The following is a 55986-nucleotide window of genomic DNA, read 5'->3' as shown; positions in this document are numbered from 1 at the left end:
CGTCCTCGCTGACACGCCGCTCATTCGAGCACTCCGCGCATCGCGAGCCCGAAGGCGACGGCATACGCCGGACTGTTGCTGCACGGTTGTGCGGCGATCAACGCACGGCAAAATGGCGCACACCGGAATAGCTGCGGATCGCATCCGAGTGCGCCGCGCAACGCATCGAAATCGAGGCCCGCGGCCGCGATCGCGGCGACCTCGCCGCTCACCACGGCACCCGAGAGGTCATCCGAGGCCAGCGCGTCACGCAGCGCGTCCAATATCGGGCCCCGATGCCCGGGTAACGCATGCCACTCGCGCCGTACCATCGTGCCGCGCAGCAGCCATGCATACACAGTGCCACCACCGGCCCATATCGCGCACCAGCAACAATCGGCGGGCAACACCAGTGCCCCCTGCAGCCGGCACGCACGCAGTGCAGCCGCAGCCTCGCCGTCCACCGTACTGAGCACGATGTTCGCAGCCGCTGCGGTGGCGATCCGTATATCGAGCCAATCACGCGAAGCGGCGGTGATCGTCACCGCGTCGGGATCGTCGTCCCGATCCGCCATGAGCCAATCGACGACGATCGACGATGGATCCACGCCAAACAGGCGTTCGGCCTCGGCCAGCACTGCCGGCTCCAATTCGTCGAACGCGGCGCAAGCGTGCTGCGCCGAAGCGAGGCCAGGCGTGCGACGTGCCAGCTCGGCGAGCGAGGTCACGCCCGTGTAGGTCACCGCCGGCGGCAACGCCATCGCGTATCGCACACTGGCGAGGGACCGCCGTATCGGAATACCGTCGCGCAATACGCTCAATGCCCGCGACACGCATTCGGGCCGCAGGATTTCGGCATCCTCCACCACACCCGCCGGCAGCGGTTGCGCCGCCAGGTGCTCAACGCGCACGTCGGCGCCGTCAGCCAGCCTGCGGCTGGCCACCGCCATCCGGATTTCTGACGGCGTAATGTCGATTCCCGCCGCGAACCGGCGCCCAACGGACAATAAAGCATTCTGCATGTTCCCTCCCTTGCTGCGCCGCGTCGGCCGGAAACCACTCCGGCTCTGCGCTCAACGAAGCGTGCAGACATTGTTGCGAGCCGCGCCGCCGCCGAACATTCGGCTGATTGGCCAGCGGCGGCTCACTCACGCCACATCGCGCCCACAATAGGCATCGTTGCGGATAAGGCGAGCAGTCATGTCAGCACGCCCCGCTATAATCGCGAGTTCGTGTTTTTGGTATTCCCATGCAATCGACGACGCCTGACGCCTCTCCTCCTCCGGCCGGCCCAAAGCGCAAGCGCGCGCTATGGTGGCGGGCTCTGCTCGCGCTGGGCACCCTGCTGATCGGTACGATACTGGCGCTGGTGCTGGTACTGTGCTACGCGACGCTCGTCGCCGAGCGCAACCTTCCATCGTTGGACGCATTGACGGACTACCGGCCCAAGGTACCACTGCGCATCTATACGGCGGACCATGTGCTGATCGGCGAATTCGGCGAGGAACACAGGCGTATCGTGCAATTCGACGAGATCCCGGAGGTGATGAAAAAGGCCGTGCTGGCGATCGAGGACTATCGCTTCTACAATCATGGCGGCGTCGACCTGACCGGCATCGTGCGCGCCGGCGTGGCCAATTTCACCCGCGGCGGCAGTGCGCAAGGCGCCAGTACGATCACGATGCAGGTGGCACGCAACTTCTTTTTGTCCAGCGAGAAAACCTACACCCGCAAGCTGTACGAGATGCTACTCGCGTATAAGATCGAGTCGGCGTTGACGAAGGATCAGATTCTTGAGGTCTACATGAATCAGATCTATCTCGGGCAACGGGCGTACGGTTTCGCTAGCGCGGCGCGCGTGTATTTCGGCAAGGATTTGAAGGACGTGACGCTCGCTCAGGCGGCCATGCTCGCCGGGCTGCCCAAGGCGCCATCCGCCTACAACCCCGTGGTCAACCCCCGGCGCGCGAAGATACGCCAGGAGTACATCCTGCAACGTATGCTCGAGTTGCACTACATCAGCGCGGAGCAATACGATGCGGCGGTACACGAGCCGATCGTGCTCAAAACGGTGAGCACGCCGTACAGCGTGCACGCGGAGTACGTGGCCGAGATGGTGCGGCAGTTGATGTACGCGCAGTATCGCGACGAGACCTACACGCGCGGCTTCGAGGTGGTGACGACGATCGATTCGGCGGACCAGGAGGCCGCATACCGCGCCGTGCGCAAGGGCGTGATGGACTACGACCGACGCCACGGTTACCGTGGGCCGGAAGGGTTTATCGAATTGCCGCAAGATGCCGCCGAGCGCGAGCAGGCAATCGATGACGCATTGCTCGAACACCCGGACAACGGCGAACTGGTCGCCGCCGTCGTCACGCAAGCGGGCCCGCACGAGGTCAAGGCTACACTGATCGACGGCAACACCGTCACCATCCAAGGCGATGGGTTGCGCTTTGCCGCCGCGGCCTTGTCCGGGCGCGCGCAGCGGAACCAGCGCATCCGCCCCGGATCGATCATCCGGATCACCAAGGCCGCGGACGGTGCGTTTAGCATCGTGCAGTTACCCCAGGTTGAGAGCGCGCTCATCGCGCTCACGCCGCAGGATGGCGCGATCCGCGCACTGATCGGTGGCTTTGATTTCAACAAAAACAAATTCAATCACGTCACGCAGGCGTGGCGCCAACCCGGTTCGAGCTTTAAGCCGTTCATCTATTCGGCCGCGCTGGACAAAGGGCTGGGTCCGGCGACGATGATCAATGACGCGCCGCTGTACTTTGCGCCGACCACGCCTGGCAGCCATGCGTGGGAGCCGAAGAACTACGGCGGCAGCTACGATGGGCCGATGACAATGCGCACCGCGCTGCAGAAGTCGAGGAACCTCGTATCGATCCGAATCTTGGGCCATATCGGCACACACTACGCACAGCAGTACATCACGCAATTCGGCTTCGACGCCGATAAACACCCCGCCTACCTGCCGATGGCGCTCGGCGCGGGGCTCGTCACGCCATTGCAGATGGCCGCCGGCTATGCGGTGTTCGCCAACGGCGGCTACCGGATCAATCCCTACCTGATTGCCGAGATCACCGATGCGCGTGGCGCGCTCGCCGCGCGCGCGCAGCCGGTGGTGGCCGACCAAAATGCGCCGCGCGCGATCGATCCGCGCAATGCGTACATCATGAACAACCTGCTGGTCGGTGTCGCACAGCGCGGAACGGGCGCCAAGTCGAACGTGCTCAAGCGCGTGGACATCGGCGGCAAGACCGGCACGACCAACGACTCGCGCGACGCCTGGTTCGCCGGCTACCAGCACACGCTGGTCGCAGTCGCATGGATCGGCTTTGACAGCCCGCGCAGTCTAGGCGATCGCGAAACCGGCGGCGGCCTCGCATTGCCCATTTGGATCGACTACATGGGCCGGGCACTCAAGGGCAAGCCCACCTACACCATGCCCCGCCCACCAGGCATCGAGGATATCGGCGGCGAACTGTACTACGCCAACATGATGCCGGGCTCAGGGTTCGTGGCGACAGTCGGCGTACCTGCCTCGGCGCTGGCTGAGGAATCGGCGAGCGCCGCCTCGGACTCGGGTGTCAACGCGAGCGTGAACGAATCCGAACGACAGGACATCATGAACCTGTTCAAGGGCCAGTGAGCACGCCGCACAAGCGCGGCGCGCACTCAGCACGGTGCACCGCATGCCGGCTCACGACGCGCGCGCTAGCGTGACCGGCTGGCCCGCATGCTGCGACACCGCGGCGGACAACGTCGCAAAAAACTCGGTTGACGTGCGGGTATCGCGCCACGCGCCGTCGACATACTTGAAGTGATACCCACCGGACTTCGCTGCGATCCAAATTTCCTGCATCGGTGGCTGCAGGTTCACAATGATCTTCGAGGCGTCGTCGAATTCGAGCGTCAGCACGTTTGCGCTGCGCTCGCATTCAACGTCGATGCCCGCCTCATCGGCCGCGTCCTCGAGTGCCGTTTGCACGGCGTTGAGCGTCTGTTCGGCCAGCTCCAGGTATTCGGTATCGGTCATGCTAAACTCCACCGGTTAGATTGACAGGGTTTGTCATGCGTGTCGTTTCAGGGTTGTCGGGCATTGTAGCGGGTCCGCGCGCACGTGCCGGCGCGGTGTCGTATGGTATCGTGGCCTGGGGAATCGCCGTGCTCGCGGGCTGTGGACAGCGTGGCCCGTTGTACTTACCCAGTGTGCCGCCGCTGCCTGAACGGCCGGCCTTCATCGCACAACCGGCGTCCACCACCGCTGCATCGTCGGCCAGCAGCGCCATGGGCACATCCGCGACGCCATCCCTCGACGACCCATCGCAGCGCGGCCTTCGGATCGCGCCAAACCTGTCCGTTCCGCGCTCTGCCTCCGGTACGGCCCAACCTGCCCGCTGATTCATGGTCAATGCCTTCGCCTACGTCGATGCTCAACTGCACGTTGAACGCGTACCCGCCGGCCAGCTCGCCGAACAATACGGCACGCCGCTCTACGTCTATTCGCGTGCTGCGCTGACCGACGCCTACCAGGCCTATGCGGGTGCGTGCACCGGCCGCCGCGCCAAGGTCCATTACGCGGTCAAGGCCAACAGCAACCTTGCCGTGCTGAATGTGTTCGCCCGCCTGGGCGCCGGATTCGATATCGTCTCCGGCGGCGAACTCGCGCGGGTGCTCGCCGCTGGCGGCAAGCCGCACGACGTGGTGTTTTCCGGCGTCGGCAAGAATGCAGCCGACATGCGCATGGCGTTGGAGGCGGGCGTGCGGTGCTTCAACGTCGAGTCGCTGGCCGAATTGGCGCGGCTGAACCAGATCGCCGGGGAATCAGGCCGAATCGCACCGATTTCGCTGCGTGTGAACCCCGATGTCGATGCGAAGACTCATCCGTATATTTCGACGGGTCTGAAGGCGAACAAGTTCGGCGTCGCCTTCGACGATGCGCGTGCGGCGTATCGCACGGCGCTGGGCATGAAGCATGTGCGCATTGCGGGCATCGACTGCCATATCGGCTCGCAAATCACCGAGATTTCCCCCTACCTTGATGCCATCGACAAGGTACTCGAGTTAGTCGCGCAAGTCGAAGCAGACGGCGCGCCAATCGACCATATCGACGTCGGCGGCGGCCTGGGCATTCGCTACGATGACGAAACGCCACCGAACATCGGCACATTCGTGAAAACAATACTGGACCACTTCGATCGGCGTGGACATGGCCATCGTGAAATCTGGTTCGAGCCTGGCCGTTCGCTAGTCGGCAATGCGGGAATCTTGTTGACCCGCGTCGAATACTTAAAGCCGGGAGCGGTCAAGCATTTCGCGATCGTCGATGCGGCGATGAACGACCTCGCCCGCCCCGCCATGTACGACGCGTATCACGCGATCGATGCGGTCGCGCCGCGCGATGGCCGGCCGCCGGTGACCTACGACATCGTCGGCCCGGTATGCGAGAGTGGCGACTGGTTGGCTCGCGATCGGTCACTCGCGCTGGAGCCCGGCGACCTGCTTGCGATACGGTCAACTGGTGCGTACGGATTCGTGATGAGCTCGAACTACAACACCCGTCCCCGGGCCGCCGAGTTGCTTGTGGACGGCGAGCAGGTGCACGTGGCCCGCCGACGCGAAACGCTCGCGCAGTTGATGGACGGCGAATCGGTGCTACCCGACTGACCGATTCCTATTTTTATGCAATGCGGCCGAAAAAACCGCCGGTGTGCGGCGGTCGCAATGCGGGTCATCACCGTACAGCGCCGCCTAGAGTTGGCCGTAGCTGTGCAAGCCGGACAGAAACAGATTGACGCCGAGGAACGCAAAAGTCGTCACGAGCAAACCGGTCAACGCCCACCATGCTGCTGGCGCGCCACGCAACCCTTTCATCAGCCGCATGTGCAGCCAGGCCGCGTAATTTAACCAGACGATCAACGCCCAAGTTTCCTTCGGATCCCAACTCCAATAGCCCCCCCAAGCCTCGGCAGCCCACAACGCACCAAGGATGGTCGCGATCGTGAAGAAAGCGAAGCCGACCGCGATCGACTTATACATCATGTCGTCCAGCAATGCGAGCGAAGGCAGTCGATCGTCCAGCATGCCGCGCTGCTTGAGCAGATAAGCCACCGATACCATTGCCGACAACGCGAAGCTGCCATAGCCGATGAAATTGGCCGGCACATGGATCTTCATCCACCAACTCTGCAACGCTGGCACGAGCGGCTGAATGTGTTGCGCGTCGCGTGATATTGAGTACCACATTAGAAATCCGACGGCCGCGCTGATCACTAGCAGCACGAATGCACCCAACGCCCGCGTACGGTAATGCGATTCGTAATAAAGATAAAACAGCGCAGTGATCAGGCAGAACAGCACGAACACTTCATACAGGTTCGAAATCGGAATGTGGCCGACATCCGGGCTGATTAAGTACGACTCGTACCAGCGCACCATCATCCCCACGAATCCCATCAATACCGCCGCCCACGTCAGCTTCGAGCCGATCGCGCCGCCCGAGGCCGAGCGCGTCAGCGTGCCGATCCAGTAGAACACGGTCGCGATGACAAACAGCGCGCTCATCCATAGGATCGCCGACTGGCTCGACAGCAGGTACTTCAGGAAAAACGTCGACTCGGACCGTGCCAGGTCGCCGCGATACAGCACCACGCCGGACAGTGCCAGCACCGCGATGCCCAGCGCCAGCCATCGAACCGGTTTCCAGCGCCAGCCCAGCACAATCAACGCCGGCACGGTCCCGCACAACACGCCGACGTCATACCCGTTCATGTATGCGTGATAGTGCGACAGCGCAAAGCCCGCGCCCACGATCACCAGCAACGCGAACAACCCGTCAAGCAGCGTCAGGCGGCGCAGCAGCGCACGGGTATCGAAGTCTGGTCGCCCGGCCCGCGGCCCCTCAACCGACGCAGTGGCTTGGGCGGCGCACGGCGGGCATGACGCCGTATCCAACGCTGAGGCCCGGGCGGGCCGGGAAGACGAATGAGTCAAATCCATGATCTTCACTTTTGCGGGGATCGCAAGGTTGGTGCCGACGTGTCACCCGTTTGCGACGACGGTGCGTCGTCGCCGGCATCAAACGAATGCGTATCGGCATGGGACGTGGCAACATGCGACGGGCCGGCATCGAGCGGCCGTACACCCAGCGCCGCGCCCAGTGCGTCGCGCACGCGCGCGTATTCGCTAGCAAAATCGAGCGTTCTGCGGGCCGTGGACATGGCCATCAGGACGCGGGTGCCGCCGTGCGGTCCCTCGGGCTTGAGCCAGATCCACAGGCGGCGTTCGCGCACGTAGAACATCGCAAAGATGCCCAGCACGAGCAGGATGCTGCCAAGATACACGAGAGACTTGCCGGGCGCGCGGGTCAGCTGAAACACCGACGCCTGCACCTGCTCGAAGGAGTCAAGTTGCAGGTACACGGGCGCACCGTAGAAAAAACTGTCCGACAACGCATTCATGGCGCTTTGCATGAAGCGCATGTTATCGGCGTCGGGCGGCGCGGGTGGCTCCCCGGCGCGCTCCCGTGCGATTTGCCACACTTCCCAGATCGCCCCTTCGAGCATCCGCAACAACAACTCGGCTGCCTTTTGCTGCTCCGCGCTCGGCACCGAATGGTCAATGAACTCGGCCACGGCCTGGAATCCGCCGCTCGGGGGCGTGCCGGCGGGCATGCCATCGGTGCGTGCGCCGCCGGCGAACAGGTTCAGCACGCGCGCGGCGCTGTCGCACAAATGGCTCTGCAATTCGCTACTGCCGGCCGACGGCATCGACCGTACGGCGAATCGGCGCGCCGCCTCGTCGCGCACGATGGGATCCGCCAGCGCTGCGCGCAGCCGCATCCACTCATTGACGGAGCCGGCGTTGTCCGCCGGAATGCGCAAGTAGCGAAACGGATCATCGGGACGACTGCGCATGCCTGCCAGAAACAAGCGCTGGCCATCGATCAGCACCGGCAGCATGTAATTATTATATTCATGCGCCTGCCCGTTCTTGTCGCGAATCTTGAACTGCACGGACGGACCGACATTGCGCAGCTCGACCGGTTTCGAGGTCTTCGCGCCCGATCCCAACCGTTCGTCAAACGCCTGTTTGAGCGATTGATGCGATACGCCGCGCGCATCCTTCTGCCCGGCGCCGTTCGAAACATTCTCGACATTGATGGCACGAAAATCCGTGAACTCGACGGTGTCGTCCTGCCCGAGCGATCCCAGCGGCATCGATTCGCCGATCGTACCGTCAAGCGGCACGGGCTGGCTGCCAGTGCCGGTCATCGGGTAAGCGATCATGCGCATCGTCGAGCCCCCATCCTGAAAACTGGATTGGTAGATAGCCACGCCGTTGTAGACGAACGGCTTGTTGACTTCGACACGCGCCGGGATGCGCTTGCCGCTGTCATGGTCGACCACGACGATGTCGCTGGCGAACAACTTGGGCATGCCGGTCGAGTAATAATCGACGATAAACTTATTCAACTCGATCGAGAATGGCAAATCCTGAATCAGGGAACCATTCTGCTGGTTCAGTATTGCCGTGGACACATGCTGGCCTTCCGGCACCCAGGCATAGCCCCGAAAGGTTGGATTGGACGCCGACAACCGGTGCTCCGCGCCAATCTGGCTGATCACCTGGTTGGACTGCACAGGGGTCTTGTTGAATAGCCACATTTGCAGCTTGATCGGTAGGTTGCTGTCAAGCAGCCCGCCGAGGCAAATCACGACGATCGCCAGATGGGCAAAGATATAGCCGAGCTTATTGAATGCGCCACGCTTGGCGGTGATCAGCGTCGCCACCCCGTCTGGTTCGTCGCACGGCACGGTCCGCATCTGATAGCCGAGCCGGCGCACGAGCGCGCCGAGCGTCTGCGCCGCCTGCTCCCGGTCCATCGTTGCCACATACTCCGCGTTGTGGTGGAATGCGCGCAAGCTGCCCTCGCGCACGCGCTCCTTCCAGCTTTTCATGTCGGCGATCATCTTCGGCGCATTGCGGATCACGCACAGCGAGATCGACACGATCAGAAACGCAAGAATTAGCAGGAACCACCACGCGCTGTACATCGTGTACAACCTGAGCGCGCGGAAGATGTCGGCCCAGAACGGACCGAACTGGTTAACGTAGTTCGGGTAGGGGTCTTCCTGCGTCAGTACCGTGCCGATGACGCTCGCGATCGCAAGAATGACCAGCAGGCTGATCGCAAAGCGCATCGAGCTGAGTAGCTCGATCGCGTCGCGCACGATTCGATGTCCGGTACGAATCTGCACGCCCGACGTTGAAACACTCAATTCACACTCCATTGGGACGCTGCCCGCCAGCGCCGCATTACCGCAAGCCGCTGATGTAGTCGGCCACCGCCTTGATCTCATGATCGCTGAGCCGCGCCGCGATCTGGCTCATCGGCACGTTGTTGTTGCGCGTGCCTTGCGCGAACGCCCTCAATTGCGCGATCGTGTAGTCGCTCCACTGCCCGGCCAGGCGCGGATACTGCGCCGGGATCCCGGCGCCGGCGGGTCCATGACAACCCGCACACGCCGGCACGCCCTTCTCTGGGATGCCGCCGCGCCAGATTCGCTGGCCCACCGCCACCAGCGCGTTGTCGCGCGCGAAACCGAGCGTTTGCTGCTGCGACGCGAAATAGGCCGCCACGTTCGCTGTGTCCTGGTCCGACAGCGCAGCGGCAAAAGGGGCCATCACGTCGTTCTGGCGCTCCGGTTGCTTCGCCCCCGGCTGCGTCTTAAAATTGATCAATTGCTTAACGGTGTAGTCCGCGTGCTGTCCGGCAAGCTTCGGGAATGCCCCACCCACGCTGTTGCCGTCCGTGCCATGACACGTCGCACACACCTGGGCGGCAATGGCTTGTCCCCGATTGAGGTCCGGCTTTGCCGGCGCATCCGCCGCGCCTGCCAACCCCGTCCATCCCGACACCGCACCGATTCCTGCCAACATTTGAAGCACGACCACAGACTTGCTCAATCGGTTCATTCGCACACCTTGTTTCGTCTTGTAGGAAAGAGAACTGAGGTTCTGCAACAAACGACGGTAGGCAGCCTCCGGCGACCCGGCGGGCACGCATTGGATCGTCAGTGAACCGTCGCATTGTACAATAACGCGCTATTCGCGTTGATGCCAGCCCGGGGTTGCCCGGCCACTGCCCTTGCATTGCGCCGCCCTGTTGGTGATCCCATGCCCTTGCTACATCAGTCCCGTTTTTTTACGACCGTCAACCATCTGCGCGACCTGCCCGCGACGATACAGCCGGAAGTGGCATTCGCCGGCCGCTCCAACGCCGGCAAGTCCACGGCAATCAACGTGTTGTGCAACCAAAAGCGGCTTGCGTTCGCGAGCAAGACGCCCGGGCGCACCCAGCATATCAATTACTTTGCAATCGGGCCGGCGGATGCGCCCGTTGCGCATCTGGTAGATCTGCCCGGGTACGGATACGCCGAAGTGCCTGGCGCCGCGAAGGCGCATTGGGAGGCGTTACTGAGCACCTACCTGACGACGCGGCCGCAGATCCGCGGCCTGATCCTCATGATGGATTCACGGCGGCCATTCACGGAACTGGACCGACGCATGGTCGAGTGGTTCGGCGCGACCGCGCGGCCGATCCACGTGCTGCTGACCAAATGCGACAAATTGACGCGCCAGGAAAGCACGAATGCCCTGCGTGCCGCGCAAAAAGCCGCCACCGCTTACCAGGCTGCCGGTCTGCGCAGCGAGATCACGATACAGCTGTTCTCGGCTCTCAAGCGCATCGGCCTGGACCAGGCTCACACACAGCTGGAGCACTGGTTGGCACCTGACGCCGCCTCACAAGCGGATGCGCAGTCCGACCCCGATGCGAGCGAATAGGCATAAGGCACCGATAAATGAGGCGCCGATAAAAAAACCCGCCGTCACGCGGCGGGTCAACAGCCTAATCGTAGAACGACAGGCACCCGCTCAGGGAGGAGAAGCGGGGAGTTCCGCACATCGTGCGGCACTCGCTCGGTATGATATACCAATGGCCTGAAAAGTTTTGGGCATTGCCATCTGTCCAATAACCGACTCGAATACCCATCCCTATGAGCTTCTTTCCCCAATACCGTCCACGTCGCATGCGTCGCGATGATTTCTCGCGCCGCCTAATGCGTGAGAACCACCTGACGACGGATGATCTGATCTACCCAGTATTCGTCGTCGAAGGCACGCAGGTTCGCCAACCAGTGGCCTCATTGCCGGGCGTCGAACGTACGTCAATCGATCTGTTAATGGGTGTGGCTGAACAATGTGTCAAGGCCGGCATTGCGGTGCTGTCGTTGTTTCCGGCGATCGAACCCTCGCTGAAGACGCCAGACGGACGGGAGGCGAGCAATCCCGACGGGCTGATCCCGCGAGCGGTACGCGAGCTTAAGCGCCGCTTTCCCGAGCTTGGCGTGCTGACCGACGTCGCGCTGGATCCGTACACGAGCCACGGACAAGACGGCGTGCTGGATGAGCATGGCTATGTGATCAACGACGTGACATCAGCACTGCTTGTCGAGCAGGCACGCACGCAAGCACAGGCCGGCGTCGATATCGTGGCGCCATCGGACATGATGGACGGCCGGATCGGCTCGATCCGCGCAATGCTCGAGAACGAAGGTCATATCCATACCCGGATCATGGCTTATGCGGCCAAGTATGCGTCAGCATTTTACGGTCCGTTCCGTGACGCGGTCGGCTCGGCGGCCAATCTAGGCAAGGGTAACAAGATGACGTACCAAATGGACCCAGCCAATGGCGACGAAGCGCTACGCGAGGTCCAGTTGGACATTGAGGAAGGCGCGGACATGGTCATGGTCAAGCCTGGCATGCCGTACCTGGACATCGTATATCGGGTGAAAGAGGCCTTTCACTTTCCAACCTATGCGTATCAGGTCAGCGGCGAGTACGCGATGCTGAAGGCCGCCGCACAAAACGGCTGGCTGGATCACGACAAGGTCGTTATGGAGTCGTTGCTGGCATTCAAGCGGGCTGGCGCGGATGGTGTGCTGACCTATTTTGCACTGGATGCCGCCCGTATCCTGCGGGAACAGCGTTGCTGATGCCGCCCCCACCTCGCATGGGCGCGATCCAACCCATCCAACCTGAGCAATCCAGCAGGCGCGATCCAGCGGGCGCGACCAGGCGGAGCCCTATCCAGGGGAGTCGCTCCCGCAACGGTGATCCGGGGGCGCAATTGGGTGGGGACGATCCGGCGGGGCCTATCCACGGTAGGCGGTCCAGCGCCGGTGATCTAGCAGCGGGTCCCGCCTATGGCATGCTCCGGCGTCACGTCGCCAGCAGCGCCTGCTCCCAGTCTTTTAGCCGGCGATAGGGGACGGGGCACCGATCAGGCGATCTAGGCTTTTCAGGAAAAGCTCCGGCGACTGATAGCCAACGACTCGAGCCAGTTCTCGGCCTTGGGCGTCGAAGAAAATGATTCCGGGCGGCCCAAACAGCCGAAAACGCCGCAGCAACGCCTGGTCGTCGGCGTTGTTCGCCGTCACATCGGCACGCAGCAGGCGCATCGACGCCAATTTCGTCCGCACACGCTCGTCACTGAATGTGAACTGCTCCATTTCCTTGCAACTGGTGCACCAGTTCGCGTAAAAATCCAACATCGCCGGCCGTCGCGCCGCGCCCAGCGCCTGATCCAACTGTGCCGTCGACGTGACCGGGGTAAAGGTAGGTAGAGTGACGGCGATCGTTGCTGCCGTCCCGGACCCGGTCCGCGCGCCGGCAAAGACAGCGAGCGGTCTGAGCGGATCCGACGAACCGGCGGCCACCCCAACCAGCAGCGCGACAGCCCACACGGCAAGCGCCGCGGCCAAGCCCTTGCCCAATCGCGTCCCAATCGATACCGTGCCGGTCGAGCGATCAAAAAGCCGCAGTAGCGCTGCCGTGAACATCAACCACAGCGCCGCCAGCGACATCGAGATCGTGCCGGGCAACACCGGTGCCACGAGCCACAGCGCGACGGCCAGCAGCATCATGCCGAAAATACGCTTGACGGCGTCCATCCAGCGACCCGCGCGCGGTAGCAGCGTGCCGGCCCCGATCCCAACGACCAGTAGCGGCACGCCATTGCCGAGGCCCATCGCGAACAGCGATGCGGCCCCTACGCCGACGTTGCCGGTATGCGCGATGAATAGCAAGATCGCAGCCAGCGGCGCGGTCATACATGCGCCGACGACGACAGCTGACAACGCCCCCATGATAAAGACGGCCGCAAACCGCCCCCCCGCCTGGCGCTGCGACAGCGCATTGGCGCGGTCCTGCAGCCCCTGTGGCAACTGAATATCCCGACCCGCCAACAACAGGCACCCCATCCCCGCGATCAGTATCGCAAAGACACCGAGCACCCACCGGTTCTGCAACCACGCCCCGAGACTTTGGCCGATCGCCGCAGCCGCTACGCCGAGCAACGCGTACACCAGCGCCATACCAAGCACATAGGTCACGGACAGCGTGAAGCCGCGCGCGCGCGTCACGTGCGCCCCTTGGCCAACAATGATCGATGACAGAATCGGAATCATCGGCAGCGAGCAGGGAAACAAGCTCAATACGATGCCACCGGCAAAGAAGAACGCCAGCACAGCAAATAATCCGTCCTGTTGCAACACTGCCTGCGCATCGTCGGCGCTGAAGAAGCGCTCGATTAACGGACCCGCTCGTGCGTTGCCGTCACCGGTCGCCGTCGCACCTACTACGCCAGCCTTTACTGCCGGGCCGCTCAGATGCACGACGTGCTCGGCCGGCGGGTAACAGATCCCCTGGTCCGCGCAGCCCTGCGACGTCACGACAAGATCGAATGCGCCACCCGCGCGGCTAATGGGCACCGTGACGACAAGCTTGCCGCGGTACGTCTCGACGTCCTGATTGAAGGTTGGGTCGAACTTAATCTTGCCAGGCGGCAGCTGTGGCGCCCCCAGCGTAGCATCGCCCGACTTGACGGCAAATGCAAAGCGTTCACGGTACAGGTAGTAGCCGTCGGCAATGCTGAAATGCAACTCGACCGTCCCCGGCTTTTCGACCGAGCTAAACTGAAACGCGTCTTGTGGATCGAGAAACGCGTCGCTCGCCCACGCGGCGCGAAACGCCAGTGCTATCCACAGCACCGCGATAATCAGCGCGATCCAGGTCAACCATGACGCAGCAGCCGAACGTTTGAAAGACGAACTAAACATGTATCGGACGTGATGTCTCCGTGTCGACCCACAACGCGTAGGCAGGCGACGACGCAGCGGACCAGGACAGAATCTCCGGCGTCTGATACGGATGGTTTGCGGCAATAAACTTTTCTAAATCGAGCGCACGCGCCACCGTCGTCTTGAACAACAGCGGCACCTCGTCTGCGTGTTCGAGCCCACCTTGCCAATGATAGACCGAGTGCGACGGCGCAAGCTGCGTCACACAGGCCGCTAACCGCGCGTCCAGTACGGCGCGAGCAAGCGTCGCCGCAGCCTGGGCATCGGGCAATGTCGTGAGCATCAGAATGATGGTCGATGACACACGTTCCTCCGGCATCATTAAATGATGGGCGACAGCCTACCGGGCACGCCGCCTCTACTGCGATATCGTAACATCCGTGCGCGATCGTGTTCGTGCGCCAAACCAGCCTCCGGGGTGCGCCACATAAAGAAAAAGGCCAAGCTGGGCTTGGCCTTTGATTTGCTGACGCAGCGCTTATTCGCCTTCTGCCACTTCCGCTGCTTCCTCGACGACCGGACGGTCAACCAACTCAACCAGCGCCATCGGTGCGTTATCGCCAACGCGGAAGCCGAACTTCAGGATCCGCAGATAGCCACCCGGGCGCGTTGCGTAGCGCGGACCGAGCACTTCGAACAACTTCGATACCGACTTGTCGTCACGCAACCGTGCGAAGGCAAGACGGCGGTTCGCGACGGACGGCTTCTTGCCCAGCGTGATCAACGGCTCGACAACCTTGCGAAGCTCTTTTGCTTTAGGCAACGTCGTCTTGATGACTTCATGCTCGATCAACGAGTTCGACATATTACGGAGCATCGCCAAGCGGTGGCTGCTCGTGCGGTTCAGTTTCCGCAAACCGTGACGGTGACGCATTTCAGTTTCCTTGATTCAGAGTTTTGATCCAGCTCTTCTATTGCGCGACTCGATACGAGATACGAGGAACGTGCACGGGCCGGTACGGGATACGACAAGACGCGGATTTTAAAAGAATATCCGCGCCATTGCCAGTTCATTACAACGGGCAGCAACGCCCGCCGGTTACTTGTCGAGGCCAGCCGGCGGCCAATTTTCCAGCTTCATGCCGAGCGTCAAGCCACGCGAAGCGAGCACTTCCTTGATCTCGTTCAACGACTTGCGGCCCAGGTTCGGCGTCTTCAACAACTCGTTCTCGGTCCGCTGGATCAGGTCACCGATATAGTAGATGTTCTCGGCCTTCAGACAGTTCGCGGAGCGCACCGTCAGCTCGAGATCGTCGACCGGACGCAGCAGGATCGGATCGATCTGCGGTGCACGCGACGGCGCTTCAGCCGTCGTTTCGGTGCCTTCCAGTGCCGCGAACACGGACAACTGGTCGACCAGGATACGAGCCGATTGACGAATCGCTTCCTCCGGCGAAATCACACCATTGGTCTCGATGTTCATTACAAGCTTGTCCAGGTCGGTACGCTGCTCAACCCGTGCACTCTCAACCGCGTAGCTGACTCGGCGAACCGGCGAGAACGACGCGTCGAGCACAATGCGGCCGATGACCTTTGCGCTTTCGTCGCCATAGCGGCGCACGTTGCCCGGCACATAGCCACGACCCTTCTCGACCTTGATCTGCACGTCGAGCTTGCCGCCTTTGGAGAGATGGGCGATAACGTGCTCTGGATTGATGACCTCGCAATCGTGCGGCACTTCGATGTCACCGGCGATCACCACACCCTCGCCTTCCTTGCGCAGCGTGACGGTCACTTCATCGCGGTTGTGCAGCTTGAACACCACGCCCTTGAGGTTCAACAGCAGGTTGACCACGTCCTCTTGCACACCGTCGAGCGTCGAATACTCGTGCACGACGCCGGCGATCGTCACTTCGGTCGGCGCATAGCCGATCATCGACGATAGCAAAACACGCCGGAGCGCATTGCCCAAGGTGTGACCATAACCGCGTTCAAACGGTTCCATGACCACTTTCGCGTGGTTGTCGCCAAGCGAATCCACTGCGATGATCTTGGGCTTCAACAAACTGGTTTGCATAGGTTTTCCTTTTCAATACCCTCGGCTCGTTACACCGATAAGGCTGACCGGTGACAACCTGAAAAACGAACAGCCGAGCCACCGGCGCACACGGGCGCACCCGCGCGGACAAGCAGCTCGGCCGTCGATACGATTAGCGCGAGTACAATTCGACAATCAGGCTTTCGTTAATGTCGCCGGCAATGTCGCTACGCTCCGGCACGTGCTTGAAGGTGCCTTCAAACTTCTTCGCATCGACCGACACCCAGCCCGGGAAGTTGTTCTGCTCGGCCAGCGACAACGCCTCTTGAATCCGTGTCTGCTTCTTCGCTTGCTCGCGCACAGCAACCACGTCGCCGGCTTTCACCTGCAATGACGGGATGTTCGCCACTTGGCCGTTCACGGTGATCGCCTTGTGGCTGACCAGCTGACGCGCTTCAGCGCGCGTCGAGCCAAAGCCCATGCGATACACGACCGTGTCCAGACGCGACTCGAGCAGTTGCAGCAGCGTTTCGCCGGTGTTGCCCTTGCGGCGATCGGCTTCGGCGAAGTAACGACGGAACTGACGCTCGAGCACGCCGTAGATCCGCTTCACCTTTTGCTTTTCGCGCAGTTGCAGACCGTAGTCGGACGTGCGGGCGCCCGACGTACGACCATGCTGACCCGGCTTGCTGTCGAGCTTGCACTTATCGGCGAGCGAGCGACGCGCGCTCTTCAGGAACAGATCGGTGCCTTCGCGGCGGGACAGTTTTGCTTTTGGACCGGTATAGCGTGCCACTTTGCAATTCCTTAACGTTGATTCACGCGGGTCTGGCCGATCCGCGCTAGTTCGCGCCCTTTGGGCCGAACGGTGGACTTAGTCGATAAACTCAATGCAGCGAGCCTGTTGCCGTGCGCGGCAACAGGCTCCAATACACTTGCCAGCATCAGATGCGGCGGCGCTTCGGCGGACGACATCCGTTGTGCGGCACCGGTGTCACATCAGAAATCGACGTGATTTTAATGCCAAGGCCGTGCAGCGCGCGAACCGCCGATTCGCGACCCGGACCCGGACCCTTGATCCGGACCTCGAGGTTCTTCACGCCATACTCGACCGCGACGCGGCCGGCCGACTCGGCGGCAACCTGCGCAGCGAACGGGGTTGACTTGCGCGACCCCTTGAACCCTTGACCACCCGATGTCGCCCACGCCAGTGCGTTGCCCTGACGATCCGTGATCGTGATGATCGTGTTATTGAACGACGCATGGACGTGCACCACGCCCTCAGCGACGTTCTTTTTGACCTTCTTGCGAACGCGTTGCGCCGCGCTGCTGTTCGAAGCCTTAGCCATTACGTTTTCCTGTAACTGTCAGTTCCGCTTACTTCTTCAGCGCTTGGGCTGCACGACGCGGACCCTTACGGGTACGGGCGTTCGTGCGCGTGCGCTGACCGCGCATGGGCAGACCCTTACGATGGCGGACGCCTTCGTAGCAACCGATGTCCATCTTGCGCTTGATGTTCATCGTCACTTCGCGGCGCAAATCGCCCTCGACGACGAACTTCGCGACTTCATCGCGCAGCTTTTCGAGATCCGCGTCGGTCAGTTCTTTGACCTTCTTCGAAGTGTCCACGCCAGCGGCCACACAGATCAACCGTGCGCGCGAGGCACCAATACCGAGAATCGCCTGCAGGCCGATCACGGTGTGCTTGTGAACGGGGATGTTAACCCCTGCGATACGAGCCATTGTTTTTCCTCAAACAAAAAGCGCAAGCGTGGCCTTAGCCCTGGCGCTGCTTGTGACGCGGATCCGAGCTGCAAATGACGCGCACGACGCCCTTGCGCTTGATGATTTTGCAATTGCGGCAAATGCACTTAACCGATGCCATCACTTTCATGATATTACCCTTTTTCTCAATCACTTCGCCCGGAACACGATCCGCGCACGAGACAGATCGTAAGGCGTCAATTCCACCGTTACCCTGTCGCCCGGGAGGATCCGGATATAGTGCATCCGCATCTTTCCGGAGATATGCCCCAACACGACATGGCCGTTTTCCAGTTTGACCCGGAATGTTGCATTAGGAAGGTTCTCAATGACCTCACCTTGCATCTGAATGACATCGTCTTTGGCCATATTCCTTGTGCTCAACGCATCGGGAGGTTGCCGCCCTTGAAATTGGCTTTCTTGAGCAGCGATTCATACTGTTGCGACATAACGTACGACTGGACCTGCGCCATGAAGTCCATCGTCACGACGACAATGATCAGCAGCGAAGTGCCGCCGAAGTAGAACGGCACGTTCCAGCGCAGTACCAGGAATTCGGGCAAGAGGCACACGAATACGATATAGACCGCACCGGCTAGCGTCAAACGCGTGAGAATCTTGTCGATGTAACGCGCAGTCTGCTCACCCGGGCGAATCCCCGGAACAAAGGCACCGCTTTTCTTCAGGTTGTCGGCCGTTTCCTTGCTATTGAACACTAACGCAGTGTAGAAGAAGCAGAAGAAAACAATCGCCAACGCGTACAACATCACGTACACCGGTTGCCCCGGCGCCAACGTCGACGCCAGGTCATGCAGCCAACGCATATTTGCACCGGAGCTGACCCAGTTCGCGATCGTCGCCGGCAGCAGAATGATCGACGACGCGAAAATCGGCGGAATCACACCCGACATGTTCAGCTTCAGTGGCAGGTGCGACGACTGACCACCATAGATCTTGTTACCGACTTGGCGCTTCGCATAGTTCACAAGGATCTTGCGTTGCCCCCGTTCGATAAACACGACCAAATACGTGACCGCGGCAATCAGCACGACGATGATAATCGCCGAGATGATGCTCATCGAGCCCGTGCGCACCAGCTCGAACAACCCGCCGATCGCGTTCGGGAAACCCGCCGCGATACCACCGAAGATAATGATCGAAATCCCGTTGCCCAAGCCGCGCTCGGTGATCTGCTCGCCGAGCCACATCAGGAACATCGTGCCGGTCACCAGCGTCACTACCGTCGTGAGCCGGAACATCATGCCCGGATCGATCACCAGGTTGGGCTGATTCTCAAGCGCAACCGCGATACTGAACGCCTGGAACGTCGCCAGCGCCACCGTGAAGTAGCGCGTGTACTGGGTGATCCTGCGCTGACCCGCCTGCCCTTCCTTCTTCAGCGCTTCCAACTGCGGGGACACGATCGCGAGCAGCTGCATGATGATCGATGCCGAGATGTACGGCATGATCCCCAGCGCAAACACCGTAAACCGCGACAGCGCGCCACCCGAGAACATGTTGAACATGGCCAGGATGCCGCCGGACTGGCTTTGGAACAGCTTGGCCAGTTGGTCAGGATCGATTCCCGGCACCGGGATATGCGCGCCGATCCGGTAGACGATCAACGCCAGCAGCAGGAAGACCAGCCGCCGACGCAGATCGCCGTACTTCGGCCCACTGCGTCCAGTCTTTGCGAAAGTCGGGCTGTTAGCCAAGAACCTTCTCCGTAGCAAATCCGAGTGACTGCGTCTGCAACGACTTACTCAGCAAACGAACCGCCCGCAGCTTCGATCGCAGTGCGCGCGCCCTTCGTGGCACCCAACCCCTTGATCGTGACCTTGCGCTTGATCTCGCCGGTCGCAATGATCTTCGCGCTCTTGATCAGCTCACCCACGAGGCCCGCTTGCTTCAGCGCCAGCAGATCGATTTCGTCGACCGGCAGCTTCTCCAGGTCGCCCAGACGCACTTCACCAACGAACTCCTTCGTCAGCGACGTGAATCCGCGCTTGGGCAAGCGGCGCTGCAATGGCATTTGACCGCCTTCGAAGCCCACCTTATGGAAGCCGCCCGAACGCGACTTCTGACCCTTATGACCACGGCCCGCCGTCTTGCCCAGGCCGGAGCCGATGCCACGACCGACGCGACGCTTTGCGTGCTTCGAGCCTGCAGCCGGCTTCAGGTTGTTCAATTCCATCTTCACTCCTTAAGCTCGTGTCGCGCTTAGCCGATGACCTTGACGAGGTACGAAACCTTGTTGATCATGCCGCGCACCGCCGGCGTGTCCTGCAATTCGCTCACCGAGTTTAGGCGACGCAGGCCGAGGCCGCGCACCGTCGCGCGATGTGTGTCGCGGGTACCGATCAGGCTCTTGACGAGCTGGACCTTGACAGTTTTTCCAGACATGGTGACCACCCCGCCTTAACCCAAAATTTCTTCGACGCTCTTGCCGCGCTTAGCCGCAATATCGGCTGGCGTGGACTGGCGACGCAGACCGTTGAGCGTGGCGCGAACGAGGTTGTATGGGTTCGTCGAACCGTGGCTTTTCGCCACAACGTTCGTCACGCCCATCACCTCGAACACCGCACGCATCGGGCCGCCGGCAATCACGCCGGTACCTTGCTTGGCCGGTGCGAGCAACACCTGCGACGCACCGTGCTTGCCGTGCGCCTCATGCTGCAGCGTGCCGTTCTTCAGCGGCACCTTGAACATGTTGCGGCGAGCCTGCTCCATCGCCTTTTGGACGGCGACCGGTACTTCCTTGGCCTTGCCCTTGCCCATACCAACCCGGCCATCCCCGTCGCCAACCACCGTCAGCGCGGCGAAACCGAGAATCCGGCCACCCTTCACGACCTTGGTCACACGATTGACCGAGATCATCTTTTCGCGCAGGCCATCGTCGCGTTCGTCGGCCTGAACCTTCGCTTGCATCTTTGCCATGACGAATCCCTATCCTTAGAACTTGAGCCCGGCTTCACGCGCGGCATCGGCAAGCGCCTTGACGCGGCCATGATAGCGGAAGCCCGAGCGGTCGAAGGCGACGGATTCGATACCGGCAGCCTTGGCCTTCTCGGCGATACGCTTGCCGATCAGCTGAGCCGCGGCGACATTACCGCCCTTGCCCGACTTGTCGGCCAGTTGCTGGCGCACCTCGACCTCAACGGTCGATGCGCTCGCCACCACCTTCGTACCACACGGCGAGAACACCTGCGCGTAGATATGCTGGTTGGTGCGGTGCACGGCCAGACGCGCAACCTGCAGCTCAGCGATCTTGATACGCGTTTGACGAGCACGGCGCAGGCGAGATTGAGTCTTATCCATGATTGCGCACCTTTACTTCTTCTTCGTTTCCTTGAGGATCACGACTTCGTCGGCGTAGCGCACACCTTTGCCCTTGTAGGGCTCAGGCGGACGGTAACCGCGCACTTCGGCGGCAACCTGGCCGACCTTCTGCTTGTCGATCCCCTTGATGACGATTTCCGTTTGCGACGGCGTTTCCGCCTTCACACCTTCCGGCATCTGATGCACGACCGGATGCGAGAAGCCCAGCGACAGATTCAGTTTGTCGCCTTGCGCCTGCGCACGGTAACCAACGCCGACCAGCGTGAGCTTGCGCTCGAAGCCCTTCGTCACGCCGTTCACCATGTTCGCAACGAGCGCGCGCATCGTGCCAGACAGCGCAGTCGCCTCGCGCGATTCATCGGCCGGTTGGAACTTCAGTTCGCCGTTGTCGTTGATCACCTTCACAAGCGGGTTCAGCGCCTGAGAAATCGTGCCCAACGGCCCCTTCAGCGTAATCTGCGTATCGCCCAGCGTCACCTCAGCACCGTTGGGCAGAGGAATCGGGCTCTTACCTACTCGAGACATGTTTCACTCTCCTGTCGGGCTTTACGCGACGTAGCAAATGACTTCGCCGCCCACACCCGTGGCGCGCGCTTTGCGATCGGTCATGACACCCTTGGGCGTGGACACGATGGCGACGCCAAGGCCATTCATGACCTGCGGGATGTCGTTGCGACCGCGATACACACGCAACCCGGGCTTGGACACACGCTCCAGACGCTCGATGACCGGCCGGCCGGCGTGGTACTTCAGCGCAATGTTCAGTTCCGCCTTCGGGCCGTGGGCCTTCACGGCGAAGTCGTCAATATAGCCTTCGTCCTTCAGGACCTGCGCGATTGCGACCTTCACTTTCGACGAGGGCATCGTCACCGCAGCCTTCTCGACCATCTGCGCGTTGCGGATGCGAGTCAGCATATCGGCGATAGGATCACTCATGCTCATTTATGTTGCTCCTTACCAGCTCGCCTTCGTCAGGCCGGGAATCTCGCCGCGGAATGCGATTTCGCGAATCTTGCCGCGCGCCAAGCCAAATTTGCGGAACGTGCCACGCGGACGCCCGGTGATCGCGCAGCGATTGCGCTTGCGGGTCGGGTTCGCGTTGCGCGGCAGTTGCTGCAGCTTCAGGCGCGCTTCGTAGCGCTCTTCGTCGGACTTGCTCGTATCGTCAATGATCGCCTTCAGCGCCGCGCGCTTTGGCGCATACTTCGCTGCGAGACGAGCACGCTTCTTTTCACGTTCGATCAGTGCCAGTTTAGCCACGGTAACCTCAGTTTCTGAACGGGAACTTGAAGCTGGCGAGCAGTGCCTTCGCTTCTTCGTCGGTCTTCGCAGTCGTCGTGATGCTGATATTCAGCCCACGCAGCGCGTCGATCTTGTCGTAATCGATTTCGGGGAAAATGATCTGCTCCTTCACCCCGATATTGTAGTTGCCGCGGCCATCGAATGCCCGGCCCGAGATGCCGCGGAAATCGCGCACCCGAGGCAGCGCGATCGTCACGAAGCGATCCAGGAACTCATACATCGCGCGACCACGCAGCGTGACCATCGCGCCAATCGGATAGCCTTGGCGGATCTTGAAGCCCGCGATCGCCTTACGCGCCTTCGTCACGACCGGCTTTTGACCGGCGATCTTCGTTAGATCACCCACCGCATTGTCGATGATCTTCTTGTCAGCGACCGCCTCGCCAAGACCCATATTCAACGTGATCTTGGTGATGCGCGGCACTTCCATCACGGACTTGTAGCCGAACTTTTGCGTCAGTTCGGGAACAATCTTCTCTTTGTAAACCTGCTGCAAACGTGCCATTTTCGACTCCCGACTCAGGCGCTCAGCACAGCACCGGTGGTCTTCAGGAAGCGCACCTTCTTGCCCTCCTCGACCTTGATGCCCACTCGCGATGCACGGCCGTTCGCATCGACCAACGCGACGTTGGAGATGTGCAACGGCATCGACTTGCTTTCCACACCGCCGGTCGTGCCCTTCATCGGGTTCGGCTTCACGTGCTTCTTCACGAGATTGATACCTTCAACCGTCACACGATCGCCCGCAACCGCCAGCACGGTACCGCGCTTGCCCTTGTCCTTGCCTGCGATGACGATGATTTCGTCACCCTTGCGAATCTTGTTCATCGCGACTCCTTACAGCACTTCCGGCGCGAGCGAAACGATCTTCATGAAACGTTCGCTACGCAATTCACGCGTGACCGGCCCGAAAATGCGCGTACCGATCGGCTCAAGCTTGTTGTTCAGAAGCACGGCGGCATTGCCGTCGAACTTGATCAGCGAGCCGTCCTGGCGACGCACGCCTTTGGCGGTACGGACCACCACGGCGTTGTAGATTTCGCCCTTCTTGACGCGCCCACGCGGCGTGGCTTCCTTGACGCTCACCTTGATGATGTCGCCAATGCTCGCGTAACGACGCTTCGAGCCGCCGAGCACCTTGATGCACAACACTTCGCGTGCACCCGTGTTGTCGGCTACTTCAAGCCGAGTTTCGGTCTGGATCATGGTTTATCTTTCCCAACTTAATCCGGCACGCCACCATGGCGCGGCCGGTCAGTCTTGGTCCCGTCAGCCGCTCGGCTGCTTGGGTTAGAACAGCAGCGACGGCAGACGAAACCCGCCATCGCAATCGGTGAATCCTGCGGCGCGGATGACAGCCACCCACACGCGCACTGGCCAGCTCAGCCCCACCACTTACCCGCGACGGGGCACCCCTTATATGAGGGAAGTCCGAGATTATAACAAATAATCCCGGACTTGCAACGACTTATTGCGATACTGCGGTGGCTCACGCCACCTTCGCTCAGATGATGCGCGCCGCTTCAACCAGGCGAGACACGGTCCAGGCCTTCGTCTTCGAAATCGGACGATTTTCCTGGATCTCCACGAGGTCACCCTCGTTGTATGTGTTCGCCTCGTCGTGCGCGTGATACTTCTTCGAGCGCACAACGTACTTGCCGTAGATCGGGTGCTTGACGCGATGCTCGACGAGCACGGTCACGGTCTTGTCCATCTTATTGCTGACGACCTTGCCGACCAGCGTCCGCTTAAGCGAGGTTTTAACGCTATCGTTCATTTCTGGTTCGCCTTTTCAGTCAACACGGTACGCACACGCGCGATGTCGCGGCGGACCTTCTTCAGCTGGCTGGTGTTCTGCAGCTGTTGGGTCGCGAGCTGCATGCGCAGACCGAATTGGGCTTTCAGCAGGTCCGACAGCTCCTTGTTGAGCGCGGCCTGATCCTTGTCGCGAAGTTCGGAAGCTTTCATCGCTTGACTCCTTAGGCGCCGATCTGGCGGGCGACGAACATCGTCTTCAGCGGCAACTTCGCCGCTGCCAGACGGAACGCCTCACGCGCCAGCTCTTCGTTAACGCCATCCATTTCATACAGCATCTTGCCGGGCTGGATCTCAGCGACGTAGTACTCAGGGTTACCTTTACCGTTACCCATCCGTACTTCAGCCGGCTTTTGCGAAATCGGCTTGTCCGGGAAGATGCGAATCCAGATGCGGCCGCCACGCTTGATGTGACGGGTCATCGCTCGCCGCGCGGATTCGATCTGACGCGCGGTTAAACGGCCGCGCCCGACCGCTTTCAAGCCGAATTCACCGAACGACACCGCGTTACCACGCGTTGCGACGCCAGTGTTACGACCTTTTTGCTCTTTGCGGTACTTTCTGCGTTTCGGTTGCAGCATGGTTATTCTCCACTCTTCGCGTCGCCGCCAGCGCCGGCACCACTACGGCGCGGACCGCCCCGACGTGCGCCCGGTGCACCGCCTTCGCCATCACGGCGCGGGCGACGATCGCCCGGACGGGCATTGCGGCGTGCGCGCTTATCTTCCACCGGCTCTTCGGCGACCGGCATATCGTTGCGGCCAAGTGTATCGCCTTTGTAGACCCACACTTTGACGCCGATAATGCCGTACGTCGTCTTCGCTTCCGACGTCGCATAATCGATGTCGGCGCGCAGCGTGTGCAGTGGCACACGGCCTTCACGGTACCATTCAGTCCGTGCGATTTCGATGCCGTTCAGACGACCCGCGCTCATGATCTTGATGCCCTGCGCACCCAAACGCATCGCATTTTGCATTGCGCGCTTCATCGCGCGACGGAACATGATCCGGCGCTCGAGCTGCTGTGTAATCGAATCGGCGATCAGTTGCGCATCGGTTTCCGGCTTCCGGACTTCCTCGATGTTGACGTGAACCGGCACGCCCATGCGGCGCTGCAGTTCGGTCTTCAACAACTCGATATCCTCGCCCTTCTTGCCGATCACAACGCCCGGACGCGAGCTGAAAATCGTGAGCCGCGCGTTCTTTGCAGGACGCTCGATCACGACGCGGCTCACCGACGCGTTCTTCAGCTTTTTCTTCAGGTATTCGCGAACACCGATGTCTTCCTTCAGCATCCCCGCGAACTGGGTATTGTTCGCGTACCAACGCGATGCCCAGTTACGGCTGACAGCCAGGCGGAAGCCAGTCGGATGAATTTTCTGTCCCATCGTGTGACCCCTTAATTCCCGACCGTCACAGTGATGTGACAGGATTGCTTCTCGATACGGTTGCCACGACCCTTCGCGCGCGCGGTGAAACGCTTCAGCGAAGCTGCCTTGTCGACGTAGATCGTCTTGATCTTCAACTCGTCGATGTCTGCACCCTCGTTGTGTTCCGCATTGGCGATCGCCGACAGCACCACCTTCTTGACGATACCCGCCGCTTTCTTCGGCGAAAACGTCAGAATATTTAGGGCCTTGTCAACCGGCAAACCGCGAATCTGGTCGGCCACAAGGCGCGTCTTCTGCGCCGAAATGCGGGCACCGCGATGAATTGCCTTCACTTCCATCTTGATTGCCCCTTATCTCTTGGCCTTCTTGTCGGCCGCGTGCCCCTTAAAGGTACGGGTCAACGCGAATTCGCCGAGCTTGTGGCCGACCATGTTTTCCGACACATACACCGGAACATGCTGGCGGCCGTTGTGCACGGCGATCGTCAAGCCGATGAAATCCGGCAGGATCGTCGAACGACGCGACCAGGTCTTGATCGGTTTCTTATCACGCGAAGCTGCAGCCGCCTCAACCTTCTTCAGCAAATGGGCGTCGCAGAACGGACCTTTTTTAACAGAACGTGCCATTGCCTACTCCTTAACGCTTGTGACGGCGCTGGACGATCATCGTCGTCGTGCGCTTGTTGCGACGCGTGCGGAAGCCCTTCGCCGGCGTACCCCACGGGCTGACCGGATCGCGACCCGCCGCCGTACGACCCTCGCCGCCACCGTGCGGGTGGTCGATCGGGTTCATGGCCACACCGCGGACCGTCGGACGGATACCGCGCCAGCGATTCGCACCAGCCTTGCCGATCTGGCGCAGGCTGTGCTCCTCGTTGCCGACTTCACCGATCGTTGCACGGCATTCGATATGCACGCGCCGGATTTCACCCGAGCGCAGACGAACCTGCGCATACGTGCCTTCGCGAGCCAGCAGCATCGCCGACGCGCCGGCCGAGCGCGCGATTTGCGCCCCCTTGCCCGGCAGCATTTCGACACAGTGAATAGTCGTACCCACCGGAATATTGCGGATTGGCAGCGTATTGCCTGCACGAATCGGCGCTTCCGAGCCCGACAACAGTTGCGTGCCAACCATCACGCCCTTCGGCGCGATAATGTAGCGGCGCTCGCCATCGGCATAGCACAGCAGGGCAATGTTCGCGCTACGGTTCGGGTCGTACTCGAGACGCTCGACCTTCGCCGGGATACCGTCCTTGTTGCGACGGAAATCGACCACGCGATAGTGATGCTTGTGACCACCGCCCTTGTGGCGCGTCGTGATATGACCATTATTGTTGCGGCCAGCCGTGGAACTTTGCTTATCGAGCAGCGCCGCGTACGGCTTGCCCTTATGCAGGTCCTTGTTGACCACCTTCACCATCGCACGACGGCCAGGCGAAGTCGGTTTGAGCTTAACGAGTGCCATGATTACTTGGCCTCCGCTTCAAAATTGATTTCCTGGCCCGGCTTCAGGTTCACGTACGCCTTGCGCACGTCCTTGCGGCGGCCCATGAAACGGCCAAAGCGCTTGGCTTTGCCCTTCACATTCAGCACGTTGACCGAGTCCACTTCGACCTTGAACAGCAATTCGACTGCCGCCTTGACTTCCTGCTTCGTGGCGTCGGGCGCGATGTCGAATACGACTTGCTCGTTCTTGTCGGCCACCAGCGTCGCCTTCTCGGAGATCACCGGCGCGAGCAGAACCTGCATCAAACGATGATCGTTCTTGCGAATTTCGCTCATGACAGCAACTCCTCGATCTGGGCGACCGCAGCCTTCGTGACCAGCACTTTTTTGAAGTAGATCAGCGACAGTGGGTCGGCATAACGCGGCTCGACAACCGCCACATGCGGCAGGTTGCGCGACGCAAGGTACAGGTTCTCGTCGACGGTATCGGTAATCACGAGCACCGACTCGAGCCCCATGGCCTTGAACTTGGCCGCCAGCAGCTTGGTCTTCGGCGCGTCGAGCTTGATGTCCTCGACCACCGACAGACGGCCTTCGCGGGCAAGCTGCGACAGGATCGAGCAGACGCCGGCGCGGAACATCTTCTTGTTGACCTTCTGGCCGAAGTTTTCTTCCGGCGAATTCGGGAAGATACGGCCACCGCCGCGCCACAACGGGCTTGACGACATACCAGCACGGGCGCGGCCCGTGCCCTTCTGGCGCCACGGCTTCTTAGTCGTGTGCTTGACTTGCTCGCGATCCTTCTGCGCGCGATTACCGCTGCGCGCGTTCGCCTGGTACGCGACGACGATCTGGTGGATCAGCGCTTCATTGTAATCACGACCGAACACGATGTCCGATGCGTTCACACCCGCGCTTTCCTGACCTTGGTCGTTCAGGAGCTTCAATTCCATTGTCACGCCCCCTTCTTCGCGCGAGCCTTGACGGCCGGCGTCACAAAAACTTTGCCGCCCTTTGCGCCCGGCACCGCACCTTTAACGAGGATAAGCTTGCGCTGCGCGTCGATACGTGCGATCTCGAGATTCTGCGTGGTGGCCGTCACATCACCGAGGTGGCCGGTCATGCGCTTGCCCGGGAACACACGGCCCGGATCCTGCGCCATGCCGATCGAGCCCGGCACATTGTGCGAACGCGAGTTACCGTGCGACGCGCGGCCCGAACCGAAGTTGTAGCGCTTGATCGTACCGGCATAGCCCTTACCGATGGACACGCCCTGCACGTCGACCTTCTGACCCACTTCGAATAAATCGACACCGACCACCGAGCCTGGCGACAGCTCGGCCGCCTTGTCGGCTTCGATGCGAAATTCCTTTAGGATTTCACCGGCTTGAACACCGGCTTTGGCGAGATGACCGGCCAGCGGCTTGGTCACACGCGACGCGCGACGCTCGCCGAAAGCAACTTGCACGGCCGTATAACCGTCCGTTTCAACGGTCTTGATCTGCGTCACGCGGTTGTCCGACACGTCCAGCACGGTCACGGGAATTGAATCACCGTCAGCCGTGAAAATACGGGTCATCCCAACCTTGCGACCTACGAGTCCAAGGCTCATCGTTTTCTCCATTCCCGACTGCGATTGGTCGGGGCTGATTACGAAACACCGGCGAGCAGGCAAGAGGCTGACGCCCGCCTGCCACACGGCTTTTTAACGCAAATACGCGAAAAGCCTAGCATTGTAGCAAGGCTTTTCGTTTTTCGCAAGCAATCAATGACTTAGGCACGCCACGCCATCGCCATGCATGGGGCGCCGCAAAGCCGCGTTACTGCAGCTTGATTTCGACATCGACGCCCGCCGGCAAGTCGAGCTTCATGAGCGCATCCACGGTCTTATCAGTCGGGTCGACGATATCCAGCAGACGCAGGTGCGTGCGGATTTCCAGCTGATCGCGCGACGTCTTATTCACGTGCGGCGAACGCAGGATGTCAAAGCGCTGGATGCGCCGCGGCAGCGGGATCGGGCCGACGAGGATCGCGCCGGTGCGCTGTACCGTCTCGAAAATCTGCCGCGCTGATTGATCGACCAGCTTGTAGTCGAAAGCTTTCAGGCGGATACGGATTTTCTGCTTTTGCATGACATTTCCTGTAAAGAGCGAGGCGACATGACATCGCCATAACCAAAGAACGTGGAGCAGGCCCCGATCGGGAAACGGGCGGCCCGCTCCGGACACTACGACGTACTGCTACAGCAAACCGGCGATTTTACTCGATGATTTTGGCGACGACACCGGCGCCGACGGTACGGCCGCCTTCGCGGATCGCAAAGCGCAGCCCTTCTTCCATCGCGATCGGCGCGATCAACTTGACCGTGATCGACACGTTGTCACCCGGCATCACCATTTCCTTGTCCTTGGGCAACTCGATCGAGCCGGTCACGTCCGTCGTGCGGAAATAGAACTGCGGCCGGTAGTTGTTGAAGAACGGCGTGTGGCGCCCGCCCTCATCCTTGCTCAGCACGTACACTTCCGCCGTGAAGTGCGTGTGCGGCGTGATCGTGCCCGGCTTGGCCAGCACTTGGCCACGCTCCACATCCTCGCGCTTGGTACCACGCAGCAAGATACCCACGTTGTCACCGGCCTGGCCCTGGTCCAGCAGCTTGCGGAACATCTCCACGCCCGTGCACGTCGTCTTCGTCGTGTCACGGATACCGACGATCTCGATTTCCTCGCCAACCTTGATCACCCCGCGCTCCACGCGGCCCGTGACCACCGTGCCACGACCCGAGATCGAGAACACGTCTTCCACCGGCATCAGGAACGTGCCATCTACCGCACGCTCCGGCGTCGGAATGTACGTATCCAGCGCATCGGCCAGGCTCATGATCGCTGCTTCGCCCAACTCGCCCTTGTCCCCTTCCAGCGCCAGCTTCGCCGAGCCCTTGATGATCGGCGTATCGTCGCCCGGGAACTCGTACTTGGACAGCAGCTCGCGCACTTCCATTTCCACCAGCTCGAGCAGCTCCGCGTCGTCCACCATGTCGCACTTGTTCAGAAACACGATGATGTAGGGCACGCCCACCTGACGCGCCAGCAAAATATGCTCACGCGTTTGCGGCATCGGGCCGTCTGCGGCCGACACCACCAGGATCGCGCCGTCCATCTGCGCCGCGCCCGTGATCATGTTCTTCACGTAGTCCGCGTGACCCGGGCAGTCCACGTGCGCATAGTGACGCTGCTCTGTCTCGTACTCGATGTGCGCCGTGTTGATCGTGATACCACGCGCCTTCTCTTCCGGCGCCGCGTCGATCTCGTCGTACTTCTTCGCTTCGCCGCCAAACCTCGACGACAGCACCGTCGCGATCGCCGCCGTCAGCGTGGTCTTGCCATGGTCAACGTGACCGATCGTGCCCACGTTCACGTGCGGCTTGGTCCGTTCAAATTTACCTTTAGCCATGTTTCTCTTCTTTCAAAAGTGTTTCGTGAATGCGTTGCCAACCGATCACTTCGCTTTCGCGTTGATGATCGCATCAGCCACGTTGCGCGGAGCCTCGGCGTAGTGCTTGAACTCCATCGTGTACGTCGCACGGCCCTGCGTCAGCGAGCGCAGCGACGTCGAATAACCGAACATTTCCGACAGCGGCACCTCGGCACGAACGATCTTGCCGCCACCCACCATGTCATCCATGCCTTGCACGATGCCACGACGACCCGACAGATCGCCCATCACGTTGCCCATGTACTCTTCCGGCGTTTCGACTTCGACGGCCATCATCGGCTCGAGAATCACCGGATTGGCACGGCGCATCGCTTCCTTAAACGCCATCGAGCCGGCCATCCGGAACGCGTTTTCGTTCGAGTCCACGTCGTGGTACGAGCCGAACGTCAGATGCACCTTCACGTCAACGACCGGGAAGCCAGCCAGCACGCCGCTCTTCAGTGTTTCTTGAATACCCTTATCGACGGCCGGAATGTACTCGCGAGGAATCACGCCGCCCTTGATCTCGTCGAGGAACTCATAGCCCTTGCCCTGCTCGTTCGGCTCCAGCGTGATGACCGCGTGACCGTACTGGCCGCGACCACCGGACTGCTTGACAAACTTGCCCTCGACGTCCGCCGCCGTGCTACGAATCGTTTCACGATACGCAACCTGCGGCTTACCCACCGTCGCCTCGACATTAAATTCACGCCTCATCCGATCAACGAGAATCTCCAGATGCAGCTCGCCCATGCCGGAGATGATCGTCTGACCGGATTCCTCGTTGGTCTGCACGCGGAAAGACGGGTCTTCCTGCGCAAGGCGGTTCAGCGCAATCCCCATCTTCTCCTGGTCGGCCTTTGTCTTCGGCTCGACGGCCTGCGAGATTACCGGCTCCGGGAACACCATGCGCTCAAGCACGATCGGATTGGCCGGATCACACAGCGTATCGCCGGTGGTCGCTTCCTTCAGGCCAACCGCCGCGGCGATGTCACCAGCGCGCACTTCCTTGATTTCCTCGCGCTGGTTCGCATGCATCTGCAGAATACGACCGACGCGCTCCTTCTTGCCCTTCGTCGAGTTCAACACCGTGTCGCCGGAGTTCACAACGCCCGAGTACACGCGGAAGAAGATCAACTGACCGACGAACGGGTCCGTCATGATCTTGAACGCGAGCGCCGAGAATTTCTCGTCATCGGATGCGTTGCGCTCGGCACCCTCGCCGCTCTCGGTCTCGCCCTTAACCGGCGGAATGTCGACCGGCGACGGCAGGAAGTCGATCACCGCGTCCAGCATGCGTTGCACGCCCTTGTTCTTAAACGCGGTCCCGCACAGCATCGGCTGGATTTCACAGGCGATCGTGCGATCGCGCAGCGCCTTGATGATCTCGGCCTCGGTCAGCGCTTCGCCACCGAGATACTTTTCCATCAGCGCCTCGCTCGCCTCGGCCGCCGACTCGATCATCTTTTCGCGCCACTCGTTACACGTGTCCACGAGTTCAGCCGGGATGTCAGCATATTCGAACTTCGTTCCTTGCGACGCGTCGTCCCAAATGATCGCCTTCATCTTCAACAGGTCGACGACCCCCCTGAACGACTCCTCCGCGCCGATCGGCACGACGACCGGCACCGGATTGGCTTTCAGGCGCGTCTTCAACTGGTCATACACCTTGAAGAAGTTCGCGCCGGTACGGTCCATCTTATTGACGAACGCGAGCCGCGGCACCTTGTACTTATTGGCCTGACGCCACACGGTTTCCGACTGCGGCTGCACGCCACCGACCGCGCAGTACACCATGCACGCGCCGTCGAGCACGCGCATCGAGCGCTCGACCTCAATCGTGAAGTCCACGTGCCCCGGCGTGTCGATGATGTTGATGCGGTGTTCTGGGTAGTTGTTGCCCATCCCTTTCCAGAACGCCGTCGTCGCAGCGGACGTGATCGTGATACCACGTTCCTGCTCCTGCTCCATCCAGTCCATCGTCGCGGCACCATCGTGCACTTCGCCGATTTTGTGATTCACACCGGTGTAAAACAGGATGCGCTCGGTCGTCGTCGTTTTGCCGGCGTCGATGTGAGCGCTGATACCGATATTACGGTAACGCTCGATAGGAGTCTTACGAGCCACTTTAATCTCTCAAGAGGATTGCGCAGCGGGAGAACCCCGGTGCGCCTTAACACAAACGGGCGAGGCGCTTCGGAAGCGCACCCGCCCGGAATTTCCTTCTCCGTTTGCCAGGCTTTCCAGCCTAAACGGGCTTTAGAAACGGAAATGCGAGAAAGCCCTGTTCGCTTCCGCCATCCGGTGCACTTCGTCGCGCTTCTTCATCGCGCCACCCCGACCTTCCGCGGCCTCGAGCAGTTCACCGGCCAGGCGCAGCGCCATCGACTTCTCGCTACGCTTCTTCGCGGCCTCGCGCAACCAGCGCATCGCCAATGCCATACGGCGCGACGGGCGCACTTCGACCGGAACCTGGTAGTTCGCACCTCCAACGCGGCGGCTCTTCACTTCAACCACCGGCTTCACGTTGCTCAGCGCGACAGTGAACACTTCCAGGGGGTCCTTGCCGGCCTTGCCCTGAATTTGCTCGAAAGCCCCGTACACGATGCGTTCGGCCACTGACTTCTTGCCCGACAACATCAGTACGTTCATGAATTTTGCAACATCAACATTACCGAACTTCGGGTCCGGCAATATTTCCCGCTTGGGGACTTCGCGACGACGCGGCATTTCTGTTCCTTTGACTGTTCAGTTGGAGCGGTTGCTTTCCCCACCCCGCGGCCACCAACTAACCCGATCCATCTCACGACTAACCAGCTTGGCCGGGTGACCACTTACTCGATAGCACCGACCGATCCGGCACCACCGCCTTTGCATCGACGGGCGATACAGCTTACTTACCCGCCTTGGCGCGCTTCGCACCGTACTTCGAGCGGGCCTGCTTACGGTCCTTAACGCCTTGCGTGTCGAGCGAGCCGCGCACCATGTGGTAACGCACACCCGGCAAGTCCTTAACCCGGCCGCCGCGAATCAGCACGACCGAGTGCTCTTGCAGGTTGTGGCCTTCACCACCGATGTACGAGATGACCTCGAAGCCATTCGTCAAACGAACCTTCGCGACCTTACGAAGCGCCGAGTTCGGCTTTTTTGGCGTCGTCGTGTACACACGGGTGCACACGCCGCGACGCTGCGGACAGTCCTGCAAGGCCGGACTCTTGCTCTTCACATGCTCCGAAGTGCGGCCTTTGCGAACCAATTGATTGATGGTTGGCATTGTTGATTCCTGGAAATAGACAAAATCGGACGGCGCAGGCCCGGGCAAGCGGACCTGAATGGTTGCACACACGCCACCCGATGAACCGACACCGGCATATCGGCGGCGATAGTGCCACGCCCGCCATGCTGACAGCCGGCCCGCCCACAATGACAAAGAGGGCGACCAGCGATGCGAGCGCAATTGCGCCGAATACCGGAACCTGGCATAGTAATCCAAAATTTGCAAGTACGTCAACAGGTTGCGCGCATTGGATCACGTCGGCGGAGCGACTACCGCCGTCAGTCGTCGCTGATGACGTCGAGCAGTTCATCCCCGAAACGCTCGAATTTGCGCGCGCCCAGGCCCGGTACGCCGCGCAGCTCATCGAGCGAAACCGGCGCGCTACGGGCCAGTTCGGCCAACGTCGCATCGTGAAAAATCACGTAGGCCGGCACGCCGTCGGCCTTAGCTGTCTCGCTGCGCCAGGCGCGCAACCGGTCCCAGCGCGCGCGCTGGCGCGGCGACATGCCGGCGGTCGGATCGGTGCGCTCGCCACGGCGTGCACCATCCGCCTCGCGCACCCGTTTGGGTTTGGCATACCGGCGCAGCGTGATGTTGCGCTCCCCCTTCAACACCGGCTTGCTCGCCTGCGTGAGCACCAGTACGCCGTGGCCTCCATGATCGACTGCAAGCAGGCCCAGCGCAATCAACTGACGGAAAATCGCCCGCCATTGCGCCTCTGACAATGCCGCGCCGATACCAAAGGTGCTTAACGCGTCGTGCTTCCGTTGCTTGACGCGCTCGGTTGCATTGCCGCGCAATATGTCGATCAGGTGGCCCGCGCCAAATCCAAAGCCGCTGGCCCGCTGCACGCGGTATACGCACGAGAGCGCCATCTGTGCCTCGCGAGTGCCATCCCAGGTTGCTGGCGGCTCCAGGCACGTATCACAGTTGCCACATGGCTGGCCCGTTTCACCAAAATAGCCGAGCAGATGCACGCGCCGGCATCCAGCCGTCTCGCACAATCCAAGCAACGCATCGAGCTTCGCCGTTTGCACTCGCTTGTGCAGTTCGTCAGCCTCGGACTCGTCGATCATCTTGCGCTGTTGCACGACGTCGCCCAGCCCATAGGCCATCCACGCGTTGGACGCAAGGCCATCGCGGCCGGCCCGGCCGGTTTCCTGATAGTAGCCTTCGATGCTCTTGGGCAGGTCCAGATGCGCGACGAAGCGCACGTCCGGCTTGTCAATCCCCATTCCGAACGCGATCGTCGCGCACATCACCACACCCTCCTCGTGCTGGAAGACCTGCTGGTGCCGCTGGCGAAGCTGCGCGTCCATGCCGGCGTGATACGGTAACGCGCGCAGCCCCTGCTGCACCAGCCAGTCGGCGGTCTCCTCGACCTTGCGCCGCGATAGGCAATAGACGATGCCCGAATCGGTGGTACCGTCCACGTTGGTGTGTTCGGCCCGGATAAAGTCGAGTAATTGCGTACGCGCGTTATCCTTCTCGACGATCCGGTAACGAATGTTTGGCCGATCGAAGCTCGAAATGAACACCCGAGCGTTGTTCAACGCGAGCCGCTCGATGATTTCCTCGCGCGTGAGCGCGTCCGCCGTCGCGGTCAACGCAATGCGGGGCACCTGCGGGAAACGCTCGTGCAGCGCGGATAGCTGCATGTATTCGGGCCGGAAATCATGGCCCCACTGCGACACGCAGTGGGCTTCGTCGATCGCGAACAACCCTATCCGGCTGCGCGCGAGCAACTCCAGGAACCGCGCCGTCAGCAGTCGCTCCGGTGCCACGTACAACAATTGCAACTCACCACGTGCGAACGCGCGCTCGGTCGCCGCCGCCTCGGCCGCGGTGAGCGCCGAGTTCACGTAGGCCGCCCGCACCCCCGCCTCGGTCAACGCTGCGACCTGGTCCTGCATCAACGCGATCAGCGGCGACACCACGATGCCGGCGCCCAGGCCAGCTTCGTGGCGCACCAGCGCGGGAATCTGATAGCACAACGACTTGCCGCCCCCGGTGGGCATCAGCACGAGGCTGTCGTGCCCCGCCGCGACATGTTCGACGATATCGGCCTGCGGTCCGCGAAACGCCGGATAGCCGAAGACCTCTTTAAGCAACGCAAGACAGCGGGACATGCAACTCCACGGATAGGAACGGCACGCAGCGTGCGCGTTCAGACCCGTACATTTTAACAACCGCGCGTGGGCAGCGATACCTGGCCGATGGCCGATGAAGGATACCGCTCTGTGAGCATCACTTAGACGACTCGGCGCGCCGGGCCCGCATCGGCCCCGGCATAATCAGCCCCAGCTCCTGCTGCAGTGCCTGCAAATATCGTCCGCGCAGGAAGCGGCATTCCTGCTTGAGCATGCCATAGAGGATGAAATCCGTGCCGTCTCCGGCGCCCTCGCGCATGATGCCTTCACGCCGAAAACCCAGGTGCTCGTCGAGCCGCTGCGCACGCAGGTTATCCGTGCGCACCAGCCCCGTCACCCGCCGGCAGTTGAGCACCACGAACGGATACAGAAAAACCGCCGACAGAAATGCCGGCGTCAGCAGATGACGCGACTCCAGCATCGCGCAGTGCATCAGCACATTCGGGCCGTTGTACCCCTGGTACACCACGCCGGCCACGATATGGCCGTCTTTTTCGAGCCCAATCGTCGTGCAGTCGTTATAGCTCGCCTCGCCCGTTGCCGCAGCGACAAAGCGCATGACCTCATCGCCACGGTGATACACGATTCGTCGCATAATCGGGTTCCAACAGCGGATCAGGTTGGCAATGGAATGCCGAATTGCTGCAGCGTCGGATTCACGTTATCGGCAAACTTCTCCTGATTCTGCTTCTTGTGCACCGCTTCGACGATCGCCGACACAATCGTCGCGATCACACCGGCGATTTCGCCTATCGGCCCGAGTGCATCGAGCACCGTCGATACCGCGCCGACAATCCCCGCGACGGCTTCGCCCGCCACGTTGCCCGCGACGCGGGCAGCGGTCGTCGCAATCTTGGTGGCCACCTCTCCCGTTTCCGCCGCGGCCTCACCCGCCGCACCGGCGCCACGAGCAACCCATGAGCCGACGTCCTTGGTGCCCTTGACCGCATCCTTGATCGTGTCGATGATGTCGGTCGGGTTCGCGCTGGATGATCCGTTGCCGCTGGAATCGGTCCCTTCGGCGCCGCCGCTCGACGCCGCACCACCGCCCGCCTTCTCGAACAGCTGCGCAAGGCTTTCCATTTCCGGCGGCAAGTTCTTCTTTAGGTACTCGCCCACGGCCGGATCCTTGGCCAGTGTCTGGATATCCTGCGAGAGCACTTTGACCGTCTCATCGACGTTGCGTAAATGATCGCTGCCGCCGGCCTGCACGTTAATGAGCGTCTGCATCAGCTTGCACATGACCGCGGCCTTCTGCTCCGCCGTGTAATTGCCGGGGTGAGCGAAGATGTCCTGATTCAGTGTACTGATATCGGTATTGGCCGTGATGTTTTTCAGGCCTGCATCTTTCAAGAAGCTTAAGTCGGATTGTTCGTCCGTCGGCGCCTCGTCTTTGATGAAGCTCGTCAGATTGTCATCGTTGATCAGGTTGTCGGCCTTGTTCGTGGCCTTGTCGACACCCGCACGGTCGAGCGCATCGAACCCGCCGTTGGTCGACAATGCCTTGGCGGAATTTTTCACCGCATCGGCGAAACCATCGTTTTTCGTTAGGTTAAAGACTTGCTCTTTTGTCGCCACCATGCCTCCGCCCTTTCCGCCGTTGTAGCTATGGTTCTTGCCACCGGCGTCTTGATGGCCTGTGGACTCGCCGGTGATTGCGATGTAGGCTTGCAGCAACGCAGCCGAGCGCGCCGTTGCCAACGAATCGGGATCGGCGTCTGGGTGCTTCTTCATATACTCCTGGATATTGTTATCGGCCTGTTCCAGATTTTTATGAACCGAGTTTAGAAAGTCGCCCATTTTTCCCTGGTCAACCGTTCCATCACTCTTCAATGCACCGGTTCGCTGCAGTGCACTCTGGAGCGACGGATTGTCGTTGACATACTGCAGCGCGGCTTGCTTCATCTCATCGGTGGCCCCGTCAACTTTGCCGCTCAGGATCTGCACCGCGGCAATCGGACGCTCCAGCGCGATACACTGACCGGCCGATGCCATGTCGTTCCACTTCGATAAGTCGTCGCCTTCGTACTGGTCAATGAAATGATCGAGGGTGGCATACTTCGGATCGATTTGAACAAACTCGTCGTCACCACAGCATTCTGTCGTGTCGGTATCCGTGTCGGCCCCGTCCACAATGGTCGCATCGTCGTCTGACCAATCTATGACGGTCGCATCGTCGTCTGACCCATCCTGCTCGTCATTGACGGTAACGAACGGCGCATGGATCACAAAGGCGCGGTTGCCGAAGGCTGATGCATCCGATTTCTCGCTGCTCGATGGCGTATTCGATGCGGTACTAGACCGGTTCGCTTGGGTGCCATCGTGCGCTGTCTGCGTCGGGGGAGCCCATGTATTGGCCTGCGCATCGCTGTCGCCGACATTGGAGTTTTTCGACTCTGAATCTAGGTAGAACAGCCCCAACAAGCTCAAGTGGGGCGGGAGTTGATCACTCTGCGCGTCAGACTTGGCGTCGGCTTGGGGCATTTGCAGTCGCATGTCGAGCCATGGGCCGCTCCACTGCTGCACTAAGGTATTCATCGAGTTTGGCTCCTCTCGGTGGCGCGCCAGCAACAGTGGTGCGCAAGACATGCCCTGAACGGGACAACGGATCGTGAATCGATTATCAGCATGCCGCCGATCCAGGCGCCGGCAACTGCGAACTGCCGTGGCCCGATGCGAATTTCTGTCTTGCCCTATGTGACCGTTGGCGCCCGCCGCCTTGAAGACCCTGGCCTTTAACCGCTGAACGCTCCCGTCGATCCGCACAAATCCACACAAAAACAAAACCCCACGCACTCTCGTACGTGGGGTTCATTGCTCAAACATCCATCGGGCGCCGCAGACTTACCGTCTCCTGACACGCGCACCCCTGAGCGGGCACGCTGTCATGCGGTCACCCGAGGCGGCCGGCGCCATCAACCCGACGCCGGCAGCATGCGTCACTCGTTTTCCGAATGCGGATGCTCGACCGGCGTTTCCGGCGTGGCGAAGTCGAATGGCGTCGCGTGCTCTTCCTCTGCCGCAATCTGCTCGAACCGCTCGCGATCCGCCGTCTCCTTGCTCTTGCGCGCTTTGTGGAACGCAAGCCCCGTACCGGCCGGGATCAGGCGACCGACGATCACGTTCTCCTTCAGGCCACGCAGGTCGTCGCGCTTGCCCATGATCGCCGCTTCGGTCAGCACGCGCGTCGTCTCCTGGAACGAGGCAGCCGAGATGAACGAATCGGTCGACAGCGACGCCTTCGTGATACCCAGCAGCACGTTTTCGTAGGTTGCCGGCCGCTTGTCTTCCGCGATCATCCGGTCGTTCTCATCGAGCATGTCGGAACGCTCGACTTGTTCGCCCGGGATAAACCGCGTATCGCCGTTATCGACGATTTGCACGCGGCGCAGCATCTGGCGTACGATCACTTCAATGTGCTTGTCGTTGATCTTCACGCCCTGCAAGCGATACACGTCCTGCACTTCGTCGACGATGTAGCGCGACAGCGCCTCCACGCCCTGCAAGCGCAGGATGTCGTGCGGATCGGCCGGCCCGTCGACGATCATCTCGCCCTTGTTGACGACCTGGCCATCGTGCACGAGCACCTGCTTTTCCTTCGCGATCAGGAATTCGTGCTGATTACCGTCCAGGTCCGTGATGACCAGGCGCTGCTTGCCCTTCGTGTCCTTGCCGAACGACACCGTCCCGGTGACTTCCGCCAGGATGCCCGCATCCTTCGGCGAGCGCGCCTCGAACAACTCGGCAACTCGGGGCAGACCGCCGGTAATGTCGCGCGTCTTCTGCGACTCGGTCGGAATCCGCGCCAGCACCTCACCGACCTGAACCTGTTGACCATCCTTCACCGTGATCAGCGCGCCGACCTGGAAGCCGATCTGCACCGCATGCTCGGTTCCCGGAATCTTCACTTCATCGCCGGTCGCATCGAGCAGCTTCACTTGCGGACGCACGCTCTTGGACGACTGCGAGCCGCGGCGCTTGGAATCGATCACGACGAGCGTCGACAGGCCGGTCACTTCGTCGATCTGCTTCGCGACGGTCACGCCCTCTTCGACGTTCTCGAACTTCACCGTGCCACCGTACTCGGTGATGATCGGACGCGTCATCGGGTCCCACGTCGCGAGTTGCGTACCGGCCTTGATCTGCACGCCGTCCAACTGCAGCAGCGTCGCACCGTACGGAATCTTGTGGCGTTCGCGCTCGCGGCCATGATCATCCGCGATGACGACTTCGCCGGAGCGCGAAATGACGATCTGCTCGCCCTTCGCGTTCGTGACATAGCGCATCGTCGCGGTAAAGCGCGCAGTACCGTTGGACTTCGCCTCAACGCTGGAGGCTACCGCCGCCCGCGATGCCGCACCACCGATGTGGAACGTGCGCATCGTCAGCTGCGTGCCCGGCTCGCCGATCGATTGCGCGGCGATCACGCCGACCGCCTCGCCCACATTCACCAGCGAGCCGCGTCCCAGGTCGCGACCATAGCACTTCGCGCACAACCCGTAGCGCGTTTCGCAGGTCAACGGCGTGCGCACGCGCACTTCATCGATACCGAGGCGCTCGATCTCCTCGACCGCGGTTTCGTCCAGCAGCGTGCCCGATTCGTACAGCGTCTCCTGAGTTTCCGGATTGACGACCTCGGCCACCGCGACGCGGCCGAGAATCCGGTCGCGCAGCGCCTCGACGACTTCACCGCCTTCGACCAGCGCCTTCATTGCCACGCCCTGACTGGTGCCGCAATCATCCTCGACGACCACCAGGTCCTGCGTCACGTCAACCAGACGACGAGTCAGGTAGCCCGAGTTCGCGGTCTTCAACGCGGTATCGGCCAAGCCCTTACGTGCGCCGTGCGTCGAGATGAAGTACTGCAGGACGTTCAGGCCTTCGCGGAAGTTCGCGGTAATCGGCGTCTCAATAATCGAGCCGTCCGGCTTGGCCATCAGCCCACGCATACCCGCTAGCTGGCGGATCTGCACCGCCGAGCCCCGAGCGCCGGAGTCCGCCATCATGTAGATCGAGTTGAACGACTCCTGGCGCGTCTCGTTGCCGCCGCGATCGACCACCGGCTCGGTTGACAGCTGCTCCATCATCGCCTTGCCAACCGACTCGGAGGTGGCCGACCAGATGTCGACTACGTTGTTGTAACGCTCCTGGGCGGTGACCAGGCCCGACATGTACTGGCGATCGTATTCCTTGACCTTTTTGGCGGCCTCACCCACGATCGTTTCCTTTTGCGGCGGCACGAGCATGTCGTCGACGCAGATCGAGATCCCGGCACGCGTAGCCAGCCGGAATCCGGACTGCATCAATTGATCGGCGAAGATCACTGTCTCACGCAGGCCGCAGCGGCGGAAGGCCGTGTTAATCAACCGCGAAATTTCCTTCTTCTTCAGCGGTTTGTTCAGCACGCTGAACGGCAGCCCCGGCGGCAGGATCTCCGACAGGATCGCGCGGCCGACGGTGGTTGCATACAGCGAGACCTTCGGCACGAACTTCGGCGCACCCTCGGAGCAGTCCTCGTTGGCCACCATCTCGGTGATCCGCACATTCACGCGCGAGGCCAACTCCACTTCCTTATTCTCATACGCGCGCAGGACTTCGCCCACGCCGGTGAAGGTCATCCCCTCACCCTTCGCATTGATCGCCTCGCGCGTCGCGTAGTACAGGCCCAACACGATATCCTGCGACGGCACGATCGACGGATCGCCGTTGGCCGGGAACAACACGTTGTTGGACGCGAGCATCAGCGTGCGCGCCTCCATCTGCGCCTCGAGCGACAGCGGCACGTGCACAGCCATCTGGTCGCCGTCGAAGTCGGCATTGAACGCCGCGCACACGAGCGGGTGCAGTTGGATTGCCTTGCCTTCGATCAACACCGGCTCGAACGCCTGGATGCCCAGCCGGTGCAGCGTCGGCGCGCGGTTCAGCATTACCGGGTGCTCGCGGATGACCTCTTCGAGAATGTCCCACACGACCGGCGTCTGGCTTTCGACTTCCTTCTTGGCCGCCTTGATCGTCGTCGCCACGCCCATCACCTCAAGCTTGTTGAAGATGAACGGCTTGAACAACTCGAGCGCCATCAGCTTGGGCAGGCCACACTGGTGAAGCTTGAGCGTCGGACCGACGACGATCACCGAGCGGCCCGAGTAGTCAACACGCTTGCCGAGCAGGTTCTGACGGAAGCGGCCGCCCTTGCCTTTGATCATGTCGGCGAGTGACTTCAGCGGCCGCTTGTTCGCGCCAGTCATGGCCTTGCCACGACGGCCGTTGTCGAGCAGTGAATCGACGGCTTCCTGCAACATCCGCTTCTCGTTGCGCACGATGATCTCGGGCGCCTTCAACTCGAGCAGCCGCTTCAACCGGTTATTACGGTTGATCACGCGACGATACAGGTCGTTCAGATCCGACGTCGCAAACCGGCCGCCGTCCAGTGGCACCAGCGGACGCAACTCCGGCGGCAGCACCGGCAGCACCTCGAGAATCATCCAGTCCGGCTTGATACCCGAACGCTGGAAAGCCTCGAGCACCTTCAGGCGCTTCGCGTACTTCTTGATCTTCGCTTCGGAGCCGGTGTTTTTCAACTCGGTGCGAAGCTGCTCGACCTGCGCATCGATGTCGATCGCGCGCAGCAGCTCGCGCACCCCTTCCGCGCCCATTTCGGCACGGAACTCGTCACCGTACTCCTCGACCTTGTTGTAGTAATCCTCTTCGGTCATGATCTGCCGCGCCTTGAGCGGCGTCATGCCCGGGTCGATCACGACATACGCTTCGAAGTACAGCACGCGCTCGATGTCGCGCAGCGTCATATCGAGCACCATGCCCAGGCGCGACGGCAGCGACTTCAGGAACCAGATGTGCGCGACCGGCGAGGCAAGCTCGATATGGCCCATGCGCTCGCGGCGCACCTTCGCAAGCGTCACCTCGACACCGCACTTCTCACAAATCACGCCGCGGTGCTTCAAGCGCTTGTACTTGCCGCACAGGCACTCGTAGTCCTTGATCGGGCCGAAAATCTTCGCGCAGAACAAGCCATCGCGCTCCGGCTTGAACGTGCGGTAGTTGATGGTCTCCGGCTTCTTCACTTCACCGAACGACCACGAGCGGATCTTGTCCGGCGAGGCCAGACCGATCTTGATCGCATCAAAAACTTCTTCTTGTTGGACTTGCTTGAATAGATCGAGCAAAGCTTTCATCGCTTCTCTCCAGTAGTCCGATTAGTTCCGGTCCAGGTCGATATCAATACCGAGCGACCGGATTTCCTTCACCAGCACGTTGAACGACTCCGGCATCCCCGCGTCGATCACGTGATCGCCCTTCACGAGGTTCTCGTACACCTTCGTGCGACCCGTCACGTCGTCCGACTTCACCGTCAGCATTTCTTGCAACACGTACGATGCGCCATACGCCTCGAGCGCCCACACTTCCATTTCCCCGAAGCGCTGGCCGCCGAACTGTGCCTTGCCGCCCAACGGCTGCTGTGTCACTAGCGAGTACGGGCCGGTCGAGCGCGCGTGCATCTTGTCGTCGACCAAGTGGTGCAGTTTTAGCATGTGCATGTAGCCAACTGTCACCGGGCGCTCAAACGCCTCGCCCGTGCGCCCGTCATACAGGGCCACCTGGTTCTTCGACTTCGTCATCCCAAGCTGCTGCGCCACCTCATCGGGGAACGCGAGATCGAGCATGCGCGAAATCTCTTTCTCGTGCGCGCCGTCAAACACCGGCGTCGCGAACGGCACGCCTTCCCTCAGGTTCTGCGCAAGTTCGATGACTTCATCATCGGACATCTCGTCAATCGACTCCGGATGACCCGACTCGTTATAGACCTTCGTCAGGAACGATCGCAGATCCTGCACGAGCGTCGCCTTCTTGGCCTGCAGCATTTCGCCGATACGCCAGCCCAAGCCCTTTGCGGCCCAGCCCAAGTGGGTCTCAAGGATCTGGCCAACGTTCATCCGCGACGGCACACCAAGCGGATTGAGCACGACATCGCACGGGCGGCCGTCCGCCATGTACGGCATGTCCTCGATCGGAACAATCTTTGACACCACGCCCTTGTTCCCGTGGCGACCCGCCATCTTGTCGCCCGGCTGCAAACGACGCTTGACCGCCAGGTACACCTTGACCATCTTCAGCACACCCGGGGGCAGTTCATCGCCTTGGGTGAGCTTCTTGCGCTTTTCCTCGAACGCGAGGTCGAACTGATGGCGCTTTTGCTCGATCGATTCCTTGATCGCTTCCAATTGCGCCGCTGCGTCCTCATCGGCCAGCCGGATGTCGAACCAGTGATAATGGTCCAGGTCATCCAGGTATTCGCGCGTGATCTTCGCGCCCTTCGCCAGCTTCTTCGGACCGCCGTTCACGACCTTGCCGTCGAGCATCCGCGCCAGCCGCTCGAATGCGTCGCCTTCGACAATGCGCAACTGGTCGTTCAAATCCAGCCGATAGCGCTTGAGTTCGTCATCGATGATCTGCTGGGCACGCTTATCGCGCTGGATCCCTTCGCGCGTGAACACTTGCACGTCGATCACGGTGCCGGTCATACCCGAGGGCACGCGCAGCGACGTATCCTTCACATCGGACGCCTTCTCGCCGAAGATCGCGCGCAGCAGCTTTTCTTCCGGCGTCAGTTGCGTCTCGCCCTTCGGCGTCACCTTGCCGACCAGCACGTCGCCCGCCTCGACTTCGGCGCCAATATAGACGATGCCCGATTCGTCCAGGCGACCCAGTTGCACTTCAGCCAGGTTCGAGATGTCGCGCGTGATTTCTTCTGGCCCGAGCTTCGTGTCGCGCGCCACGACATTAAGCTCTTCGATGTGGATCGACGTATAGCGATCGTCGGCGACGACGCGCTCGGAGATCAGGATCGAGTCTTCGAAGTTATAGCCATTCCACGGCGTGAACGCGACCAGCATGTTCTGACCGAGCGCAAGTTCACCCAGATCCGTCGACGCGCCATCGGCGATCACGTCGCCACGCGCGACACGGTCGCCGACCTTCACGATCGGGCGCTGGTTGATGTTCGTGTTCTGGTTCGAGCGCGTGTATTTGATCAGGTTGTAGATGTCGACGCCGACCTCACCGGCCACTGCTTCGTCATCGTTGACGCGAATCACTACGCGGCCCGCGTCGACATAGTCGACCACGCCACCGCGGAACGCCTGCACCGTCGTGCCGGAGTCCACCGCGGTCGTACGCTCGATACCGGTGCCGACCACCGCTTTTTCCGGTCGCAGGCAAGGCACCGCCTGCCGCTGCATGTTCGAGCCCATCAATGCACGGTTTGCATCATCGTGCTCGAGGAACGGAATCAGCGACGCGGCCACCGACACGATCTGCGACGGCGCGACGTCCATGTATTGGATTCGGTCCGGCGTGACCATCAACGTTTCACCCGCTTCGCGGGCCGAGACCAGTTCGTCAATCAGCTTGCCTTCGTCGTCGATCGCCGCATTCGCCTGCGCGATCACGTACCGACCTTCCTCAATCGCGGACAGATAGTCGATCTGGTCGGTCACCTTGCCGTCGATCACCTTCCGGTACGGCGTCTCGAGAAAGCCGTATTCGTTCAGGTGTGCATACAGCGCCAGCGAGTTGATCAGGCCAATGTTCGGACCTTCCGGCGTTTCGATCGGGCACACGCGGCCGTAGTGGGTCGGGTGCACGTCGCGCACCTCGAAGCCAGCGCGCTCCCGCGTCAAGCCGCCCGGCCCCAGCGCGGACACACGCCGCTTGTGCGTGATCTCCGACAGCGGGTTGGTCTGGTCCATAAACTGCGACAGCTGCGACGAGCCGAAGAACTCGCGAATCGCCGACGAAATCGGCTTCGAGTTGATCAGGTCGTGCGGCATCAGGTTCTCGCTCTCGGCCTGGCCCAGACGCTCCTTCACCGCCCGCTCCACGCGCACTAAACCGGCGCGGAACTGGTTTTCGGCCAGCTCGCCGACACAGCGCACGCGACGGTTGCCGAGGTGGTCGATATCGTCGACCTCGCCCTTGCCGTTGCGCAACTCGACCAGAATCTTAATCGCCGCGAGGATGTCATCGTCGGTCAGCGTCATTGGACCGTGAATCTCATCGCGACCGACGCGGCGGTTAAACTTCATGCGGCCGACCTTCGACAGGTCGTACGCATCCTCGCTATAGAACAGACGGTTGAACAACGCCTCGACCGCTTCCTCCGTCGGCGGCTCACCTGGCCGCATCATCCGGTAGATCGCGATGCGCGCAGCAGTCTTGTCGATGGTCTCATCGATACGCAGCGTCGAGGACATGTACGGGCCTTGGTCCAGATCGTTTGTGTACAACGTCTGGATTTCCTTCACGCTCGCTTCGCGCAGCTTCTCGAGTACGCCCTCGGTGATCTCGTCATTCGCATTGGCAATCACCTCGCCAGTGTCCGCGTCGATCACGTTCTTTGCGAGCACACGACCAATCAGGTAGTCCTCTGGCACCGAGATGTACTTCGTCTTCGCATTCTCGAGGTCACGGATGTGCTTCGCGTTGATCCGCTTGTCCTTTGGGACAATGACCTTACCGTCCCGGTCGGCGATGTCAAAGCGCGCGACCTCGCCTCGCAGCCGCTCGGGCACGAACTCCATCTGCGCGCCTTCGTTCATCAACGTGAAGTTGTCGAACACGAAGAAATTCGCCAGGATCTGCTCAGGCGTCAAGCCGATAGCCTTCAGCAGGATCGTCACCGGCATCTTGCGGCGACGGTCAACACGGAAGTACAGAATGTCTTTCGGGTCGAACTCAAAGTCCAGCCACGAGCCGCGGTACGGAATGATCCGCGCCGAGAACAGCAGCTTGCCCGAACTGTGCGTCTTGCCCTTGTCGTGCTCGAAGAACACGCCCGGCGAGCGGTGCAGCTGCGAGACGATCACGCGCTCGGTGCCGTTGATCACAAACGAGCCGGTCGGCGTCATGAGCGGAATCTCGCCCATGTACACTTCCTGCTCCTTGACCTCCTTAACGACCGGCTTGGTCGGCGATTCCTTGTCGAGGATCACCAGGCGGACCTTTGCCCGCAACGCGGAGCAGTAGGTCAGGCCACGCTGCTGGCACTCCTTGACGTCGAACGCCGGCGACGACAGCGCATAGCTGACGAACTCAAGCCGGGCGAAGCCATTGTGCGAGACAATCGGGAAAACCGATGTGAACGCGGCCTGCAACCCTTCCGGCTTGCGTTGTGTGGCGGGCACATCCGCTTGCAGGAAAGTGCTGAATGATTCAAGCTGGGTGGCCAGCAGGAAAGGAACCGGGTGAACGATGGGGCGCTTCGCGAAACTTTTGCGAATACGCTTCTTCTCGGTGAAGGAATAGTGCATACGATCTCCGAATCACGGCGGGATGGTTCATTGCTCCGACAGCAGTGAACCGGATTGCCCGAGTGTTCACCGACTGAGACCCTGTGGCCGTCCAAACGCTCGAACGGACCAATAAGCTTGGTGGTTGGCCGCTACCAACCGCTGGCTGACGGCAGCGGATGCCCATGTTGCCCGCTACCCGACCAAACTTGCCTTCTGCAGTCGCTTCAGAAGACAAAGAAAAGGGCATGTGCCGTGCACGATGGCCTTTTCTTTGGCTTCTTTGGTGATCATCGCGGTGCCCAACCTGCATGGCGCCCGCCTGATCTAAAAAGCGCAAAAAGGCTGACGGTCCGAAACCGCCAGCCCTTTGCGCAAAATGCCGAAAATTACTTGATTTCAGCTTTCGCGCCAGCGTCTTCGAGCTTCTTCTTCGCTTCTTCAGCCGCAGCCTTGGGCACACTTTCCTTCACGGGCTTCGGTGCGCCGTCAACCAGGTCCTTCGCTTCCTTCAGGCCCAGGCCCGTCAGTTCACGAACGGCCTTGATGACCGACACCTTGTTCGCACCGGCTTCGAGCAGGTTGACCGTGAATTCGGTCTGCTCTTCCACCGCAGCGGCAGCACCACCGCCGGCACCCGCCGGGCCCGCAACGGCCAGCGCAGCGGCCGACACGCCAAACTTCTCTTCGAACGCCTTAACCAGCTCGTTCAGTTCCAGAACCGACATCGCGCCAACGGCTTCCAGGATGTCTTCTTTTGCGATTGCCATTTAAAATACTCCTAACTTGGAATTTGGATTCTCAGCCAACGATCCGCGTCCAGCCGGGCTCGCACCCGGCCGCCTGTCAGGCCGGCTCGCCCTGCTTCTTTTCGGCCAGCGCGGCCAGAGCACGCGCGAAGCCGGAAACAGGTGCCTGCATGACGCCCAGCAGCTTCGCGAGCAGTTCCTCGCGGCTCGGGATGGAAGCCAGCGCTTGCACGTCAGCCTTGTCCATCACCTTGCCTTCGTAGGAGCCGGCCTTGATCACGAGCTTGTCGGTGGTCCTGCCAAAGTCATGGATGACTTTGGCTGCCGCGACTGCGTCGTCCGACATGCTATAAATCAAGGGACCGGTCATCTGCTCGGCGAGCGGGGCAAACGGCGTACCCTCGACCGCGCGACGCGCGAGCGTGTTCTTCAACACGCGCAGGTACACCTGTTGCTCGCGCGCCTTCGCACGAAGCTTGGTCAGATCGCCAACCGCAATCCCACGATATTCGGCCAGCACGATGGTCTGAGCTTTCGCGACTTGCGCAGAAATCTCAGCCACGACGGCCTGCTTATCTTCACGACTGAGTGGCACGTTTAACCTCCAGATTCGGTACGCTAGGGGATCGTTTCCGACCACGTCGCGCACCGCGTTTCATAAACGGCGTCCGAGGTTGTTAGGAGTATTTCCGCCGGTACGCTTGTCACAGCGCCCTGCTTCCATCCTGCAAAACTATTTCGGGTTCGCCATCTGCGTTGGCTGACAATTAAGGTCAGGTGATACCAGGCACCCTTCCGCCAACGGTCTTTGACAACCGGTCGCGTCGTCCAACAGTAACGACACAACCGCCCAAAGTCTGTGTGTGGCGAGGCGCGACCACCGTCGCATCTCGCCGCGCTATCAATCGTTACGCGACAACCGTGCTCGAGTCCACGCGCACACCCACGCCCATCGTGCTCGACACCGCGATCTTACGCAGATAAACGCCCTTGCTTGTCGCCGGCTTTGCCTTTTGCAGCGCGTCGACCAACGCCGTAAGATTCGACTTTAGCGCGGTCGGTTCGAACGACGCACGGCCGATCGTTGCATGGATGATCCCGGCCTTGTCGACACGGAACTGCACCTGCCCCGCCTTCGCGTTCTTCACCGCGGTCGCCACGTCCGGCGTAACCGTGCCCACCTTCGGGTTCGGCATCAAGCCGCGCGGACCCAGGATTTGGCCAAGCGTACCGACCACGCGCATTGTATCCGGCGACGCGATCACGATGTCGAAATTCAGATTACCCGCCTTGACCTGCTCGGCCAGGTCTTCCATCCCGACGATGTCGGCGCCCGCGGCCTTCGCCTGCTCCGCCTTGTCGCCTTGCGCGAACACGGCAACGCGCACGCTCTTGCCAGTGCCCGCCGGCAACACGACCGAGCCACGCACCACTTGATCCGACTTTTTCGCGTCAATACCCAGCTGCACCGCGACATCGATCGACTCATCGAACTTGGCGGTCGCGCATTGCTTCACGAGCGCGAGCGCATCGTCCACGGGATACAGCTTCAGGTGATCGACCTTGCCTCCCAGTGCCTTCAGGCGCTTCGAAACTTTGGCCATTTACACACCCTCCACGGTAATGCCCATCGAACGGGCGCTGCCAGCGATCGTACGAACCGCCGCATCGAGATCAGCTGCGGTAAGATCCGGCATTTTCGTCTTGGCGATTTCTTCGGCTTGCGCGCGCGTGATCTTACCAACCTTGTCCGTGTGCGGCTTGCTCGAGCCTTTGTCGACCTTCGCCGCCTTCTTGATGAGCACGGTTGCCGGCGGCGTCTTCAGGACGAACGTGAAACTCTTGTCCGCGTAGGCGGTAATCACGACCGGCGTCGGCAAACCCGGCTCGAGGCTCTGCGTTTGCGCGTTGAACGCCTTGCAGAACTCCATGATGTTCAGACCGCGCTGGCCCAGCGCTGGACCGACGGGCGGCGACGGATTGGCTTTACCTGCAGGAATCTGCAGTTTGATAAAGCCGATGATTTTCTTTGCCATTTGAAACCTCGGGTGAACGCTTAGCGTTCGGTGAGTAATAACGCGCTTTCCGGCAAACCGTACCCGCGCTCCTCAACAGCCAATGAAGCGGGCTGTCAACACTTTGCTGCGTAACGTGCCGCGTCACGCATGAAATCCCTATCAGACCTTCTCGACTTGGCCGAACTCAAGTTCGACCGGCGTCGCGCGACCAAAAATCGTCACCGAGACACGCACGCGCGACTTCTCGTAATTGACTTCCTCGACGCTGCCGTTGAAATCTGTGAACGGACCTTCCTTGACGCGAACCAGCTCCCCGACCTCGAACAGCGTCTTCGGCCGCGGCTTTTCGACGCCCTCTTGCATTTGCGACATGATCTTGTCGACTTCACGCTGCGAGATAGGGCTCGGACGATTCCGTGCACCGCCGACGAAACCGGTCACTTTGGCGGTATTTTTCACCAAATGCCATGTTTCATCAGTCATTTCCATTTCGACCAGCACGTAGCCCGGAAAGAACCGGCGCTCGGTGACCGACTTGTGCCCACCCTTGATCTCGACGACCTCTTCGGTCGGGACCAGAATCTGGCCAAACTTGTCCTGCATGCCGGCACGTTCGATGCGCTCCTGCAGCGCACGTTGCACGCTTTTCTCCATCCCGGAGTAGGCATGCACGACGTACCAACGCTTTCCACCCGATGACGCTGCGCTATCGCTCATATCATTTCCAACCTAGAATTAGCGAGAAGATGACCCATTCAATGGTCTTATCGCTAACCCAAAGATAGATCGCCATCACCAGCACAAAACCAAATACAACTAACGTCGTCTGGCCAGCCTCTTTGCGGGTTGGCCAGACGACCTTGCGCACCTCGCGGTACGAGTCCTTCGCGAATGCAATAAAGCCCTTGCCTGAGGCAGAGGCGAGCGCCGCCGCGATACCCGCAGCGATGCCGACCACCAACGCCGCGCCACGCACATACCAATCATGCGTGCCTAGCAGGTAGAACCCGGCGATCCCGGCGATCACAAGCAATACGCCCAGCGCAAGCAATAGCTTGTCGCTTGCGGTATTCACAGTTTCGACGGATGGATTCGCCATAACACCCTAAACGAACGCGCCGCATAAGCGGCGCTGTATTGGCAGGGGCAGAGGGAATCGAACCCCCAACCTTCGGTTTTGGAGACCGACGCTCTGCCAGTTGAGCTATACCCCTAAAACCCTGTCGGGGCAGCTATCGCTGCCCCTATCGCGATCATCAAATAACTGGCTTACTCGATGATTTTGGCGACGACACCGGCGCCGACGGTACGGCCGCCTTCGCGGATCGCAAAGCGCAGCCCTTCTTCCATCGCGATCGGCGCGATCAACTTGACCGTGATCGACACGTTGTCACCCGGCATCACCATTTCCTTGTCCTTGGGCAACTCGATCGAGCCGGTCACGTCCGTCGTGCGGAAATAGAACTGCGGCCGGTAGTTGTTGAAGAACGGCGTGTGGCGCCCGCCCTCATCCTTGCTCAGCACGTACACTTCCGCCGTGAAGTGCGTGTGCGGCGTGATCGTGCCCGGTTTGGCCAGCACTTGGCCGCGCTCCACATCCTCGCGCTTGGTACCACGCAGCAGGATACCCACGTTGTCCCCGGCCTGGCCCTGGTCCAGCAGCTTGCGGAACATCTCCACGCCCGTGCACGTCGTCTTCGTCGTGTCACGGATACCGACGATCTCGATTTCCTCGCCAACCTTGATCACCCCGCGCTCCACGCGGCCCGTGACCACCGTGCCACGACCCGAGATCGAGAACACGTCTTCCACCGGCATCAGGAACGTGCCATCCACCGCACGCTCCGGCGTCGGGATGTACGTGTCCAGCGCATCGGCCAGGCTCATGATCGCTGCCTCGCCCAACTCGCCCTTGTCCCCTTCCAGCGCCAGCTTCGCCGAGCCCTTGATGATCGGCGTATCGTCGCCCGGGAACTCGTACTTGGACAGCAGCTCGCGCACTTCCATTTCCACCAGCTCGAGCAGCTCCGCGTCGTCCACCATGTCGCACTTGTTCAGGAACACGATGATGTAGGGCACGCCCACCTGACGCGCCAGCAAAATATGCTCACGCGTTTGCGGCATCGGGCCGTCTGCGGCCGACACCACCAGGATCGCGCCGTCCATCTGCGCCGCGCCCGTGATCATGTTCTTCACGTAGTCCGCGTGACCCGGGCAGTCCACGTGCGCATAGTGACGCTGCTCTGTCTCGTACTCGATGTGCGCCGTGTTGATCGTGATACCACGCGCCTTCTCTTCCGGCGCCGCGTCGATCTCGTCGTACTTCTTCGCTTCGCCGCCAAACTTCGACGACAGCACCGTCGCGATCGCCGCCGTCAGCGTGGTCTTGCCATGGTCAACGTGACCGATCGTGCCCACGTTCACGTGCGGCTTGGTCCGTTCAAACTTGCCTTTGGCCATATTCGACTCCTAACAGGAATTTGGTCCGTTGCGCCGCGCGCAAACGCATCACCGACACTTGCTGGTGCCCATGGGCAGGATCGAACTGCCGACCTCTCCCTTACCAAGGGAGTGCTCTACCACTGAGCCACATGGGCGAACATCTGAAACGCTGGAGCGGGTGAAGGGAATCGAACCCTCGTCGTAAGCTTGGAAGGCTTCTGCTCTACCATTGAGCTACACCCGCGAGGTGCTCCCACCCAATACCGCTGCTGCAAAAATTCTGGTGGAGGAGGTTGGATTCGAACCAACGTAGGCGTAAGCCAACAGATTTACAGTCTGCCCCCTTTAGCCACTCGGGCACCCCTCCGCAGAGAACTGACGATTATCGGCTAATTAAGTGCGAGTGTCAACAACTCTGCAACCGCCCGCCGACTTGGCGACCGTCAGTCCTTTGCCTTCCGGCAAGATGAGAATTGTCAACTACACGGGCGCCGAAGGCAAGCGATATACGTATCGCTGGCGGTTACTGGCTTTCGAGTGGCGAAATCGCCGCAACGGCGCACCGGTTTAGGACAGGATTCACTGCATAGCAGGCGCGGCCGTCGAATGCATGCCACTGAGCACCAGGGCGGCCTGGCGTGACGCATCGGTGGCCATCACCAGCAGCTTGCCACTGTCGAGCACCGCCGCGCCCGTGTACACCGTGCCGGGCGTTGAGCAAGGCGCGGGCCCGGCCGTGACCGTCACGTCGTACAGGTTGCCCACCGTGCGCGGCTGGAACGTACCCGTCAGCGTGCACGCATTGGCTGTCCGGGCGTTCAGCGTGCCGCCCTCATCGATCTGCAACGTGACCCCCTGGTCGTCCACTAGCGTTTGCGCGTCCCCGCCACTGTACGTCCCAGCCAACGCTGTGAGCGTTGGCTGCCGCTCGTACAGTGACTGGTAGGTCGAGCCGAACTCCACCCCCACCGCGCCCGACGCATTCGTGCTGCGGCCGCACAAGCAGTCCTTGTACACGTAGCTTGCGTCCACCCGTTCCGCGTCGCTCGTGCGCTGCGCGAAGTCATAGCGGATCGCGTCCGTCGAGGTGAACGTGCCGCTGGCCTGCGTGCCGCTCGTCGTACTCGTGCCACTGACGAAGCCGCCCAATCCCGGCATGCCGCGGTCGTAGGCGATCCAGAACACGCCATCATCGCGAACGATGCCCACCTCGCGCTGGCCCGGTGTCGTCATGCCCACGTAGTATCCTTGCGCAAGGCTCGCCACTGGCCGATTGCCATCATTGCCGGGACGACCGCCATTCGGGCCGCTTCCGGCATTGGCGCCCCTATTGGCTGCGGAAGGCGAAACCTCCGTCAGCCCACTGTTGCAGCCGGTTAGGATCCCGACAGAAATAGCCGCAATCGCAATCAACGCCACCTTCATTTTTCTCATCTCCTTTCGTTGAGCCGGATTTACGTTATCCGATACAAATCGTTGCTTAACCGACTTCGCATCCTCGGTCTGCTAACGCACAAAGATTTGGGGCGCCGACGGAAGACAGTGCGACAACGGCTTGCGATATAGGCCGACAGACTTGTCTGATAAGGCGCCTAACGCGAAGAATGAGAATGTATGCGGATCTCGGCGCCTCGTATCGTGTTCGTTTATTCAACGCTGACTTCGTGTTGCCTTATTAGCGCTTTGCGAGAGAGTGGGATGTCCAGGCAGGGACGAACGCCATCAGGTTCTGATGTAATAGGTCATCACGTCGCGCGCGGTATGGACGGTTACGTCATACCCATCGCGGGCTAGTGTGATACGAACCGCAACCCTATGAATCTCGCAATCGAGCCGGTATCGGACCGGCGAGCGCCATAACTGATTGACCTGGCGTCGGACTCAATTGCGCCATGCGGTGGGTGTAGGAAGGGCGGCTATCCCTTAGTGTCGCTCGAGCGTTGGGCCGAGCAGCGCGTTTCCGGGCTATCTCAAAGCGCTGCGAACGAACCCGGGGCCAGGACTGACGAGCCGGGCGATCGACCAATAGGCGTATGCCAATGGCGCGACGCTGAAATTGATTCAGCCGGGCAAACCGGCGCAGAATGTATTCATTGAGTCGCTCAACAGCAAGTTCAGCGATGAACGTGTCAATAAGCACGGGTTCACGAGCCTCGTGCGTGCTCGAGCAGCCGTCGCGGTGTAACACCTGGGCTATAGCGAGCAACGTCCACACAGCACACTGAATTACCTTTCACTAACAGAATTCGCGGCGAAACATCGACAACAGCAAATATTCCTGCCACTTTCCAGCAGTGGGTCTAAAGGGACTTTGCTAAAAGCACCGTAGGCTCTAGTAAAGAGAATAGGTCAAATTTGTCGAGTTCCTTCTAGGCAGCGCAGGGTCACTATAGCCGAGCGCGCTGCCTGTTTAGAACTGCGAATATGCAGCCTCGTGGCCGGTGCTCGAAGCCACTAGGATGGCATAACCAAGTGCATCATCCAGTAAAAAATTAGATTTGGTGGCTTTCGACAGGTTTTGGCAATGCTGAAGCATTGCCGTCCCAAGCTCCACCACCCGCATTTTGAGCCCCTTCATCCATATTATGGCTCTGTACTGTCTTACCATCCGTATTTTTTAACACTTCCCTAAGTTCTGCTGCTGCTTGAGCCACCATATCTTGAGGCATTATTGGCTTCCAGTTGTTGCCATCCCATATGCTCCAGGGATTAGTAGTATTATTGGGATCCAGCTTTAGACTATCTTTTGACAGATTCCCGTCCGGCCCAATATAAGAGCGAGTCGGGTCGATACCATGCATTGAGCTGATGGGGTCCATATCCACTCCTCATAAACAGTTAACAAAACGCCTCGCCTCGTAAACGCGTTGCGCGTTACGCAGTGTGCCGATGGCACGACAAGGCCAGATGCGTTTTCCGAAATGAACCAGCACCATACGAAGTGCGTCATCTCATGTCGTTTATGCTGCAAGCCAAGCCAGGCTGCTATGCGTTTCTCGGCAATGGCAGTGGTGCGCATCGGGCCGCGGGGCACGGCTTAGGCCCCTGCGAGTTGCATAACGCCAGCTACGACTTTAATGACGCATTGCTGGGGATGGGCGCAACCTATTGGGTCAAGCTTGCCCAAGCGTGGTTGCGCTCAAGCTTGTGCCGGTCAAGCAGTCTCATGCCGGGTTGACGGCGATTGGCCGCCAGGCATGTTTCGGGGGGTGAGGTTCAAAGGGACATTGCCGCGCGCGTGCGCGAGTGGGGGGAGCCGACGTGCTGAGGACAGGGCACAAGGGAAGGCCCCAAAGCATCACGCCCGCTTCGGGTCGAAGCGGGCGTGGGAGGGGAAAGGGGGAGCCT

The 55986-nt window shown here is 60.8% G+C and carries 61 protein-coding genes, 4 tRNA genes and 2 pseudogenes (1 of these 67 only partly in view); 8 read left to right on the top strand and 59 right to left on the bottom strand.

Features of this window, described 5'->3' with window-relative positions; genetic code table 11:
- Together KPG66_RS04770 and pilM are read right to left on the bottom strand one after the other, a co-directional pair.
- A protein-coding gene (locus KPG66_RS04770; protein ID WP_013434826.1) for a hypothetical protein crosses the window boundary here: on the bottom strand, window positions 1-24 show its 5' portion. The gene continues 696 nt to the left of window position 1, outside the view; 24 of the gene's 720 nt are visible here — the first part of the coding sequence; it begins with the start codon at window positions 22-24; its stop codon lies off the left edge, out of view.
- Window positions 21-1001 carry a pilus assembly protein PilM gene (gene pilM / locus KPG66_RS04765; RefSeq protein WP_237070146.1) on the bottom strand — a complete coding sequence of 327 codons (981 nt, stop codon included), beginning with the start codon at window positions 999-1001 and terminating at the stop codon, window positions 21-23. Before pilM ends, KPG66_RS04770 begins: the two co-directional genes overlap by 4 nt.
- A 227-nt stretch (window positions 1002-1228) precedes the next feature.
- On the opposite strand from pilM, the gene KPG66_RS04760 reads away from it, so the two are divergent.
- Entirely contained in the window at window positions 1229-3637 is a 2409-nt protein-coding gene (locus KPG66_RS04760; RefSeq protein ID WP_237070145.1) for a penicillin-binding protein 1A, read from the top strand.
- A 51-nt stretch (window positions 3638-3688) separates the two neighbouring features.
- Here the strand turns inward: KPG66_RS04760 and cyaY are convergent, their stop codons facing one another.
- On the bottom strand, window positions 3689-4024 hold the full coding sequence (gene cyaY / locus KPG66_RS04755) for an iron donor protein CyaY (RefSeq protein WP_041753273.1): 336 nt from the start codon (window positions 4022-4024) through the stop codon (window positions 3689-3691).
- Between the two features lie 35 nt (window positions 4025-4059).
- Between cyaY and lptM the strand changes: the two genes are divergently transcribed.
- Both lptM and lysA read left to right on the top strand, forming a co-directional pair.
- Window positions 4060-4389 carry an LPS translocon maturation chaperone LptM gene (lptM, locus tag KPG66_RS04750; protein ID WP_083813431.1) on the top strand — a complete coding sequence of 110 codons (330 nt, stop codon included), beginning with the start codon at window positions 4060-4062 and terminating at the stop codon, window positions 4387-4389.
- Window positions 4390-4392: 3 nt separating this feature from the next.
- Window positions 4393-5655 (top strand): diaminopimelate decarboxylase, encoded by a 1263-nt coding sequence (lysA, locus tag KPG66_RS04745; protein WP_013434821.1) that lies wholly within the window; start codon window positions 4393-4395, stop codon window positions 5653-5655.
- A gap of 84 nt (window positions 5656-5739) precedes the next feature.
- On the opposite strand, the gene ccsB is transcribed toward lysA, so the two are convergent.
- The 3 genes from ccsB to KPG66_RS04730 are packed head-to-tail and all read right to left on the bottom strand — an operon-like array spanning window position 5740 to window position 9966.
- On the bottom strand, window positions 5740-6987 hold the full coding sequence (gene ccsB, locus KPG66_RS04740) for a c-type cytochrome biogenesis protein CcsB (RefSeq protein WP_083813497.1): 1248 nt from the start codon (window positions 6985-6987) through the stop codon (window positions 5740-5742).
- A gap of 5 nt (window positions 6988-6992) precedes the next feature.
- On the bottom strand, window positions 6993-9269 hold the full coding sequence (locus KPG66_RS04735; protein WP_237070144.1) for a cytochrome c biogenesis protein ResB: 2277 nt from the start codon (window positions 9267-9269) through the stop codon (window positions 6993-6995).
- A gap of 37 nt (window positions 9270-9306) precedes the next feature.
- Window positions 9307-9966, bottom strand: a complete 660-nt coding sequence (locus KPG66_RS04730) for a c-type cytochrome (RefSeq protein WP_041753269.1) — start codon at window positions 9964-9966, stop codon at window positions 9307-9309.
- Window positions 9967-10167: 201 nt separating this feature from the next.
- On the opposite strand from KPG66_RS04730, the gene yihA reads away from it, so the two are divergent.
- On the top strand, window positions 10168-10836 hold the full coding sequence (gene yihA, locus KPG66_RS04725) for a ribosome biogenesis GTP-binding protein YihA/YsxC (RefSeq protein WP_237070143.1): 669 nt from the start codon (window positions 10168-10170) through the stop codon (window positions 10834-10836).
- Between the two features lie 212 nt (window positions 10837-11048).
- Complete coding sequence (gene hemB / locus KPG66_RS04720) at window positions 11049-12050, top strand: porphobilinogen synthase (protein ID WP_013434816.1); 1002 nt, start codon at window positions 11049-11051, stop codon at window positions 12048-12050.
- Between the two features lie 258 nt (window positions 12051-12308).
- Here the strand turns inward: hemB and dsbD are convergent, their stop codons facing one another.
- From dsbD to rpoB, 40 genes are all read right to left on the bottom strand, one after another.
- Complete coding sequence (gene dsbD, locus KPG66_RS04715; protein WP_237070142.1) at window positions 12309-14174, bottom strand: protein-disulfide reductase DsbD; 1866 nt, start codon at window positions 14172-14174, stop codon at window positions 12309-12311.
- Complete coding sequence (gene cutA / locus KPG66_RS04710) at window positions 14167-14517, bottom strand: divalent-cation tolerance protein CutA (protein WP_237070141.1); 351 nt, start codon at window positions 14515-14517, stop codon at window positions 14167-14169. The genes dsbD and cutA overlap by 8 nt, the downstream gene beginning before the upstream one ends.
- A gap of 156 nt (window positions 14518-14673) precedes the next feature.
- Window positions 14674-15069, bottom strand: a complete 396-nt coding sequence (gene rplQ / locus KPG66_RS04705) for a 50S ribosomal protein L17 (RefSeq protein WP_237070140.1) — start codon at window positions 15067-15069, stop codon at window positions 14674-14676.
- Between the two features lie 165 nt (window positions 15070-15234).
- Window positions 15235-16212 (bottom strand): DNA-directed RNA polymerase subunit alpha, encoded by a 978-nt coding sequence (locus tag KPG66_RS04700; protein ID WP_013434811.1) that lies wholly within the window; start codon window positions 16210-16212, stop codon window positions 15235-15237.
- 133 nt (window positions 16213-16345) lie between these two features.
- On the bottom strand, window positions 16346-16969 hold the full coding sequence (gene rpsD / locus KPG66_RS04695; RefSeq protein WP_013434810.1) for a 30S ribosomal protein S4: 624 nt from the start codon (window positions 16967-16969) through the stop codon (window positions 16346-16348).
- Window positions 16970-17117: 148 nt separating this feature from the next.
- On the bottom strand, window positions 17118-17522 hold the full coding sequence (gene rpsK, locus KPG66_RS04690; protein WP_013434808.1) for a 30S ribosomal protein S11: 405 nt from the start codon (window positions 17520-17522) through the stop codon (window positions 17118-17120).
- Between the two features lie 28 nt (window positions 17523-17550).
- Window positions 17551-17916 carry a 30S ribosomal protein S13 gene (gene rpsM, locus KPG66_RS04685; protein WP_013434807.1) on the bottom strand — a complete coding sequence of 122 codons (366 nt, stop codon included), beginning with the start codon at window positions 17914-17916 and terminating at the stop codon, window positions 17551-17553.
- A gap of 34 nt (window positions 17917-17950) precedes the next feature.
- The gene (gene rpmJ / locus KPG66_RS04680; protein WP_041754149.1) at window positions 17951-18067 is read right to left on the bottom strand and encodes a 50S ribosomal protein L36; all 117 of its coding nucleotides are present in this window, start codon (window positions 18065-18067) and stop codon (window positions 17951-17953) included.
- Window positions 18068-18087: 20 nt separating this feature from the next.
- Window positions 18088-18306, bottom strand: a complete 219-nt coding sequence (gene infA / locus KPG66_RS04675; RefSeq protein WP_041753265.1) for a translation initiation factor IF-1 — start codon at window positions 18304-18306, stop codon at window positions 18088-18090.
- A gap of 11 nt (window positions 18307-18317) precedes the next feature.
- On the bottom strand, window positions 18318-19652 hold the full coding sequence (gene secY / locus KPG66_RS04670) for a preprotein translocase subunit SecY (RefSeq protein WP_041753264.1): 1335 nt from the start codon (window positions 19650-19652) through the stop codon (window positions 18318-18320).
- 44 nt (window positions 19653-19696) lie between these two features.
- Entirely contained in the window at window positions 19697-20131 is a 435-nt protein-coding gene (gene rplO / locus KPG66_RS04665; protein WP_041753262.1) for a 50S ribosomal protein L15, read from the bottom strand.
- A 26-nt stretch (window positions 20132-20157) separates the two neighbouring features.
- Window positions 20158-20340, bottom strand: coding sequence for a 50S ribosomal protein L30 (rpmD, locus tag KPG66_RS04660; protein ID WP_041753260.1), 183 nt, complete (start codon window positions 20338-20340; stop codon window positions 20158-20160).
- A 15-nt stretch (window positions 20341-20355) separates the two neighbouring features.
- Window positions 20356-20874: a 30S ribosomal protein S5 gene (gene rpsE / locus KPG66_RS04655; protein WP_013434800.1), complete on the bottom strand. Its 519-nt coding sequence runs from the start codon at window positions 20872-20874 to the stop codon at window positions 20356-20358.
- Window positions 20875-20889: 15 nt separating this feature from the next.
- Complete coding sequence (gene rplR, locus KPG66_RS04650; RefSeq protein ID WP_013434799.1) at window positions 20890-21255, bottom strand: 50S ribosomal protein L18; 366 nt, start codon at window positions 21253-21255, stop codon at window positions 20890-20892.
- Window positions 21256-21267: 12 nt separating this feature from the next.
- The gene (gene rplF, locus KPG66_RS04645; protein ID WP_237070139.1) at window positions 21268-21801 is read right to left on the bottom strand and encodes a 50S ribosomal protein L6; all 534 of its coding nucleotides are present in this window, start codon (window positions 21799-21801) and stop codon (window positions 21268-21270) included.
- Window positions 21802-21822: 21 nt separating this feature from the next.
- Window positions 21823-22218: a 30S ribosomal protein S8 gene (gene rpsH / locus KPG66_RS04640; RefSeq protein ID WP_013434796.1), complete on the bottom strand. Its 396-nt coding sequence runs from the start codon at window positions 22216-22218 to the stop codon at window positions 21823-21825.
- A 12-nt stretch (window positions 22219-22230) separates the two neighbouring features.
- Window positions 22231-22536 (bottom strand): 30S ribosomal protein S14, encoded by a 306-nt coding sequence (rpsN, locus tag KPG66_RS04635; protein ID WP_013434795.1) that lies wholly within the window; start codon window positions 22534-22536, stop codon window positions 22231-22233.
- A 7-nt stretch (window positions 22537-22543) separates the two neighbouring features.
- Window positions 22544-23083 carry a 50S ribosomal protein L5 gene (rplE, locus tag KPG66_RS04630; protein ID WP_013434794.1) on the bottom strand — a complete coding sequence of 180 codons (540 nt, stop codon included), beginning with the start codon at window positions 23081-23083 and terminating at the stop codon, window positions 22544-22546.
- 14 nt (window positions 23084-23097) lie between these two features.
- Window positions 23098-23406: a 50S ribosomal protein L24 gene (gene rplX, locus KPG66_RS04625; protein ID WP_013434793.1), complete on the bottom strand. Its 309-nt coding sequence runs from the start codon at window positions 23404-23406 to the stop codon at window positions 23098-23100.
- 9 nt (window positions 23407-23415) lie between these two features.
- A complete protein-coding gene (gene rplN, locus KPG66_RS04620) occupies window positions 23416-23784 on the bottom strand; it encodes a 50S ribosomal protein L14 (protein WP_013434792.1) in 369 nt (122 codons plus the stop codon).
- A gap of 298 nt (window positions 23785-24082) precedes the next feature.
- The gene (gene rpsQ, locus KPG66_RS04615) at window positions 24083-24355 is read right to left on the bottom strand and encodes a 30S ribosomal protein S17 (protein WP_013434790.1); all 273 of its coding nucleotides are present in this window, start codon (window positions 24353-24355) and stop codon (window positions 24083-24085) included.
- Window positions 24352-24546 carry a 50S ribosomal protein L29 gene (rpmC, locus tag KPG66_RS04610; RefSeq protein ID WP_013434789.1) on the bottom strand — a complete coding sequence of 65 codons (195 nt, stop codon included), beginning with the start codon at window positions 24544-24546 and terminating at the stop codon, window positions 24352-24354. The genes rpsQ and rpmC overlap by 4 nt, the downstream gene beginning before the upstream one ends.
- A gap of 11 nt (window positions 24547-24557) precedes the next feature.
- Window positions 24558-24974, bottom strand: coding sequence for a 50S ribosomal protein L16 (rplP, locus tag KPG66_RS04605; protein WP_013434788.1), 417 nt, complete (start codon window positions 24972-24974; stop codon window positions 24558-24560).
- 2 nt (window positions 24975-24976) lie between these two features.
- Window positions 24977-25780 carry a 30S ribosomal protein S3 gene (gene rpsC / locus KPG66_RS04600; protein WP_013434787.1) on the bottom strand — a complete coding sequence of 268 codons (804 nt, stop codon included), beginning with the start codon at window positions 25778-25780 and terminating at the stop codon, window positions 24977-24979.
- 11 nt (window positions 25781-25791) lie between these two features.
- On the bottom strand, window positions 25792-26121 hold the full coding sequence (gene rplV, locus KPG66_RS04595) for a 50S ribosomal protein L22 (RefSeq protein ID WP_013434786.1): 330 nt from the start codon (window positions 26119-26121) through the stop codon (window positions 25792-25794).
- A gap of 12 nt (window positions 26122-26133) precedes the next feature.
- Window positions 26134-26409, bottom strand: coding sequence for a 30S ribosomal protein S19 (gene rpsS / locus KPG66_RS04590; protein ID WP_013434785.1), 276 nt, complete (start codon window positions 26407-26409; stop codon window positions 26134-26136).
- A gap of 10 nt (window positions 26410-26419) precedes the next feature.
- On the bottom strand, window positions 26420-27247 hold the full coding sequence (gene rplB, locus KPG66_RS04585; protein WP_013434784.1) for a 50S ribosomal protein L2: 828 nt from the start codon (window positions 27245-27247) through the stop codon (window positions 26420-26422).
- 2 nt (window positions 27248-27249) lie between these two features.
- Window positions 27250-27564, bottom strand: a complete 315-nt coding sequence (gene rplW, locus KPG66_RS04580; RefSeq protein WP_013434783.1) for a 50S ribosomal protein L23 — start codon at window positions 27562-27564, stop codon at window positions 27250-27252.
- The gene (gene rplD, locus KPG66_RS04575; RefSeq protein ID WP_041753257.1) at window positions 27561-28181 is read right to left on the bottom strand and encodes a 50S ribosomal protein L4; all 621 of its coding nucleotides are present in this window, start codon (window positions 28179-28181) and stop codon (window positions 27561-27563) included. Before rplD ends, rplW begins: the two co-directional genes overlap by 4 nt.
- A gap of 2 nt (window positions 28182-28183) precedes the next feature.
- The gene (gene rplC, locus KPG66_RS04570) at window positions 28184-28840 is read right to left on the bottom strand and encodes a 50S ribosomal protein L3 (protein WP_041754147.1); all 657 of its coding nucleotides are present in this window, start codon (window positions 28838-28840) and stop codon (window positions 28184-28186) included.
- A 208-nt stretch (window positions 28841-29048) separates the two neighbouring features.
- Window positions 29049-29360: a 30S ribosomal protein S10 gene (rpsJ, locus tag KPG66_RS04565; RefSeq protein WP_013434780.1), complete on the bottom strand. Its 312-nt coding sequence runs from the start codon at window positions 29358-29360 to the stop codon at window positions 29049-29051.
- Window positions 29361-29487: 127 nt separating this feature from the next.
- Window positions 29488-30678, bottom strand: coding sequence for an elongation factor Tu (gene tuf / locus KPG66_RS04560; RefSeq protein WP_237070138.1), 1191 nt, complete (start codon window positions 30676-30678; stop codon window positions 29488-29490).
- A 45-nt stretch (window positions 30679-30723) separates the two neighbouring features.
- A complete protein-coding gene (gene fusA, locus KPG66_RS04555) occupies window positions 30724-32826 on the bottom strand; it encodes an elongation factor G (protein WP_013434779.1) in 2103 nt (700 codons plus the stop codon).
- Window positions 32827-32958: 132 nt separating this feature from the next.
- Window positions 32959-33429 (bottom strand): 30S ribosomal protein S7, encoded by a 471-nt coding sequence (gene rpsG, locus KPG66_RS04550; protein WP_013434778.1) that lies wholly within the window; start codon window positions 33427-33429, stop codon window positions 32959-32961.
- Between the two features lie 163 nt (window positions 33430-33592).
- Window positions 33593-33973: a 30S ribosomal protein S12 gene (gene rpsL / locus KPG66_RS04545; protein ID WP_041754145.1), complete on the bottom strand. Its 381-nt coding sequence runs from the start codon at window positions 33971-33973 to the stop codon at window positions 33593-33595.
- Window positions 33974-34254: 281 nt separating this feature from the next.
- Window positions 34255-36105 carry a DNA helicase RecQ gene (gene recQ / locus KPG66_RS04540; RefSeq protein ID WP_041753255.1) on the bottom strand — a complete coding sequence of 617 codons (1851 nt, stop codon included), beginning with the start codon at window positions 36103-36105 and terminating at the stop codon, window positions 34255-34257.
- Window positions 36106-36223: 118 nt separating this feature from the next.
- Entirely contained in the window at window positions 36224-36721 is a 498-nt protein-coding gene (locus KPG66_RS04535) for a GNAT family N-acetyltransferase (protein ID WP_013434775.1), read from the bottom strand.
- 20 nt (window positions 36722-36741) lie between these two features.
- Entirely contained in the window at window positions 36742-38664 is a 1923-nt protein-coding gene (locus tag KPG66_RS04530; RefSeq protein WP_237070137.1) for a type III effector HrpK domain-containing protein, read from the bottom strand.
- A 401-nt stretch (window positions 38665-39065) separates the two neighbouring features.
- Window positions 39066-43316 (bottom strand): DNA-directed RNA polymerase subunit beta', encoded by a 4251-nt coding sequence (rpoC, locus tag KPG66_RS04525; protein ID WP_237070136.1) that lies wholly within the window; start codon window positions 43314-43316, stop codon window positions 39066-39068.
- 21 nt (window positions 43317-43337) lie between these two features.
- A complete protein-coding gene (gene rpoB, locus KPG66_RS04520) occupies window positions 43338-47450 on the bottom strand; it encodes a DNA-directed RNA polymerase subunit beta (protein ID WP_237070135.1) in 4113 nt (1370 codons plus the stop codon).
- A 124-nt stretch (window positions 47451-47574) separates the two neighbouring features.
- Here rpoB and KPG66_RS04515 point away from each other — a divergent pair, with 124 nt between their 5' ends.
- A complete protein-coding gene (locus KPG66_RS04515) occupies window positions 47575-47760 on the top strand; it encodes a hypothetical protein (RefSeq protein WP_013434770.1) in 186 nt (61 codons plus the stop codon).
- Window positions 47761-47818: 58 nt separating this feature from the next.
- Here the strand turns inward: KPG66_RS04515 and rplL are convergent, their stop codons facing one another.
- The 12 genes from rplL to KPG66_RS04455 form a co-directional block, all read right to left on the bottom strand.
- Window positions 47819-48199 carry a 50S ribosomal protein L7/L12 gene (gene rplL / locus KPG66_RS04510; RefSeq protein ID WP_013434769.1) on the bottom strand — a complete coding sequence of 127 codons (381 nt, stop codon included), beginning with the start codon at window positions 48197-48199 and terminating at the stop codon, window positions 47819-47821.
- A 76-nt stretch (window positions 48200-48275) separates the two neighbouring features.
- Entirely contained in the window at window positions 48276-48773 is a 498-nt protein-coding gene (rplJ, locus tag KPG66_RS04505) for a 50S ribosomal protein L10 (RefSeq protein ID WP_041753254.1), read from the bottom strand.
- A 313-nt stretch (window positions 48774-49086) separates the two neighbouring features.
- On the bottom strand, window positions 49087-49782 hold the full coding sequence (gene rplA / locus KPG66_RS04500; RefSeq protein ID WP_013434767.1) for a 50S ribosomal protein L1: 696 nt from the start codon (window positions 49780-49782) through the stop codon (window positions 49087-49089).
- Window positions 49783-50214: a 50S ribosomal protein L11 gene (gene rplK / locus KPG66_RS04495; RefSeq protein ID WP_041753253.1), complete on the bottom strand. Its 432-nt coding sequence runs from the start codon at window positions 50212-50214 to the stop codon at window positions 49783-49785. It lies immediately after the preceding gene.
- A 141-nt stretch (window positions 50215-50355) separates the two neighbouring features.
- Window positions 50356-50913 carry a transcription termination/antitermination protein NusG gene (nusG, locus tag KPG66_RS04490; RefSeq protein ID WP_013434764.1) on the bottom strand — a complete coding sequence of 186 codons (558 nt, stop codon included), beginning with the start codon at window positions 50911-50913 and terminating at the stop codon, window positions 50356-50358.
- A gap of 1 nt (window position 50914) precedes the next feature.
- On the bottom strand, window positions 50915-51295 hold the full coding sequence (secE, locus tag KPG66_RS04485; RefSeq protein WP_013434763.1) for a preprotein translocase subunit SecE: 381 nt from the start codon (window positions 51293-51295) through the stop codon (window positions 50915-50917).
- Between the two features lie 39 nt (window positions 51296-51334).
- A tRNA-Trp gene (locus KPG66_RS04480) sits at window positions 51335-51410 on the bottom strand.
- Window positions 51411-51465: 55 nt separating this feature from the next.
- On the bottom strand, window positions 51466-52656 hold the full coding sequence (gene tuf / locus KPG66_RS04475) for an elongation factor Tu (RefSeq protein WP_013434762.1): 1191 nt from the start codon (window positions 52654-52656) through the stop codon (window positions 51466-51468).
- Between the two features lie 62 nt (window positions 52657-52718).
- Window positions 52719-52793 (bottom strand) — tRNA-Thr (locus KPG66_RS04470).
- 15 nt (window positions 52794-52808) lie between these two features.
- A tRNA-Gly gene (locus KPG66_RS04465) sits at window positions 52809-52882 on the bottom strand.
- Window positions 52883-52919: 37 nt separating this feature from the next.
- Window positions 52920-53005: transfer RNA gene (locus KPG66_RS04460), tRNA-Tyr, on the bottom strand.
- 212 nt (window positions 53006-53217) lie between these two features.
- Window positions 53218-54072: a hypothetical protein gene (locus KPG66_RS04455; RefSeq protein ID WP_237070134.1), complete on the bottom strand. Its 855-nt coding sequence runs from the start codon at window positions 54070-54072 to the stop codon at window positions 53218-53220.
- A 476-nt stretch (window positions 54073-54548) separates the two neighbouring features.
- On the opposite strand from KPG66_RS04455, the pseudogene KPG66_RS04450 reads away from it, so the two are divergent.
- Window positions 54549-54942, top strand: a pseudogene (locus KPG66_RS04450) (integrase core domain-containing protein); the annotation flags it as partial.
- Between the two features lie 188 nt (window positions 54943-55130).
- Here the strand turns inward: KPG66_RS04450 and KPG66_RS04445 are convergent.
- Window positions 55131-55457, bottom strand: a complete 327-nt coding sequence (locus tag KPG66_RS04445; RefSeq protein WP_237070133.1) for a hypothetical protein — start codon at window positions 55455-55457, stop codon at window positions 55131-55133.
- Window positions 55458-55594: 137 nt separating this feature from the next.
- On the opposite strand from KPG66_RS04445, the pseudogene KPG66_RS04440 reads away from it, so the two are divergent.
- Window positions 55595-55816, top strand: a pseudogene (locus tag KPG66_RS04440) (amidohydrolase); the annotation flags it as partial.
- Window positions 55817-55986: the final 170 nt, after the last annotated feature.

This window comes from Mycetohabitans sp. B2 (assembly GCF_021733735.1).
GTDB lineage: Bacteria > Pseudomonadota > Gammaproteobacteria > Burkholderiales > Burkholderiaceae > Mycetohabitans > Mycetohabitans rhizoxinica.
This window is presented reverse-complemented; position numbering and strand designations above follow the sequence as displayed.

Bases quoted from the DNA above. Each gene is read 5' to 3' on its own strand.
- pilM (WP_237070146.1), bottom strand. From the start codon at position 1,001: ATGCAGAATGCTTTATTGTCCGTTGGGCGCCGGTTCGCGGCGGGAATC.
- KPG66_RS04760 (WP_237070145.1), top strand. From the start codon at position 1,229: ATGCAATCGACGACGCCTGACGCCTCTCCTCCTCCGGCCGGCCCAAAG.
- cyaY (WP_041753273.1), bottom strand. From the start codon at position 4,024: ATGACCGATACCGAATACCTGGAGCTGGCCGAACAGACGCTCAACGCC.
- lptM (WP_083813431.1), top strand. From the start codon at position 4,060: ATGCGTGTCGTTTCAGGGTTGTCGGGCATTGTAGCGGGTCCGCGCGCA.
- lysA (WP_013434821.1), top strand. From the start codon at position 4,393: ATGGTCAATGCCTTCGCCTACGTCGATGCTCAACTGCACGTTGAACGC.
- ccsB (WP_083813497.1), bottom strand. From the start codon at position 6,987: ATGGATTTGACTCATTCGTCTTCCCGGCCCGCCCGGGCCTCAGCGTTG.
- KPG66_RS04730 (WP_041753269.1), bottom strand. From the start codon at position 9,966: ATGAACCGATTGAGCAAGTCTGTGGTCGTGCTTCAAATGTTGGCAGGA.
- yihA (WP_237070143.1), top strand. From the start codon at position 10,168: ATGCCCTTGCTACATCAGTCCCGTTTTTTTACGACCGTCAACCATCTG.
- hemB (WP_013434816.1), top strand. From the start codon at position 11,049: ATGAGCTTCTTTCCCCAATACCGTCCACGTCGCATGCGTCGCGATGAT.
- dsbD (WP_237070142.1), bottom strand. From the start codon at position 14,174: ATGTTTAGTTCGTCTTTCAAACGTTCGGCTGCTGCGTCATGGTTGACC.
- cutA (WP_237070141.1), bottom strand. From the start codon at position 14,517: ATGATGCCGGAGGAACGTGTGTCATCGACCATCATTCTGATGCTCACG.
- rplQ (WP_237070140.1), bottom strand. From the start codon at position 15,069: ATGCGTCACCGTCACGGTTTGCGGAAACTGAACCGCACGAGCAGCCAC.
- KPG66_RS04700 (WP_013434811.1), bottom strand. From the start codon at position 16,212: ATGCAAACCAGTTTGTTGAAGCCCAAGATCATCGCAGTGGATTCGCTT.
- rpsK (WP_013434808.1), bottom strand. From the start codon at position 17,522: ATGGCTAAGGCTTCGAACAGCAGCGCGGCGCAACGCGTTCGCAAGAAG.
- rpsM (WP_013434807.1), bottom strand. From the start codon at position 17,916: ATGGCTCGTATCGCAGGGGTTAACATCCCCGTTCACAAGCACACCGTG.
- rpmJ (WP_041754149.1), bottom strand. From the start codon at position 18,067: ATGAAAGTGATGGCATCGGTTAAGTGCATTTGCCGCAATTGCAAAATC.
- infA (WP_041753265.1), bottom strand. From the start codon at position 18,306: ATGGCCAAAGACGATGTCATTCAGATGCAAGGTGAGGTCATTGAGAAC.
- rplO (WP_041753262.1), bottom strand. From the start codon at position 20,131: ATGGAATTGAACAACCTGAAGCCGGCTGCAGGCTCGAAGCACGCAAAG.
- rpmD (WP_041753260.1), bottom strand. From the start codon at position 20,340: ATGTCTGGAAAAACTGTCAAGGTCCAGCTCGTCAAGAGCCTGATCGGT.
- rpsE (WP_013434800.1), bottom strand. From the start codon at position 20,874: ATGGCAAAGATGCAAGCGAAGGTTCAGGCCGACGAACGCGACGATGGC.
- rplR (WP_013434799.1), bottom strand. From the start codon at position 21,255: ATGGATAAGACTCAATCTCGCCTGCGCCGTGCTCGTCAAACGCGTATC.
- rplF (WP_237070139.1), bottom strand. From the start codon at position 21,801: ATGTCTCGAGTAGGTAAGAGCCCGATTCCTCTGCCCAACGGTGCTGAG.
- rpsH (WP_013434796.1), bottom strand. From the start codon at position 22,218: ATGAGCATGAGTGATCCTATCGCCGATATGCTGACTCGCATCCGCAAC.
- rplE (WP_013434794.1), bottom strand. From the start codon at position 23,083: ATGGCACGTTTGCAGCAGGTTTACAAAGAGAAGATTGTTCCCGAACTG.
- rplX (WP_013434793.1), bottom strand. From the start codon at position 23,406: ATGAACAAGATTCGCAAGGGTGACGAAATCATCGTCATCGCAGGCAAG.
- rplN (WP_013434792.1), bottom strand. From the start codon at position 23,784: ATGATCCAGACCGAAACTCGGCTTGAAGTAGCCGACAACACGGGTGCA.
- rpsQ (WP_013434790.1), bottom strand. From the start codon at position 24,355: ATGAACGATAGCGTTAAAACCTCGCTTAAGCGGACGCTGGTCGGCAAG.
- rpmC (WP_013434789.1), bottom strand. From the start codon at position 24,546: ATGAAAGCTTCCGAACTTCGCGACAAGGATCAGGCCGCGCTCAACAAG.
- rplP (WP_013434788.1), bottom strand. From the start codon at position 24,974: ATGCTGCAACCGAAACGCAGAAAGTACCGCAAAGAGCAAAAAGGTCGT.
- rpsC (WP_013434787.1), bottom strand. From the start codon at position 25,780: ATGGGACAGAAAATTCATCCGACTGGCTTCCGCCTGGCTGTCAGCCGT.
- rplV (WP_013434786.1), bottom strand. From the start codon at position 26,121: ATGGAAGTGAAGGCAATTCATCGCGGTGCCCGCATTTCGGCGCAGAAG.
- rpsS (WP_013434785.1), bottom strand. From the start codon at position 26,409: ATGGCACGTTCTGTTAAAAAAGGTCCGTTCTGCGACGCCCATTTGCTG.
- rplB (WP_013434784.1), bottom strand. From the start codon at position 27,247: ATGGCACTCGTTAAGCTCAAACCGACTTCGCCTGGCCGTCGTGCGATG.
- rplW (WP_013434783.1), bottom strand. From the start codon at position 27,564: ATGAGCGAAATTCGCAAGAACGATCATCGTTTGATGCAGGTTCTGCTC.
- rplD (WP_041753257.1), bottom strand. From the start codon at position 28,181: ATGGAATTGAAGCTCCTGAACGACCAAGGTCAGGAAAGCGCGGGTGTG.
- rplC (WP_041754147.1), bottom strand. From the start codon at position 28,840: ATGAGCCTTGGACTCGTAGGTCGCAAGGTTGGGATGACCCGTATTTTC.
- rpsJ (WP_013434780.1), bottom strand. From the start codon at position 29,360: ATGCAAAAGCAGAAAATCCGTATCCGCCTGAAAGCTTTCGACTACAAG.
- tuf (WP_237070138.1), bottom strand. From the start codon at position 30,678: ATGGCTAAAGGTAAATTTGAACGGACCAAGCCGCACGTGAACGTGGGC.
- rpsG (WP_013434778.1), bottom strand. From the start codon at position 33,429: ATGCCGCGTCGTCGCGAAGTCCCCAAGCGGGAAATATTGCCGGACCCG.
- rpsL (WP_041754145.1), bottom strand. From the start codon at position 33,973: ATGCCAACCATCAATCAATTGGTTCGCAAAGGCCGCACTTCGGAGCAT.
- recQ (WP_041753255.1), bottom strand. From the start codon at position 36,105: ATGTCCCGCTGTCTTGCGTTGCTTAAAGAGGTCTTCGGCTATCCGGCG.
- KPG66_RS04535 (WP_013434775.1), bottom strand. From the start codon at position 36,721: ATGCGACGAATCGTGTATCACCGTGGCGATGAGGTCATGCGCTTTGTC.
- KPG66_RS04530 (WP_237070137.1), bottom strand. From the start codon at position 38,664: ATGAATACCTTAGTGCAGCAGTGGAGCGGCCCATGGCTCGACATGCGA.
- rpoC (WP_237070136.1), bottom strand. From the start codon at position 43,316: ATGAAAGCTTTGCTCGATCTATTCAAGCAAGTCCAACAAGAAGAAGTT.
- rpoB (WP_237070135.1), bottom strand. From the start codon at position 47,450: ATGCACTATTCCTTCACCGAGAAGAAGCGTATTCGCAAAAGTTTCGCG.
- rplL (WP_013434769.1), bottom strand. From the start codon at position 48,199: ATGGCAATCGCAAAAGAAGACATCCTGGAAGCCGTTGGCGCGATGTCG.
- rplA (WP_013434767.1), bottom strand. From the start codon at position 49,782: ATGGCCAAAGTTTCGAAGCGCCTGAAGGCACTGGGAGGCAAGGTCGAT.
- rplK (WP_041753253.1), bottom strand. From the start codon at position 50,214: ATGGCAAAGAAAATCATCGGCTTTATCAAACTGCAGATTCCTGCAGGT.
- nusG (WP_013434764.1), bottom strand. From the start codon at position 50,913: ATGAGCGATAGCGCAGCGTCATCGGGTGGAAAGCGTTGGTACGTCGTG.
- secE (WP_013434763.1), bottom strand. From the start codon at position 51,295: ATGGCGAATCCATCCGTCGAAACTGTGAATACCGCAAGCGACAAGCTA.
- tuf (WP_013434762.1), bottom strand. From the start codon at position 52,656: ATGGCCAAAGGCAAGTTTGAACGGACCAAGCCGCACGTGAACGTGGGC.
- KPG66_RS04455 (WP_237070134.1), bottom strand. From the start codon at position 54,072: ATGAGAAAAATGAAGGTGGCGTTGATTGCGATTGCGGCTATTTCTGTC.
- KPG66_RS04445 (WP_237070133.1), bottom strand. From the start codon at position 55,457: ATGGACCCCATCAGCTCAATGCATGGTATCGACCCGACTCGCTCTTAT.